At 71.3% G+C, this 57372-nt stretch carries 54 protein-coding genes, 2 pseudogenes and 1 riboswitch; of the genes and pseudogenes, 36 read left to right on the forward strand and 20 right to left on the reverse strand.

Annotation, left to right across the window (positions count from 1 at the left end; translation table 11 throughout):
* Together AXW62_RS09200 and AXW62_RS09205 are read right to left on the reverse strand one after the other, a co-directional pair.
* Positions 1–234, reverse strand: a 234-nt coding sequence (locus AXW62_RS09200; RefSeq protein WP_159060842.1) for a hypothetical protein, incomplete at its 3' end; no start/stop codon positions are given.
* A gap of 60 nt (positions 235–294) precedes the next feature.
* Positions 295–1509, reverse strand: a complete 1215-nt coding sequence (locus tag AXW62_RS09205) for a S1 family peptidase (protein WP_159060843.1) — start codon at positions 1507–1509, stop codon at positions 295–297.
* Between the two features lie 599 nt (positions 1510–2108).
* Between AXW62_RS09205 and AXW62_RS44420 the strand changes: the two are divergent.
* The 5 genes and pseudogenes from AXW62_RS44420 to AXW62_RS09220 form a co-directional block, all read left to right on the forward strand.
* Positions 2109–2855, forward strand: a pseudogene (locus tag AXW62_RS44420) (MFS transporter); the annotation flags it as partial.
* Positions 2856–3077: 222 nt separating this feature from the next.
* Positions 3078–5060, forward strand: a complete 1983-nt coding sequence (locus AXW62_RS09210; RefSeq protein WP_060944104.1) for a heavy metal translocating P-type ATPase — start codon at positions 3078–3080, stop codon at positions 5058–5060.
* A pseudogene (locus AXW62_RS45600) lies at positions 5057–5483 on the forward strand ((2Fe-2S) ferredoxin domain-containing protein). Before AXW62_RS09210 ends, AXW62_RS45600 begins: the two are co-directional and overlap by 4 nt.
* A gap of 87 nt (positions 5484–5570) precedes the next feature.
* Positions 5571–5936 (forward strand): DUF488 domain-containing protein, encoded by a 366-nt coding sequence (locus tag AXW62_RS09215; RefSeq protein ID WP_060944055.1) that lies wholly within the window; start codon positions 5571–5573, stop codon positions 5934–5936.
* Positions 5937–6104: 168 nt separating this feature from the next.
* Positions 6105–6509, forward strand: a complete 405-nt coding sequence (locus tag AXW62_RS09220; RefSeq protein ID WP_060944056.1) for an STAS domain-containing protein — start codon at positions 6105–6107, stop codon at positions 6507–6509.
* A 198-nt stretch (positions 6510–6707) separates the two neighbouring features.
* On the opposite strand, the gene AXW62_RS09225 is transcribed toward AXW62_RS09220, so the two are convergent.
* Positions 6708–7382: a FadR/GntR family transcriptional regulator gene (locus AXW62_RS09225; RefSeq protein ID WP_060944057.1), complete on the reverse strand. Its 675-nt coding sequence runs from the start codon at positions 7380–7382 to the stop codon at positions 6708–6710.
* A 154-nt stretch (positions 7383–7536) separates the two neighbouring features.
* On the opposite strand from AXW62_RS09225, the gene AXW62_RS09230 reads away from it, so the two are divergent.
* From AXW62_RS09230 to AXW62_RS09265, 8 genes are all read left to right on the forward strand, one after another.
* Complete coding sequence (locus AXW62_RS09230; protein ID WP_060944058.1) at positions 7537–9198, forward strand: bifunctional fumarylacetoacetate hydrolase/alpha/beta hydrolase family protein; 1662 nt, start codon at positions 7537–7539, stop codon at positions 9196–9198.
* Between the two features lie 31 nt (positions 9199–9229).
* Positions 9230–10516: a metal-dependent hydrolase family protein gene (locus tag AXW62_RS09235; RefSeq protein WP_060944059.1), complete on the forward strand. Its 1287-nt coding sequence runs from the start codon at positions 9230–9232 to the stop codon at positions 10514–10516.
* A gap of 768 nt (positions 10517–11284) precedes the next feature.
* On the forward strand, positions 11285–12289 hold the full coding sequence (locus tag AXW62_RS09240) for a tetratricopeptide repeat protein (protein WP_060944060.1): 1005 nt from the start codon (positions 11285–11287) through the stop codon (positions 12287–12289).
* Between the two features lie 282 nt (positions 12290–12571).
* Positions 12572–12838 (forward strand): DUF2249 domain-containing protein, encoded by a 267-nt coding sequence (locus AXW62_RS09245; RefSeq protein WP_102884836.1) that lies wholly within the window; start codon positions 12572–12574, stop codon positions 12836–12838.
* A gap of 43 nt (positions 12839–12881) precedes the next feature.
* Positions 12882–13235, forward strand: a complete 354-nt coding sequence (locus AXW62_RS09250; protein WP_370682897.1) for a cupin domain-containing protein — start codon at positions 12882–12884, stop codon at positions 13233–13235.
* Positions 13236–13395: 160 nt separating this feature from the next.
* Positions 13396–14055 carry a helix-turn-helix transcriptional regulator gene (locus tag AXW62_RS09255; protein WP_252368553.1) on the forward strand — a complete coding sequence of 220 codons (660 nt, stop codon included), beginning with the start codon at positions 13396–13398 and terminating at the stop codon, positions 14053–14055.
* A gap of 443 nt (positions 14056–14498) precedes the next feature.
* Positions 14499–14678, forward strand: coding sequence for a hypothetical protein (locus tag AXW62_RS43820; protein ID WP_060944064.1), 180 nt, complete (start codon positions 14499–14501; stop codon positions 14676–14678).
* Entirely contained in the window at positions 14675–15619 is a 945-nt protein-coding gene (locus AXW62_RS09265; RefSeq protein WP_060944065.1) for a HesA/MoeB/ThiF family protein, read from the forward strand. The genes AXW62_RS43820 and AXW62_RS09265 overlap by 4 nt, the downstream gene beginning before the upstream one ends.
* A 174-nt stretch (positions 15620–15793) precedes the next feature.
* Here AXW62_RS09265 and AXW62_RS09270 read toward each other — a convergent pair whose 3' ends face one another.
* The 3 genes from AXW62_RS09270 to AXW62_RS09280 form a co-directional block, all read right to left on the reverse strand.
* Positions 15794–16384 carry a YceI family protein gene (locus AXW62_RS09270; protein WP_060944066.1) on the reverse strand — a complete coding sequence of 197 codons (591 nt, stop codon included), beginning with the start codon at positions 16382–16384 and terminating at the stop codon, positions 15794–15796.
* Positions 16385–16474: 90 nt separating this feature from the next.
* A complete protein-coding gene (locus AXW62_RS09275; protein WP_060944067.1) occupies positions 16475–17008 on the reverse strand; it encodes a DUF1648 domain-containing protein in 534 nt (177 codons plus the stop codon).
* Positions 17009–17262: 254 nt separating this feature from the next.
* Entirely contained in the window at positions 17263–17700 is a 438-nt protein-coding gene (locus tag AXW62_RS09280) for a MerR family transcriptional regulator (RefSeq protein ID WP_060944068.1), read from the reverse strand.
* A 162-nt stretch (positions 17701–17862) separates the two neighbouring features.
* Between AXW62_RS09280 and AXW62_RS09285 the strand changes: the two genes are divergently transcribed.
* Positions 17863–18936: an alkene reductase gene (locus AXW62_RS09285; RefSeq protein ID WP_060944069.1), complete on the forward strand. Its 1074-nt coding sequence runs from the start codon at positions 17863–17865 to the stop codon at positions 18934–18936.
* Between the two features lie 178 nt (positions 18937–19114).
* Here the strand turns inward: AXW62_RS09285 and AXW62_RS09290 are convergent, their stop codons facing one another.
* Positions 19115–19864: an IclR family transcriptional regulator gene (locus AXW62_RS09290; protein WP_060944070.1), complete on the reverse strand. Its 750-nt coding sequence runs from the start codon at positions 19862–19864 to the stop codon at positions 19115–19117.
* 173 nt (positions 19865–20037) lie between these two features.
* On the opposite strand from AXW62_RS09290, the gene AXW62_RS09295 reads away from it, so the two are divergent.
* The 8 genes from AXW62_RS09295 to AXW62_RS09330 all read left to right on the forward strand — a co-directional run bounded on the left by AXW62_RS09295 (position 20038) and on the right by AXW62_RS09330 (position 27147).
* Positions 20038–21306 carry an MFS transporter gene (locus tag AXW62_RS09295; RefSeq protein WP_063817550.1) on the forward strand — a complete coding sequence of 423 codons (1269 nt, stop codon included), beginning with the start codon at positions 20038–20040 and terminating at the stop codon, positions 21304–21306.
* Entirely contained in the window at positions 21303–22049 is a 747-nt protein-coding gene (locus tag AXW62_RS09300; RefSeq protein ID WP_060944072.1) for an alpha/beta hydrolase, read from the forward strand. The genes AXW62_RS09295 and AXW62_RS09300 overlap by 4 nt, the downstream gene beginning before the upstream one ends.
* Entirely contained in the window at positions 22046–22798 is a 753-nt protein-coding gene (locus AXW62_RS09305) for an SDR family oxidoreductase (RefSeq protein WP_060944073.1), read from the forward strand. Before AXW62_RS09300 ends, AXW62_RS09305 begins: the two co-directional genes overlap by 4 nt.
* A 20-nt stretch (positions 22799–22818) precedes the next feature.
* A complete protein-coding gene (locus AXW62_RS09310; protein WP_244502675.1) occupies positions 22819–23442 on the forward strand; it encodes a nuclear transport factor 2 family protein in 624 nt (207 codons plus the stop codon).
* Positions 23443–23452: 10 nt separating this feature from the next.
* Positions 23453–24283, forward strand: a complete 831-nt coding sequence (locus tag AXW62_RS09315; RefSeq protein WP_060944075.1) for a sugar phosphate isomerase/epimerase family protein — start codon at positions 23453–23455, stop codon at positions 24281–24283.
* On the forward strand, positions 24280–25161 hold the full coding sequence (locus AXW62_RS09320) for an intradiol ring-cleavage dioxygenase (protein ID WP_060944076.1): 882 nt from the start codon (positions 24280–24282) through the stop codon (positions 25159–25161). Before AXW62_RS09315 ends, AXW62_RS09320 begins: the two co-directional genes overlap by 4 nt.
* Positions 25158–26219 (forward strand): maleylacetate reductase, encoded by a 1062-nt coding sequence (locus AXW62_RS09325; protein WP_060944077.1) that lies wholly within the window; start codon positions 25158–25160, stop codon positions 26217–26219. The genes AXW62_RS09320 and AXW62_RS09325 overlap by 4 nt, the downstream gene beginning before the upstream one ends.
* Before the next feature lie 175 nt (positions 26220–26394).
* Positions 26395–27147: an SDR family NAD(P)-dependent oxidoreductase gene (locus AXW62_RS09330; protein WP_060944078.1), complete on the forward strand. Its 753-nt coding sequence runs from the start codon at positions 26395–26397 to the stop codon at positions 27145–27147.
* Positions 27148–27264: 117 nt separating this feature from the next.
* Here AXW62_RS09330 and AXW62_RS09335 read toward each other — a convergent pair whose 3' ends face one another.
* Positions 27265–28632, reverse strand: coding sequence for an aminopeptidase P family protein (locus AXW62_RS09335; RefSeq protein WP_060944079.1), 1368 nt, complete (start codon positions 28630–28632; stop codon positions 27265–27267).
* 179 nt (positions 28633–28811) lie between these two features.
* Between AXW62_RS09335 and AXW62_RS09340 the strand changes: the two genes are divergently transcribed.
* Positions 28812–31187 carry a collagenase gene (locus AXW62_RS09340; protein ID WP_060944080.1) on the forward strand — a complete coding sequence of 792 codons (2376 nt, stop codon included), beginning with the start codon at positions 28812–28814 and terminating at the stop codon, positions 31185–31187.
* Positions 31188–31325: 138 nt separating this feature from the next.
* Here AXW62_RS09340 and AXW62_RS09345 read toward each other — a convergent pair whose 3' ends face one another.
* The 6 genes from AXW62_RS09345 to AXW62_RS09370 form a co-directional block, all read right to left on the reverse strand.
* A complete protein-coding gene (locus AXW62_RS09345; protein ID WP_060944081.1) occupies positions 31326–31937 on the reverse strand; it encodes an RBBP9/YdeN family alpha/beta hydrolase in 612 nt (203 codons plus the stop codon).
* Positions 31934–33268: an MFS transporter gene (locus AXW62_RS09350; protein WP_060944082.1), complete on the reverse strand. Its 1335-nt coding sequence runs from the start codon at positions 33266–33268 to the stop codon at positions 31934–31936. Before AXW62_RS09350 ends, AXW62_RS09345 begins: the two co-directional genes overlap by 4 nt.
* Before the next feature lie 30 nt (positions 33269–33298).
* On the reverse strand, positions 33299–34219 hold the full coding sequence (locus AXW62_RS09355; protein ID WP_060944083.1) for a TauD/TfdA dioxygenase family protein: 921 nt from the start codon (positions 34217–34219) through the stop codon (positions 33299–33301).
* 38 nt (positions 34220–34257) lie between these two features.
* Positions 34258–35229, reverse strand: a complete 972-nt coding sequence (locus AXW62_RS09360; RefSeq protein ID WP_060944084.1) for a quinone oxidoreductase family protein — start codon at positions 35227–35229, stop codon at positions 34258–34260.
* Between the two features lie 104 nt (positions 35230–35333).
* A complete protein-coding gene (locus AXW62_RS09365; RefSeq protein WP_060944085.1) occupies positions 35334–36392 on the reverse strand; it encodes a beta-keto acid cleavage family enzyme in 1059 nt (352 codons plus the stop codon).
* A gap of 369 nt (positions 36393–36761) precedes the next feature.
* Positions 36762–37784, reverse strand: a complete 1023-nt coding sequence (locus AXW62_RS09370; RefSeq protein ID WP_060944086.1) for an AraC family transcriptional regulator — start codon at positions 37782–37784, stop codon at positions 36762–36764.
* A gap of 225 nt (positions 37785–38009) precedes the next feature.
* Between AXW62_RS09370 and AXW62_RS09375 the strand changes: the two genes are divergently transcribed.
* The 5 genes from AXW62_RS09375 to AXW62_RS09395 all read left to right on the forward strand — a co-directional run bounded on the left by AXW62_RS09375 (position 38010) and on the right by AXW62_RS09395 (position 43973).
* Positions 38010–39062 carry a TauD/TfdA family dioxygenase gene (locus AXW62_RS09375; protein WP_060944087.1) on the forward strand — a complete coding sequence of 351 codons (1053 nt, stop codon included), beginning with the start codon at positions 38010–38012 and terminating at the stop codon, positions 39060–39062.
* Positions 39063–39133: 71 nt separating this feature from the next.
* Entirely contained in the window at positions 39134–40645 is a 1512-nt protein-coding gene (locus AXW62_RS09380; protein WP_060944088.1) for a long-chain-fatty-acid--CoA ligase, read from the forward strand.
* 141 nt (positions 40646–40786) lie between these two features.
* Positions 40787–40972, forward strand: a riboswitch (cobalamin riboswitch).
* 30 nt (positions 40973–41002) lie between these two features.
* On the forward strand, positions 41003–42046 hold the full coding sequence (locus tag AXW62_RS09385) for an ABC transporter substrate-binding protein (protein ID WP_060944089.1): 1044 nt from the start codon (positions 41003–41005) through the stop codon (positions 42044–42046).
* Entirely contained in the window at positions 42043–43158 is a 1116-nt protein-coding gene (locus tag AXW62_RS09390) for a FecCD family ABC transporter permease (RefSeq protein WP_060944090.1), read from the forward strand. Before AXW62_RS09385 ends, AXW62_RS09390 begins: the two co-directional genes overlap by 4 nt.
* On the forward strand, positions 43155–43973 hold the full coding sequence (locus AXW62_RS09395; RefSeq protein WP_060944091.1) for an ABC transporter ATP-binding protein: 819 nt from the start codon (positions 43155–43157) through the stop codon (positions 43971–43973). The genes AXW62_RS09390 and AXW62_RS09395 overlap by 4 nt, the downstream gene beginning before the upstream one ends.
* Before the next feature lie 245 nt (positions 43974–44218).
* Here AXW62_RS09395 and AXW62_RS09400 read toward each other — a convergent pair whose 3' ends face one another.
* A complete protein-coding gene (locus AXW62_RS09400) occupies positions 44219–45145 on the reverse strand; it encodes an aminoglycoside phosphotransferase family protein (RefSeq protein ID WP_060944092.1) in 927 nt (308 codons plus the stop codon).
* A 247-nt stretch (positions 45146–45392) separates the two neighbouring features.
* The gene (locus tag AXW62_RS09405) at positions 45393–45941 is read right to left on the reverse strand and encodes a TetR/AcrR family transcriptional regulator (protein ID WP_060944093.1); all 549 of its coding nucleotides are present in this window, start codon (positions 45939–45941) and stop codon (positions 45393–45395) included.
* Positions 45942–46045: 104 nt separating this feature from the next.
* Here AXW62_RS09405 and AXW62_RS09410 point away from each other — a divergent pair, with 104 nt between their 5' ends.
* From AXW62_RS09410 to AXW62_RS09440, 8 genes are all read left to right on the forward strand, one after another.
* Positions 46046–47290 carry an MFS transporter gene (locus AXW62_RS09410; RefSeq protein ID WP_060944094.1) on the forward strand — a complete coding sequence of 415 codons (1245 nt, stop codon included), beginning with the start codon at positions 46046–46048 and terminating at the stop codon, positions 47288–47290.
* A gap of 618 nt (positions 47291–47908) precedes the next feature.
* On the forward strand, positions 47909–48838 hold the full coding sequence (locus AXW62_RS09415; RefSeq protein ID WP_060944095.1) for a helix-turn-helix domain-containing protein: 930 nt from the start codon (positions 47909–47911) through the stop codon (positions 48836–48838).
* Between the two features lie 128 nt (positions 48839–48966).
* On the forward strand, positions 48967–49680 hold the full coding sequence (locus tag AXW62_RS09420) for an alpha/beta fold hydrolase (RefSeq protein WP_060944096.1): 714 nt from the start codon (positions 48967–48969) through the stop codon (positions 49678–49680).
* A gap of 241 nt (positions 49681–49921) precedes the next feature.
* Entirely contained in the window at positions 49922–50617 is a 696-nt protein-coding gene (locus AXW62_RS09425) for a rhodanese-like domain-containing protein (protein ID WP_060944097.1), read from the forward strand.
* A gap of 257 nt (positions 50618–50874) precedes the next feature.
* Complete coding sequence (locus AXW62_RS09430; RefSeq protein ID WP_060944098.1) at positions 50875–52239, forward strand: MBL fold metallo-hydrolase; 1365 nt, start codon at positions 50875–50877, stop codon at positions 52237–52239.
* A gap of 233 nt (positions 52240–52472) precedes the next feature.
* On the forward strand, positions 52473–52631 hold the full coding sequence (locus AXW62_RS43825; protein ID WP_159060844.1) for a hypothetical protein: 159 nt from the start codon (positions 52473–52475) through the stop codon (positions 52629–52631).
* Entirely contained in the window at positions 52628–53377 is a 750-nt protein-coding gene (locus AXW62_RS09435) for a sulfite exporter TauE/SafE family protein (protein WP_060944099.1), read from the forward strand. The genes AXW62_RS43825 and AXW62_RS09435 overlap by 4 nt, the downstream gene beginning before the upstream one ends.
* A gap of 524 nt (positions 53378–53901) precedes the next feature.
* Complete coding sequence (locus AXW62_RS09440) at positions 53902–54456, forward strand: AAA family ATPase (protein ID WP_174556368.1); 555 nt, start codon at positions 53902–53904, stop codon at positions 54454–54456.
* Positions 54457–54628: 172 nt separating this feature from the next.
* On the opposite strand, the gene AXW62_RS09445 is transcribed toward AXW62_RS09440, so the two are convergent.
* Genes AXW62_RS09445 through crcB (AXW62_RS09460) form a run of 4 tightly spaced genes read right to left on the reverse strand, consistent with a single transcriptional unit; the run spans position 54629 to position 57052 of the window.
* The gene (locus AXW62_RS09445) at positions 54629–55843 is read right to left on the reverse strand and encodes an MFS transporter (RefSeq protein WP_252368554.1); all 1215 of its coding nucleotides are present in this window, start codon (positions 55841–55843) and stop codon (positions 54629–54631) included.
* Complete coding sequence (gene crcB, locus AXW62_RS09450; protein WP_060944101.1) at positions 55840–56214, reverse strand: fluoride efflux transporter CrcB; 375 nt, start codon at positions 56212–56214, stop codon at positions 55840–55842. The genes AXW62_RS09445 and crcB (AXW62_RS09450) overlap by 4 nt, the downstream gene beginning before the upstream one ends.
* A complete protein-coding gene (locus tag AXW62_RS09455; RefSeq protein WP_060944102.1) occupies positions 56211–56573 on the reverse strand; it encodes a DUF190 domain-containing protein in 363 nt (120 codons plus the stop codon). The genes crcB (AXW62_RS09450) and AXW62_RS09455 overlap by 4 nt, the downstream gene beginning before the upstream one ends.
* Positions 56570–57052: a fluoride efflux transporter CrcB gene (gene crcB / locus AXW62_RS09460; RefSeq protein ID WP_060944103.1), complete on the reverse strand. Its 483-nt coding sequence runs from the start codon at positions 57050–57052 to the stop codon at positions 56570–56572. Before crcB (AXW62_RS09460) ends, AXW62_RS09455 begins: the two co-directional genes overlap by 4 nt.
* Positions 57053–57372 lie beyond the last annotated feature (320 nt).

The following is a 57372-nucleotide window of genomic DNA, read 5'->3' on the forward strand; positions in this document are numbered from 1 at the left end:
GCCTCGATCGCCCGGTCCCACCGCTCCCCCGCGCCCGCGGTGCCGACGGCGGGCGGGCGCGCGCTCCGGCACCGCCTGCGGGGCCAGGTGGCCGGTGTGCTCGGCGTCCACCGGATCCTTCAGCAGCTCCTCGACGACGACCACCCGGCCACCCGTCCCCCCGTCCCGTACCACCACCGGCAGGGTGCGCGCCCGGCGGGCCGCCAACCGGCAGGCCCTGCGCGCATGTGCCACATCAGGAGCGACCACCCGATCAGGGGCCCGGTTCGGGAGAGCGGGTGCCGCCCCGGGGCATCAAGGGTTCAGGACCAGTCCCTGTTCATCAAAGATCTGTTTGACGGGCTGGGAATAGCTGCCGGACGAGCCGTCCGAGAATGCGGCGCCCCCATGGATGATGCCGTATCCCGTTCCGTTCATGTAGAGCGGTCCCCCACTGTCGCCGCCCTCAGTAGTGACCTTGGTCAGGATCTGGTGCCGCAATTGGGTGCCGTCGTCATAGTTGACGGCACTGTCGTTGTTCACCACGCTCCCGCAGGTCACTTTTGTCGTCCTGCCGCTCTTGCACACCTGCGCGCCCTGTGCCAGGTTCACTCGATCACCGACGTCGTGGATCACTTGGGCGGGCTGGCCATATCCGTTGACCATGCTGAACCACGATTCATTGGAATTGGTCCTGATGACCGCCCAGTCCGTTTGATCGAGGCCACCGTAGTTGCTTTCCGCCACGTCACCCAGTTGATTCCCGGACGAGTCGTAGTACTTCTTGTTGGGCTTGACGCAGTGGCCGGCGGTGACGATGTACTTCGTGTCGTTCAGGGAATGGACGTTGAACCCGACCGAGCAGACGTTGCCTGTGGTGGACCCCGGGTCGGCAATCCTGATCTCGTCGCCCATGAGCATGGCGGTCGGCCGCATTTTGCGTGCGGCATGTTCGACCCGTACGCGATCGCCCAGTCCGGTGGCGGTGGCCTGTAACGCGCCGAGGCCGGGGTTGCCCCGGGCCCCGGGTCCGATGGTCAGCACGACCTGGTTGGCCTCCGTATCGATGTACCACGACGTGTCGGGCACGGGCACCGCCTCGCCCAGGGCTTCCTCGGCCCGGCGCAGCTCCGCGGTGGTGTGTCGCACCATCTTCGCCCGGGCACCAGTGGCTCGGACCGTCTCGGCCGCGGCGGAGTCCAGCACGGTGACCACCGGCTGCTCCACGGGAGCGTCGAGGTAGAACCCCGCGGAACGATCACCGAGCCGGGACACCAGAGCCTGGCCACGCTCGATGAGCTGAGGCTGTGCCGCCAGGTAACGCTCGGCCCGGCCGGCGTCGATCCCGGTCCGGGCGACCAGCGCGTCAACCGATTCCGTGGACACCTCGGCGGATGCCTTCGGCCCCCGCGCGTCGTTCACCGGCGCGGTCGCGGCTCCCGCCGCGGGAACGGTGAGTGCGGCCGTACCCAACAGCGCGACCCCACCTGCCCATAACCGTGTCTTTCGCACCTTCTTCGATCCACGCACAGTGTTCTCCTCACTTCTGTCCGGAGATGTCGGCCGAGCCCTTCCGGTACCCGGCGCCGGGTCGTCCCCCGACCCGCGCGGGCCGTGTTTCGCCATGCCGCGTTCCCCTCCCCAACCGGCGGCCCCGCATCGCGGGGCTCCCTCCCACCGGTCCGTCGACGGCTCCTGCACCGTAGACGGACCTGGAACACCGCCACCAGAACGGATCAGGACATCGCGCATATCAACGGATTCGCACTCCTCAAGTGCCCCTGGCCGGGCGCCCGTTCGCCCCTTTCCGCCATCGCCGCCCGACGGCGATGGTGGCCGGCGGCCGGCTATGGCCGTACGGCAACGTGGTGCCGTGGGACCATGCGGAGCCGCGTGGGTACACGGTGGGAGCCGCCGTCGGTGGACCTGCTCGCCTCCCCCGCCGCCGAGCGCGCGGCCTGGCGCCCTGCCGACCGGGCCGGGGGAAGACCTGCTTGCCTTCACCGGGCGGCGGAGGCAACACCGCCAGGCCGCAGGGCCGGCCCGCGCGCCGCGTTCAGCCGCCTGGAATGTGATCAGCTCCGGGCCTCTCGCGGGGCACCGTCGCGGACCATTTCGGTGCCCGCCCGGTGCTGCTCGGGGGCCTGGTCGCTTTCGCCGCGTCCTCGGCCGTGTTCGTCGCCGTACGGGACCCGGGCTGGCTGTGGGCGGCTCAGCTGGGGCAGGGGGCGGCGGCCTCCGCGTTCTCCCCGGCCGCCTCCGCGCTGGTCGCCCGGCTGAACCCGCAGGCGGGGCATGGCCGCGCGTTCGGCTCCTACGGCTTCTGCAAGAGCATCGGCTACGCCGCGGGCCCGCTGCTCGGCGGCGTGCTGGTGTGGGCGGACGGGCTGACGCTGCTGTTCGCCGTCCTGATGGTGCTGGCCACGGCGGTCGCCCTCTGGGCCGCCCTGGCGGTACCGGCCGTGCCGCCGCTGCCGAAGACGCGCCAGACGCTCGCGGACCTGGTGCGGCGGCTGGCAAACGGGTCGTTTGTGCGGCCGGTCGCCGCCCTGGCCGCGGCCACCGCCGCCCTGTCCGTCGGCGTCGGGTTCCTTTCCCTGTCCGGCAGGGCCGACGGCCTGCCTGCCGTGGCCACCGGCGCGGCCGTGTCCGCCCTGGCCGCGTGCGCGGCCCTGGTGCAGCCGTGGGCGGGGCGCGCGCTGGACGAAGGGCGGCTGGGCACCCGGGGCGGCCTGTCCGCGGGGCTTGCCCTGACCGCGTGCGGTTTGGCCGCCGCCGTGCTGCCCGGTGTGGCGGGCCTGCTGCCGGCGGCCGTCCTGATCGGCGCGGGGATCGGGGTGATCACTCCGCTGGGGTTCGCCGCGCTCGCCGCCGCCACCCCCGAGGAACGCATCGGGCAGACCATGGGGGCGGCCGAACTCGGCCGTGAACTCGGCGATGCCGGGGCCCGCTGCTCGTCGCCTCGGTCGCCACCACCGTCACCCTCGGCTGGGGCTACGCCGCACCTCCATGAACGCATGAATCAATGTTCATTCGTTCCTGTTACGGTGGTGCGGTTGGACGCTGTCCGCACGTCTGCGCAAAGGACCCCTGTCTCCATGTCTTCCACCCTCACCCGCCCGGCGCTCTCCGGCGACACGGCCGTGCGCGACGCGGTCGCGCCCAGGCGCCGCACCCGGATCTTCGCGCTGCCCGAGGCCCGCTGGGCGACAGCCGCCCTGGTGCTGTTCCTGATCGCGCTGCCGCTCCACCTCCTCGGGGCGCCGGCGTGGGCCTGGGGGCCGCTGTTCGCCCTCACCTACGCCACCGGCGGCTGGGAGCCCGGCTGGGCCGGATTGCGGGCCCTGCGGGAGAAGACGCTGGACGTGGACCTGCTGATGGTCGTCGCGGCGCTGGGAGCGGCGGCGATCGGTCAGGTCCTGGACGGCGCGCTGCTGATCGTCATCTTCGCCACCTCCGGCGCGCTGGAAGCGATCGCCACCGCCCGCACCGCCGACTCGGTGCGCGGCCTGCTCGACCTCGCCCCCACCACCGCCACCCGCCTGGCCGACGACGGCACCGAGGAGACGGTCCCCACCGAGCAGCTGACCGCGGGCGAGGTCATTCTGGTGCGCCCGGGTGAGCGGATCGGCACAGACGGCCGCGTCCTGGACGGCGCCAGCGAGGTCGACCAGGCCACCATCACCGGCGAGCCCCTGCCGGTGGCCAAGCAGGAGGGCGACGACGTGTTCGCCGGCACCCTGAACGGCACCGGCGCGCTGCGGGTGAAGGTCGAGCGCGACCCCTCGGATTCGGTGATCGCCCGGATCGTGGCCATGGTCGAGGAAGCCTCCGGGACCAAGGCCCCCACCCAGCTGTTCATCGAAAAGGTCGAACAGCGTTACAGCCTCGGCATGGTCGCCGCCACCGTCGCGCTGTTCGCGATGCCGTTGCTCTTCGGCGCCGCTCTGCAGCCGACGCTGCTGCGGGCGATGACCTTCATGATCGTGGCCTCGCCCTGCGCGGTGGTGCTGGCCACCATGCCCCCGCTGCTGTCCGCCATCGCCAACGCCGGCCGCCACGGCGTGCTGATCAAGTCCGCCGTGGTCATGGAGCAGCTCGGCCAGGTCGACGCGGTGGCGCTGGACAAGACCGGCACACTGACCGAGGGCACCCCGCGGGTGACCGGCATCCGTCCGTTGGCTGCCTCCGGCCTGAGCGAGGAGGAGCTGCTGCGGATCGCGGCGGCCGCCGAGCACCCCAGCGAGCACCCGCTGGCCCGCGCGATCGTGGACGCCGCCCGCAGCCGCGCCCTGCACATCCCCGCGGTGGAGGACTTCACCTCCGCCCCCGGCACCGGGGTGAGGGGCACCGTCGACGGCAAGGCGGTCGCGGTCGGCAGCCCCGCCCGGCTGCTGGCCGGCCGAGCTGACCACCCGGCTGCCGTGGAGGCTGCCCGGCTGGAGGACGAGGGCTGTACGGCGGTCCTGGTCGAGGCCGAGGGCACCCCGGTCGGGGTGCTGGGCATCGCCGACCGGCTGCGCGAGGGGGCCACCGCCACCGTCACCGCTCTCACCGGCCTGACCGGAACCGCGCCGGTGCTGGTCACCGGCGACAACCCGCGCGCCGCCGCCCGTCTGGCGGAAGAGGTCGGCATCACCGACGTCCGCGCCGGCCTTCTCCCGCACGACAAGGTCACCGCCGTCCAGGAACTGGAACAGGCCGGACGCAAGGTGCTGGTGGTCGGCGACGGCGTCAACGACGCCCCCGCGCTCGCTGCCGCCCACACCGGCATCGCCATGGGCCGGGCCGGATCCGACCTCGCCCTGGAGACCGCCGACGCCGTCGTGGTCCGCGACGAACTCGCCACCATCCCCACCGTCGTCCACCTGTCCCGCCGGGCCCGGCGCCTGGTGGTGCAGAACCTGGTCATCGCCGCCGTCTTCATCACCGGACTGGTCATCTGGGACCTGGCCGGTCACCTGCCGCTGCCGCTCGGTGTCGCCGGCCACGAGGGCTCCACCGTCATCGTGGGCCTGAACGGCCTGCGCCTGCTGGCCGACGGCGCCTGGCGCCGCGCCCGCGGCGGGGACGGCCAGTGAGCCGCCGCAGCCGCAAAGCCGCCCCCGCGAACGCGGGGGCGGCCCGCTGCACGGTCACCGTCTGCCGCGGCTGCTGCCGCGGCACCGCGAAGACCCCCGCTCCGGACCACGCCGCCCGGCTCGACCAGCTCCGCTCATCCCTCGCACAGAGCGCCCAGGTACGCATCACCGGCTGCCCGGGCGCCTGCGAGCACGCCAACGTCATCGTCATCCAGCCCTCGGCCGCCGGTCGCCGGTCGCGCGGCCGGCGGCCGGCCCGTCTGGCCCGGCCTGGTCAACGACCGGGACGCCGCGGACGACATCGCGGCCTGGGTCGCGCGGGCTGCTCCTGGTCAATGCGCCGTTCTGGACGTCGCCTCATGCCGTATGGCGATGACTGACCCGGCAGAATCCCGGCCGATGCCCATGACCATGGCTGGATAAAATGGACGCGTCGGGACCCTTCACCGCGCAGCAGGAGTTGTTCACCCGCTCAGGCAAGGGCGGCCGACCGATTCGAAGGGGTGCATCATGGCCAAACAGATCACCTGTCGCAGGGTCTACGAGGACACCTCGCCGAAGGACGGCAGGCGCGTTCTGGTCGACCGGGTCTGGCCCCGGGGCATGCGCAAGGAGGACGCACATCTGGACGAGTGGCTGCGCGATGTCGCCCCGTCCAGCGACTTGCGCACGTGGTACGCCCATGAACCCAGCCGCTTCGCCGAGTTCCGTCGCCGCTACCTGGCGGAGCTCCGCGACGTCGGACACCGCGATGCGGCCGAACACCTGCGTGACCTGGCGGCGCACGACAAGCTCATGCTGCTGACCGCCACCAGGGATGTCGACCACAGCCAGGCCGCTGTCCTCGCTGAATGGCTGACCAAGGGCGGCGGGTGACGGAGACGTCGGACGCCGGCGCGGACTCCGCCGCTTCGGCGTGCGCACACGGGCACGCAACCCGCCCCGCTCCTGGCCAGACCGGGGGGCGGGCTGACCGTCCCCGGTCACACCGGTCACACCGTGCCGGGGATCCTGTGCCGTCCGAAGACGTGAAGAGGGATGGCAATGCGAGCGAACATCGTCCGGCACGAGAGCATGATGGTGAGCTACACCGTGGTGAACGGCTGGACCGTTGTCGAGATCGACGGCGATGTGGACGCCCGCACTGCCTCCATGGTCCGTGAAGCGGTGATCAAGCTCATTGATGAGGGACACCACCACTTCGTCCTGGACCTGGGCTTCGTCACCTTCATGGACTCGATGGGACTGGGCGTGATCGTGGCGATCACGAAACGCATCCGTGAGCACGAGGGCTCACTGCGCATCGGGTCCGTCTCCGGCCGGATACTCCGGATCTTCGACCTCAGCGGCCTGCGTGACTCCTACGAGATCTGCCCCTCAACAGAGGAGGCGACGCGATCCGCCCCTTCACTCGGCAACCTCGCCCACTGGCCCCACGCCCCCGGCTGAGGAACGCCGCCGAAGCACCCGTCTTCGGGAATCCCGACGGAGACCGGCTGCGGTTCTTCGAGATCAACGTGCTCTCCGGGGTGCGTCTGGCGTGCCATAGTCCCGTTCCTCCTTGGCCGAGCCGCCTCGCTTCACCCGCCAGAGCCGGACCGCTTCTCGCCTCCGCCGGGCGGGGCCGAGGCGGTGATTGCGCCCGTGTCAGAGGTGGTCGCCGAGCAGGACGCGGCGGACGTGGTGGAGGTGTGTGCGCATGGCGTCGCGGGCGGCCTGCGGGTCGCGTTCGCGGACGGCGGTGACGATCTGCTCGTGTTCGGTGCAGTAGCAGCGGTGGCGTTCGGGGGTGAAGCTGCGGCGCTTGAGCCCGCCCCATACGGGCTGGCGGCGGGCGTCGATGAGCAGCGAGCTGACGCTGATGAGGACCTCGTTGTGGGTGGCCAGGGCGAAGCTGTGGTGCAGGGCGGTGTCCCAGCGTTCGAACTCCTCTGAGCCGGCGGCCTGCTCGCCGCCGCGCAGGCAGCGCTCCATCTCCGCCAGGTCCGCGCCGGTGGCGGAGGCGACGGCCAGCGGCATCAGCTCCGGTTCCAGGACCAGGCGCGAGGCCATGATCTCCGCGGGGCTGGCCTGGTGGGCGGCGCCACTGGGGCGGGTGGTGTTGTCAGGAGCGACGAAGGTGCCGCGACCGACGTGGCGCAGGACGATGCCGCGTGCTTCCAGGTCCTGCAGGGCGGCGCGGACCGCGGCTCTGCCGACCCCGGTGGCGGCGGCCAGGTCCCGTTCGGTGGGCAGGCGGTCGCCGGGCTTCAGGCCACCGGTGTCGATGATCTCTTGCACATGCTTGAGCACGGTGGCGGCGGGCCCCACGGCGTGGTCCATCCGACTCCCTCCCTGAACCAATGGGGACCAATGCTAGCACCCCGCTTCGCCAACGCATGAGATATCGAGCCTTGACCTCCCGGAATCGCGAACCTAGTCTCACCGATACGAACCGATTCCCGAGATTGGTTCGCATTGGTTCTCTGGAGGTTCGGTGCGTTTCGCAAGGATTCACAGCAAGGACGGCGTACGGGTGTGCGCGGTCGACGAACACGGAACGGGCCGCGAGGTGCGCTTCGCCGACACCGGCGCCCCCGTCAGCGACCTGCGGCAGATCATCGACGCGGGCCCCGAGGTGGCAGGGCGCCTGGAGATCGGCCGCCGGGCCGTCGACGGGCAGCTGCTGGCCCCCCTCGTTCCGGCGCGCAACGTCTTCTGTGTGGGCCGCAACTACTCCGAGCACGCGGCGGAGTTCGCCAGGAGCGGCTTCGATGCGACCGGCTCCCCCGACGGCCGGCACCTGCCGGCGCACCCCGTGGTGTTCACCAAGCCCGCCGCCTCGGTGATCGCCTCCGGCCAGGCGGTCGACCCGCACACCGACCTCACCTCGGCGCTGGACTACGAAGGTGAGATCGGCGTCATCATCGGCCGCCGCGCCTCCAAGGTCAGCCGGGATCGGGCGATGGACTACGTGTGGGGCTACACCCTCATCAACGACGTCACCGCCCGCGACCTGCAGCGCGACCACAAGCAGTGGTTCATCGGCAAGTCGCTGGACACCTTCTGCCCGATGGGGCCCTGGGCGGTGACCGCCGACGAGATCGACATCCGCGATCTGCGGCTGCAGACCCGTGTCAACGGCGAACTGCGCCAGGACACCAGCACCTCGCAGATGATCTTCGATGTGGCCACCGTCATCGAGACGCTCTCCGCCGGCATCACCCTGGAGCCCGGGGACGTCATCGCCACCGGCACCCCGGTCGGCGTCGGCATCGGGTTCGACCCGCCCAAGTACCTCACCACCGGAGACCAGGTCACCGTCTCCGCCCCGGGCCTGGGCGAGCTGACCAATGTCATCGGCCCCGTGACCCGCGGTGACCGCCTGCGGCCCGCCGCCGGCGCCCAGCTGTTCGTGGAGAAGACCGGGCAGGGCTCGCCCGTGGTCCTCATCCACGGCCTGGGCGGCGCCACCACCGTCTACGACCCGCAGGTCGCCGCCCTGGCCGAGCACCACACGGTGCTGCGCTACGACCTGTCCGGCCACGGCCGCTCGCCCTCCGCCGGCACCCCCAGCATCACCGGCTGGGTGGCGGAGCTGACCGCCCTGCTGGACGCGGAAGGCATCGAGGAGACCGCCGTCGTCGCCCACTCCATGGGCACCCTGGTCGCCGCCACCTTCGCCGCCGCCCACCCCGGCCGGGTCACCAAGCTCGCCCTGCTGGGCCCGGTCCGCGCCCAGGGCGCCCAGGCCAAGGAGGCCACCCGCGCCCGTGCCCGCACCGTGCGCGAGGGCGGCATGTCCGCGGTGGCCGACACCATCGTCTCGGTGGCCACCTCCGAGCAGACCCGCACCCAGCGCCCCCTGGCCGCCGCCCTGATCCGCGAACTCCTCCTCGGCCAGGACCCCGAGGGCTACGCAGCCGCCTGCGAGGCCCTGGCCGCAGCGGAAGAGCCGGACTTCGCGAGCATCAAGGCCCCGGCGCTGCTGCTCACCGGCAGCGAGGACAGGACCAGCCCGCCGGCTGTCAACGACGACATCTTTGCCCTGCTACCCAAGGCCACCCTGCACATCCTCGAGGGCATCGGCCACTGGCACACCCTCGAAGCCTCCGACGACGTCACCCGCCGGCTCCAGGAATTCCTCGCCCAGCCCTGACCGCTGATGTCCTGAAGGGAAGGTGACGACGATGTCACCGAGCACATCCATCCTGCTCACCAACGTCCGCGTCTTCGACTCCAGCGGCAGCGAACCGTACGCCGGCGAGGTCCTGATCACCGGCGAGCGCATCGCCGAGGTCCGCCGCGGCAGCGGCGACCTGCCCCGCGACGGCGTGCGCGTCGTCGACGGCCGCGGACAGTTCCTCATGTCCGGCCTGTGCGACGCGCACACCCACTTCAGCTGGACCAACTCCGCCGATCTGCCGGGCCTGGGCACCCTGGGCGTGGAGGAGCACACGCTGCTCTCCGCCCGTTCCGCGATCACCTACCTCAACTGCGGATACACCATGTGCGTCGGTGCGGCCTCCGCCAAGCCCCGCCTGGACGTCGTCATCCGCGACGCCATCAACGACGGGCTGCTGGCCGGCCCGCGCTACCTGGCCAACTGCCAGGAGATCGCGGTCACCGGTGGCGCGCTCGTGGACGGCATCACCGCGTTCGCCGACGGCCCCGAGGAGATGCGCAAGCGGGTGCGCACCAACGTGGCCCTGGGCGCGGACCTGGTCAAGCTGAGCATGTCCGGCGAGGAGATCACCGGCAACCAGCACGCCGAGGACAACTACTTCTCCGACGAGGAGGTCCTCGCCGCCACCACCGAGGCCCACCGCCGCGGCCTGCGCGTATGTACCCACGCCCGCTCCGCGGAGAGCGTGAAGATGTCCCTGCGCAACAACGTCGACATCATCTACCACGCCAGCTTCGTCGACGAAGAGGGCCTGGACATGCTCGAAGCCAGAAAGGACGAGGTCTTCGTCGCCCCCGGCCTGAACTGGCTGGTGGCCACCTTGAAGGACGCCGCGGCCTTCGGCTATCCGCCCGAGGCCGCCGAAGCCGCCGGCTACCGGCGCGAGCTGGAGTGCGCCATCGCCGGCCTGCGGGAGATGCGGCGGCGCGGCATCCGGGTCCTGCCCGGCGGCGATTACGGCTTCGCCTGGACTCCGCACGGCACCTACGCACGCGACCTGCAGCACTTCGTCGAACTCCTCGGCTACACCCCGATGGAGACGCTGCTGGCCGCCACCAGGCTGGGCGGCGAGATCATGCGCATGCCCGACGAACTCGGGCAGATCAAACCCGGCTTCTACGCCGACCTGATCCTCGTCGACGGCGACCCGCTCAAGGACATCACCGTCCTGCAGAACCGCGACAAGATCGTCGGAATCATGAAGGGCGGCGTCTTCCACAAGGATCCCGACCGCAGCACCACCGAGAACGTCCCCGACGTGGCCGACCAGCCCGTCATCGTCAACGCCTGATCCCCGCACAACCCGGTGCCCCCGGTTCCGCCCCGCTCCGGGGGCACCGGCACGCCCGGCACCAGCTGCCCGGCACCTGGCGGGCAGGGGCTGCGCCCCGCACCCGGCCGGCACGCGCACCTGCCCTGCCCTCGCCCGCCCGCGACAGCCCGGCGTGCCGTGCGCACACCGCAGTGGGAATGTGCGCGTCCGCTCACGGCTTGGAGGTGAGTGGATCAACTCCGTCCGTCGGCTGGTCCGTCCACCAGAAACGCGTCAAGGAAGGTACCGCATGTCCTCAGTTGACCGGATCGACGCTCTACCCCGACGGCGGCTACACGCTGCGTTGACGCCACGGAGCCCGAACACGCGCCCTGTGTGGCCGACGGTGCCGCCGACGCCGCAGGTGGCCACGTCCCAGCCCTGCACGCGGCGTTGTCAGTGCGGGTTCGCCGATCGGGCCCGAGGCCCTCGTCCGCGACCGGCTCAGACGCCTGCCGCAACGGCCCGGCACCCTCAACGGCTTCATAGCGGCCACCGTGTTGCCGCCGAGTGCCCGGATTGGCTACCGAGAGCTGCGCTTGGCCACTCCATGTGACAGAGTCGCCGCCAACAGGCCACGTGGCCTTTTTCGTTGACTTCTCCCGCCGCATCACGCGGTACCTGCCCCGCATGTGCCCGGTATCGTGGCGGTCGGCAGGCGGCCGGTGAACGGGCGGCGGGCGGACGGGGCAGCACTCCGGTGGTGAGCCACGGTCGTGGCGCCGGCGGAGACGCGGGAGGTGGCGTGTGAGTAGTGCACAAGGCGGGGGCGGCGGCCTTCCGGGACCGCTGAGACTGCCCGATCCGGACGACCTCCTGAGCGACGAGAGCATCGACCAACTCGACTTCGCGGGCCTCCTCGCACTCGCGCGTGCCTTCATCGAAGCCGACGGGGTACAGCACGCCGCCACCCTCGCGGTGCGCGCCACCACATCTGACAGTACAAAGCGACGCACGGCCGGCGCACTCATCACCGCCTTGGTGCAACTCGCCAGGAAGAAGCCGAAGGACGCGCTGAAGAGCGTCAAGAGCGTGGGCGAGTCCGCCGACCCGGACATCGCCGCCGAGGTCTTTCTCATCCGGGGCACAGCGATGCACACCCGCCGCAAGTGGGCGGACGCCGAGGCCAACTACCGCATGGCGATGATGCTCCGCAACGGCGCCACCTCGGGCCTCGCCGCCATCCAGCTCGGCTTCCTGCATGGCGCCGGCGACGAGGAGGAGGCGGCCCAGAACTTCGTCGCCGCCACCACCTGCGGCGACCCCGTGGTCATCGCCTCCGCCCACCTCGAACTCGCCATGCTGCTCGACCGCAACGGCCGCCACGACGCCGCGATCGACCGTTACCGCGCCGCTCTGAGCAGCCCGTACCCCAACGTCGCGCTGCACGCCGCGTTCAACCTCGCCGGGCTGCTCCGGGACAACGGCGACGCCCAAGCGGCCGAGGAGTCACGCGACCTGCTCGAACGCATCCACGCCACCGGCCATCCCGCGTACGCGCCCAAGGCCGCGGTCGAACTGGCTGCCGGCCGCCTGGAGGCGGGCCGAACCGAAGGCGTGGTGGAGCTGCTCACCATGGGCACCACCTCGACCGACCCGGCGGTCTCCGCTCTGGCCCACCTCCACCTCGGCGCCTGTCTCGTGGACCCCGTCCAGGCCGACCAGCACCTCGCCATCGCCGAGAAGACCGGTTCACGCGAGATCAAGCGGGCGGCTTCCCGGGCCCGCAAGCTACGGCACGCAGGGCGCTGACCCCACCGCGTCGCGGGAGGGGCCGCTGGTGAAGCAGCGGTACAGCGCCGGTACACCGGCGCCGCGGGACGCACGAGAACTGCCCAGGCCGGGGCGTTCCCCGCCCTGGCCACCAGCCGGGGACGAGCCCTGGCCGACCGACGCCTCCACCTCCCGGAACAGTCCTGCCTGCAAGGAGCCCGAACGCCGTACGACCCGGCATCGTTTTTACGAAACCACATGTAATAATCACGGTGGTTTCCGCAGGCACTCATGACACGGCCGGAGGAAAGAGGATCACGCATGCCCCCTGCCGCAGAGGTGTTCATCCAGGCGACCGACACCGACCCGGATGTCCAGGCGCGGGCCGTCGTCGAGGAAACCCACCGGCAACTGCTGGAAAGACTGGCCGAGCTGACCGAGCCCCACCAGGAACTCACCACCGCGTTCACCCAACAGCTGCGGCGCGAGTTCGAGGCCACCCATTCCGGCCGCTTCGGCTGGGAGTACCTGGTGTCCGGGCCCGAGGAGTGGCAGGTCCGCATCACCCGGGTGGACGCCGATGTCTGAGGGTCTGAGCGGCGGGCAGCCCGCGGAGCCGGCTGTTGCACGCATGCTGTGCGACGTCCGGGCCCTCACCGGTGAACCCCGGGAGTCCTCCGGCGTCCTGTGGAAACTGGCCGAGTCCGGCCGCCAACTCGATGCCAACCTGATCCGGCTGCCCGCCGGGGAGCACATCGGCACCCACGCCGAACCCGACCTGGACGTGCTGGTCCTCGTCGTCGCAGGCGACGGCGTGATGAACACCCCCGAAGGGGCACTACCGCTGGCCGAAGGAGGACTCCTATGGCTGCCGCATGGCTCGACACGCGGCATCACCGCGGGGCCCGGCGGCTTGGCCTACCTGACGGTGCACCCTCGCCGCCCCGGCATGCAGATCCGCCGCCGCTCCGATCCGGCCCGGTGACGGCCCGACAGCCCATGACACCGGCGCGACGGCGCATCACGCGGCCGGCAGACGAAGCCAGGAGCGGAGGCAGGCGAAATGCTCGCCCGTTTCTCCTCACGCACTGGGTTGAATTGGTGAAATGAGGGAGCAGACGTTGCATGATCCGGCCAGTCCTCCTGTGGGCGAGAGCCGGGCCCATGTACTGGACGTACTGCGCGCCGCGCCCGAAGCCGTGGGCGTACGGGAGATCGCCGAGCAGACGGGTCTGCACGCCAACACGGCCCGGTTCCACCTCGACACGCTGGTCAGGGCGGGGCTCGCCGAGCGCAGCACCGAGGGGCGCGGCCGGCCGGGCAGGCCCCGCGCCGTCTACCGCGCCGCCCCTTCCCGGGTACCGGCAGGCCGCCGCAGTTACCAGTTGCTCGCCCAGATGCTCACCGGCCTCCTCACCGAAGCGCTGCCGCACCCCTCGCAGGCCGCGGTCGGCGCCGGCGAGGCATGGGGCCGCTACCTCGCCGACACCCCCTCCCCCGTCCAGCGCATCGACTCCGACGAGGCGGTACGGCGGCTCACCCACATGCTCACGGACGTCGGCTTCGCCCCCGGCCTCGCGCAGGACCGGGCGGCCCCGGTCATCCCACTGCGCCACTGCCCGTTCCGGGAAGTCGCGGAGGAGCACCGCGAGGTGGTGTGCTCGCTGCACCTGGGCCTCATGCGAGGCGCCCTGAAGGAAGTACGCGCTCCCCTGGGCGTCGACCGGCTGGAGCCGTTCGTCGAGCCCTCGCTGTGCCTGGTCCATCTCACCCCCGCACAACAGCAGGCGGACGGCACTGCCTGAGCACGCACGGCGCGGGGCGCGGCCGGTGGCAGGGGCAGCACGGTGCGGCGGTCCGGTGGTCCTGACCGTGCACAACGGACCGTGCCGGTACGTTGTGGCGGATCGCGGCGATGTGCGCTCGCGCCGTCACCGTCCACACGCGGCTGCCTGAGCTGTCCCGCCCGTTGGCTCTGTCCGGCGGCGGCGCCTTGTACGGAGGTCTTGCGTGGCCCCGGTTCGCGGGCAGGCTCCCGCCGCCGGGTGACTCCCCCGGCGAAGGCCATCGGGCTCCCCGGATGCGTTGCCCATACCGCTGCGTAACGTAGGAAGGGAGAGGCAAGAGGCACAGCGGCCAGGCACCCCTCCCGTCACGCCTGGAGCTCGGGGCGGTGGCGGATGGCGGCGGGCGGGACGTGGCGATTCTCGGGCTGTCTCGTCGCGCACAGCGGTAAGGAGGGATTCTCGTGGGCGCAGCACCCCAGACCCCGCAGAAGGCCGAAGTGACGGCAGAACAGACGCGTGACACTGAGCGTGAGTGGTTCCTCGACACCGACACCGGGGAGCTGAAACCGGAGGAGCATTCCGGTCACGACCAGGAGGCCGGGCCACGCCCGGTTCGGGTGGCCCGCTGGACCTTCGATTGACCGATCCGCCGGAGGAGCGCGTCTGGGCCCGCCACCGTCGGCGTACGGGGGCGGCGCTGATCGTCGGTGCCGGAGCGGTCGGCGGATTTCTTGCCGAAGAACTCGCGCGGATCGGGTTCAGCCCGCTGTGGCTGGTCGACCCCGACAGGCTCGCGGTGGAGAACCTGGTGCGTCACCCACTCGGTGCTCCGGCCCTGGGAGAGTCCAAGGCCCTGGCGCTGGCCGGGAAGATCCATCGCGACTTCCCGTCGTGTGACGCCATCGGCCATTTCGTGGACTTTCTCGAGTTGTCCGCGGACCAGCAGCGGTCGTTGGTGCGCGGTGCGGACGTGGTGGTGGCGGCCACCGACTCGGCCGCGTGCCAACGCCACGTCAACCGCGTGGCCCTGGTAGCGGGCAGGCCCGCGGTGTATCCGGCGGTCTGGGTGGACCCCAGGATTCGTGACGCCGAGGTCGGCGAGATCCTGTGGGTGCTCCCCGGCAGGCGCACCCCCTGCTACGAGTGCGCGGCGGCATTCCGGCGGGCGGCGACCGACACCCAGGCGGCCCGCGGTGCCCGGGTGGACATCCAGCTCGTCGCCCTGGCCACGGCCCAGGTCGTGACCGCACTGGCGCACCCTGACGACGACCGCTCGGCGATCCTCGATCCACGGCGCACCGCCATCTACCTCCACGGGCTGACGCCCACCTCGCCGGGTGTCCGGGCCACCTTCCCCACCGCGGGGCTGAGCAGCCGCAATGTCCGGGTCCCCTTTCCGTCCCGGCCCTGTGCGGCCTGCCGAGGCTGGCGCCATGTGGCCTCCACCCCGGCATCGGCCGCCGTGGGGACGGGCGGGCGCGCCGACGGCGGCCGGGGGCATGGCTGGGCCGTCTTCGCCGCGATCCTGCTGGGCATCCTGGTCTTGTTCATCGTCTCGGTCGCCCACGGCACGCACCCATAGCGCGAAGAGGCCGCAGCCGCCTGCGCCCCTCGCATGGCGCCGCGTGGTGCGGAGGTATCGCTGCCCGCCGGCTTGGCTCTGCCGGGGATCCTGAAACTGTCGGGACGACCCCGGCAACGCGGCGAGCGTGCCCGCCAGGCGTCGCCGGGGCAAGCGGGACTCTCGCGACACGCCCTACGGCTGTTCGGAGCCCTGACCGGGACCGGGAAGCGGTTCGAGCTCGGTCACCGCGTACTCGATCCGGACGTCGTCGGCCACCCTCAGCGCGCCCAGGAACGCGCTGTACGGCTTGATCCCCCAGGCGGACTGGGTCACGGTCGCCCGGCCGCACACCATGCCGTCCCCGTCGCTGCCCCCGTCCACGGTCACCGGGTGGCTCCGACCCTTGATGGTGAGGTCCCCCGTGATCTGGAAGGACCCGAGCGTTCCGGTGATGCTGGTGGAGCGGAAGGCAATGGTGGGGTGCTGTGCGGTGTGCAGCACGCCCTCGCGCTCCAGCGTCCGCTTGATCTCCGCCTTGTCGGCGTCGGTGAGGGGCTTGACCCCTCCCGTCCCCTCCCGGACGGCCAGCGACCCCGTCTCGACCGACACGGTCACCGACGACTTCCCGGGGTCGCCCGCGACGACCACCGCGGTTCCGGACCATCGAGTGGCCTCGATCGTGAGGTCATGCCCGGCCTTCCGGCCGGGCCCGGCGCGGCTGGTCTTGATCAGCAGACGGCCGGTCGGCGGTCCGAACCTGTACGTTCCATCACTAAGTGCCACAAATTCACTGTACGTGCTGAGTGCGGTACGCCGCCTGTGGCGACCTCCAGCGCTTCCCTTGGTCCAGTCGTGACGTCCCGGGGCACGGGCTCACCGCTTCCGGTCGCTCACGGCCGCAGCGACCGTCACCGCGGTGCCGACGAGGAGCGGCAGGAGCATCGCCACGAGGAGCCATCCGGGCACGTTCGGGTCCGGCGTGGAACGCCAGAGCACGGCGCAGCCCGCGAGGAACGACATACCGATACAGGTGTCGAGCAGCAACACGGCGCGTGCGATCCGGCGTGCCGAGGCCCGGCTGGCGGGCCTGTTGAGCAGAGAGGACGCAGCCCGTGCGCCGGCGAACGGCGCGGCGTCGGCGTTCGACAGCTCATCGCGCGGTGTCAGCCACAGCGTCAGCTCCGCACAACCGGCCATCAGCACCGTCATTCCCGCATACACGAAGACGAGCACGAATGCGCTGCCGATCGACCTGTCCGTCCAGGCGTCCACTCCATCGACCCCGATGTGCTTCGGTATCCGCCCCGGTAGGTGCGGGTAGCGGAGTGCGCCCCAAATGGGCAGCGCGACGAGCAGGACGGCGTTGGGGAGCAACCACAGCCGGACGGATGAAGAAAAGAGCGCCATACGGCTCATCGTCCGGGCAGAGCCTCACGTTGGAAAGGGCTCACCGCACGGTGACCGCCACGGGCCTGGAGGAATCAGCCAGCCTCGGCCGGTGCTTCGGCTGCCGCCGGCAACGGGTCGGACCGGCGTACGTGCGGGATCGGCTCGTCGGCGGTGTCGTTCGTTCCAGCCGAGCTGGCGGGTGGGGACCTCGGCGTCGGAATCGCGGTCGTGCAGGGCGCGCACGGCCGCAGTGATGCGGTGACGCCGTCGGCTCACACGGGGGCGGGCCCCGGCGAGCGCGGCGTGGAGTCCTCAGTCACCGCCGGCGCATCCGCGGCAGGGGCCGTGTGCAACAGGGACTCGCGGTGGGCCCGGGCCAAGGCCACCATCCTGTCGAGGGTGTCCCGGGCGCGCAGAAGTTCGTCGATCTGCGCCGTTATCCGCTCGCGTTCGCGGGCCATCCGCTCCAGTGCGGCGTCGGAGTTGTGCTCGCTCGGGGAGTCGGCGCACGGCATGATGTCGGCGATGGTGCGGCTGGAGATATTGGCCGCGTACAGGCCCTGGATGAAGTGGATGCGGTCCACGTCGTGCTCCGTGTACTGCCGCTGCCCGCCCGGCGTGCGGGTGCTGGTGAGCAGTCCCCGCTGCTCGTAGTAGCGCACCGACCGCACACTCACTCCGGCGCGTGCCGCGAGTTCGCCGATCCGCATGACTGGACTGCCCTCCCGTAGTGGTCCACAGCGCCGCGGGTCCTGTGGTGCGCCCCACACGTACCCGCGGCAAGATCCGCTTGCACCTGACGCCAGTGTCAGGTTCTAGCGTACCCGTGTGCTGCGGCAACCGGAGCACAGACCTACGTGAGGAGAACCGACATGCCCTCCCTGCTGAGCAGTTACCGCCTCGGCGAACTCACTCTGCCCAACCGGACCGTCATGGCCCCCATGAGCCGCGTCCGGGCCGCCGACGGCGGCCTGGCCACCCCCTCGATGGCGACCTACTACGCGCAGCGCGCCACGGCCGGCCTGATCATCTCGGAGGGTGTCCAGCCCAGCCTGGTCGGGCAGTCCAATCCGGGCACGCCCGGTCTGCACACCGACGAGCAGGAAGACTCCTGGCGGCAGGTGACCGACGCGGTGCATGTCAACGGCGGCCGGATCTTCGCCCAGATCATGCACGGCGGCCGGATCTCGCATCCGGAGACCACGGGTTTCCAGCCGGTCGGCCCGTCGGCCGTGCCCGGTGAGGGCATCGTCTTCACCCCGAGCGGTCCGCAGCCCCTGCCCACGCCCCGGGCCCTGGAGACCGACGAGGTGCCCCAGCACGCCCGCTCCTACGCGGACGCCGCGCGCCGCGCGGTCGACGCGGGGTTCGACGGGGTCGAGCTGCACGGCGCCAACGGCTACCTGATCTCCCAGTTCCTGTCGTCCAACGCCAATCTGCGCGACGACCGCTACGGCGGTTCGGTCACCAACCGGATCCGGTTCGCGGTCGAGGCCGCCGCCGCCACCGTCGACGCCGTGGGCGCCGCCCGTACGGGCATCCGGCTGTCGCCCGGCGGAGGCTTCTGGGGCGTGGTCGAGGACGACGCCGCCGAGCTGAACATCGCCCTGCTGCAGGAGCTGGCCCGGCTCGACCTGGCCTATGTGCACCTGGAGGCCACCGCGGAGGACGAGGTGCTCCTGCAGTTGCGCAAGACCTGGCCGGGAGCCTTGATCGTCAACCCCACCGTGCCCGACGGCCCCCGGCAGACCGGACTGGCCGAGGCCGACCACTGGCTGGGCCACGGCGCCGACCTGATCAGCTTCGGCCGCGGCTTCCTCGCCAACCCCGACCTGGTCGAACGCCTGCGCACGGGTCTGCCCCTGGCACCCGCCGACCGGGCCACCTTCTACCAGGGCGGCGACGCCGGCTATCTCACCTACCCGACCTATCGGCACGGGGCCTGACCCGGCCGCTTGCGCGCACGCCGGCAAAGACGGCCCCACGCCGGCTCCTGGACGGGGCCGCCGCGTACCGCCCGCGGGCGCGGCGGCCGTTCACATCGCCGGGGCGACCGGTTCCCTTGTCACGCCGGGGCTGACCACCCGGCCCCGGCGCGCAGGGAACTGACGCGGCAGGGCCGGCTCAGTTGGCCCAGCGGGCGATACCCAGCGCCGCCGTGCGCACGGCCGGGGCGAGCCGGTCGAGGGCGGCCCGGGAGTGCGCCACGATGCCGAGTGCGGCCAGGACCCGGCCGTCCAGGCCGAGCACCGGGGCGGCGACGGACACGGCTCCCAAGGTCATCTCCTCGTAGGCGTAGGCGACGCGGGACGCGCGGACCTCCGCCAGTGCGGCCGCGAGCCGGCCGGGCTGGGTGATCGTGTGCGGGGTCATCCGGGCCAGGCCCGCTTCCGTGACGGAGCTGAACAGCTCCTCGCCGGAAAAGGCCAGGATGGCCTTCCCGACCCCGGTCGCGTGCAGGGGGAGGCGGCCACCGATGTGGGTCAGGGTCGGAACGGCCTTGGTGCTGGAGATCTTCTCGATGCACAGAGCCTGGGTGCCCTCAAGGACCGTCAGCTGGATGTTCTCCTGTGTGGCCTGGAACAGATCGTGCATATAGGGCAGGGCCGCTGCTCTCAGCCCCCGCTGCTGTGGGGCCAGTGCGCCGATCGTCCAGAGGCGCATCCCGATGTGGTAGCGGCCGTCGTCAAGCCGCTCCAGGCCGCCCCAGGCGCGGAGCTCGTTGATCAGACGGCGCGCGGTGGAGACCGGCAGGCCGCTTCGGGTCGCCACTTCGGTGAGGGTCAACGCGGGGTGGGCCACGTCGAAGGTGTCCAGGACGGCGAGCAGCCGGCGGGAAACGGTCTGACCGGGGGTGTTGGTTCTGCCTGCCACACCGGCAACCTAAAGCTGATTGCCACTGGATGGCAATGAATGGTGGCGTGGGCGACGGATGGTCTGCATGATCGCTGCATCACGGAGAGATCGGCACAGAACAAGGAGGTTCTGCACATGTCGGCGAGCGACAACGGGGCCCGCGTCCGCATTACCACTGGGTGGGAGAACCAATGACCGGGTTCTGGACACGCCAGGGCATCGTCCCGAATCTCCGCTGGGGATTCGTGGCACTCACCTTGTTCATGATCGGTGACGGGATCGAATCCGGCTTCCTGTCTCCCTACCTGGCCGAGCACGGCTTCGGCTCGGGCCAGACGTCCCTGCTGTGGAGCGTCTACGGGTTCGTCGTCGCCGTCGCGGCCTGGCTCTCCGGCGCCCTTGCCGAAGCCTTCGGCCCTCGGCGGGTGATGCTCGCCGGATTCGGCATCTGGGTGGTTCTGGAAATCGCGTTCCTGGCCGCGCTCGCCCAGGAGAACTTCACCTTCATGGTCATCAGCTTCGGCATACGCGGCCTGGGGTACCCCCTGTTCTCGTACGGGTTCCTCGTCTGGCTGGCCATGGACACGCCGGAGCAGGTGATGGGCAAGGCGGTCGGGTGGTACTGGTTCTTCTTCGTGCTCGGCCTGGGAGTGGTCAGCTCCTACTACGCGGGCGCCGCCATCCCGCTCATCGGGGAGTTCGCCACCCTCGCCTCGTCGCTGATCTTCATCGGACTCGGCGGGATCATGCTGGCCTTCCTGGTCAAGGCCCGCCGGTCGGATCCGGGCGGCCTCCGGACCAGCCTGCGCTCGGTTCTCGGCGCGGTCACCATCGTCGTCGAACGGCCGAAGGTGGGCATCGGCGGGATCGTGCGCGTGATCAATACGCTGGGCTTCTACGCGTTCGTCGTCTTCCTGAGCACCTTCATGGTCCGCGATGTCGGGCTGTCCACCTCCGAATGGCAGACCGTGTGGGGGACGCTGACGCTGACCAACATCATCGCCAACGTGGTGTTCGGGTACGTCGCCGACAAGATCGGCCGCATCCGCACGGTGGCCTGGTTCGGCGGAGTTCTCTGCGCGGTCAGCGTTCCCGCCTTCTGCTATGTGCCGAAACTGCTCGGCCCGGGCTCGGACTTCTGGGCCGTCCTCGTGGTGGGCATCGTGTACGGCGCCGGGCTCGCCGGCTACGTCCCGCTGTCCGCGATCATGCCCACGCTGGCTCCGCACCGCATCGGCGGCGCCATCGCCATCCTCAACCTCGGTGCGGGCGTGAGCCAGTTCCTGGGCCCTGTGGTGGCCGGACTGGTGACACCGATCGGAGTCGCCGGAACGCTGTGGGTCATTGCCGGCCTCCACCTCGCCGGCACCGCACTCACCTGGTGTCTGCGCGACCGCCCCTCGACCCCGGAGGAGAAGCCCGCCATGGACCGCGAACTGGCCGAGAGGACCGCGCTGTGACCACCCTTCCCACCATCGTTCTCGTCCACGGGATGTGGCACGGCTCCTGGGCCTGGGAACGGGTCGCCACCCTGCTCGAAGCGGCCGGCCATCCCTGTGTCCAGGTCACGTTGCCGGGCAAGGACCGTTCCCCGGGCGATCCGACGTTCCGCGGACACTGCGACCATCTCTCCCGCGTCCTCGCCGGTGTGCGCGGTGATGTCGTCCTCGTCGGGCATTCCTATTCCGGAGCACTGCTGACCGAGGTCGGTGACGCCGGCAATGTGCGGGCCATGGTTTTCGTGAGCGCGTTCTGTCTGGAACCCGGGGAGTCGGTCGCGTCCGTCAACGACGCCGAGGCGGGCTCTCAGGCGGGCAAGGACGACATTCGCCAGGTCGGCGACTACCTGGTCATCGATCCGGACATCGCGCGGAACGCCTTCTACCACGACTGCACGCCGGCCGACGCGGCCAGGGCCGCCGAGCGCCTCACGCCCGAACACGCCGGCACCCGGGTGGCGGTCGTCTCGAACGCGGCCTGGCGCACCGTCCCCTCGCACTTCGTCGTGTGCACCCTGGACCGGGCCTGCACACCGGAGGTCCAGCGGATGATGGCGAGCCGGGTGGAATCGTCCAGTGAGCTCGTCTCGAGCCACTCTCCGATGGTGTCGATGCCGCGGGCCCTGGCGCGCACGATCATCGACGTCGCGTCGCGGCACCGGGGCACGGCACAGCGCGGCCACGAGCCGGAGCACACCTCGTGACCGCGCCCGTCGCGATCGTGACCGGCGGCGCCGGCGGGATGGGCACGGCCATCGCCACCGTCCTGCTGGACGACGGCTTCCGGGTCGCGCTGCTCGACCGCCGCGGAGCGCGGGAAGCCGCCGGCCGGCTGGCCGGCACCGGCGAGGTGCTCGGCGTCGAGGCCGACGTCTGCGACGAGGAGTCGGTCCGGGCCGCCATCGAACACGTGGACACGGTGTGGGGCCGCGTCGACGCCCTGGTCAACAACGCCGGTATCGAGCCGCCGCATGCGGTGCGGAGCATGGACCTGGACACCTGGCGGGCAACGCTGGACGTCAACCTGACCGGACCGGCACTGATGATCAAACATTGTGTGCCCCGGTGGCGGCGCCAGGGCGGCGGGCGGGTGGTCTCCATCGGCTCACGGGTGTGGCTCGGTGGCGGTTGGACACCCGCGTACGCCGCCTCGAAGGCGGGGATCGTCGGCCTGACCCGCACGGCGTGCCGCGAGCTCGGCCCGCTCGGGGTCACCGTCAACGTCGTCGCGCCGAGCTTCGTGGACACCGCGTTCAACACCCAGAAGGCCGACGCCGGGGCTCTCGACGCCTACCGCGACCGGTTCGCCCGGGCGTCGCCGCTGGGCAGGCTCGTGGAGCCGGCCGACGTCGCACATGCCGTGGCGTTCCTGGTGTCCGAGCGAGCCCGGAACATCACCGGTGAAGTGATACACGTGGCCGCCGGGACACAGCTGGCGCCGGCGGTCCAATGAACACCAAGGAGGTCCTGAGCGTGTCGACAAGCCTCGAAGACAGGCTGGCACTACGCGAGTTGGTCGAGAACTGGGCCGTGTGGCGCGACGCCGCGGACTGGGAGCGTTTCGCCACGGTGTGGCACCCGACCGAGGGATGGATGAGTGCCACCTGGTTCCAGGGACCGGCGGCCGAGTTCATCGACGTCAGCCGGGCGGGCTTCGACAGCGGCGTGAGCATCCTGCACTTCCTGGGCGGACACAGCGCCGAGATCAACGGCGACCGGGCCATCGCCCAGACCAAGATGACGATCAACCAGCGCGCGAGCATCGACGGGGTCGAGGTCGACGTGGTCTGCACCGGCCGCTTCTACGACTTCTGCGGCCGGTACGACGGCCAGTGGAAGGTCGTCCGCCGCCAGCCGATCTACGAGAAGGACCGGCTCGATCCGGTCGACCCGTCCGCGCGGCTGGAACTCGATCCCGAACTGCTCGACCGGTTTCCCACCGGCTACCGCCACCTGGGCTATCTGCAGACCAAGGCCGGGTTCACGGTCAAGACCGGATTGCCCGGTCTGACCGGGGAGGCGGTGCGGCGGCTGTACGACGAGGGCGCGAAGTGGCTGGCGGGATCAGCCACCCCGGGCAACCCCAGCGAAGAGTGAGAGCATCGAGATGACCGCGGAATTCCTGAACTGCAGCGCCAACACCCTGCGTCACGCCGACCTGCCCACCCGGGTGGCCGCGGCGGCCGGTGCCGGGTTCGCCGGCATCGGCCTGCGGGTGAGCGACTACTCCCGCGCGGACATGTCCGACGGGCAGATCCGCGATCTGCTCGACCGGCACGGCGTGCGGGTCCTGGAGATGGAGCACAACTGGGACTGGGTCAAGGGCGAGGACGCCGCGGAGGAAGCCATGTTCTCCTTCGCCGACCGGATCGGGATCCGCCACCTCAACGTCCCGATGTTCGCCGAGCACCCGTTGCCGGACCTCGTGGAACCGTTCGGGGCGTTGTGCGACCGCGCCGCCGAGCACGGCGTTCTGGTCGGGTTCGAGTTCCTCCCCTACAGCCATGTCCGCACCCTGGGCGAGGCGTGGCAGGTGGTCGCGGCGGCCGACCGGCCGAACGGCGGGATCACCCTCGACCTGTGGCACTGGTTCCGTTCCGGCGCCCGGCCCGAGGATCTCGCCGGCATTCCCCCCTCCGCGATCACCACCCTGCAGCTGTGCGACGTACTCCCCCAGCCCGGCCCCGATCCGACCGACGAGGCCCGGCACCGGCGGCTGCTTCCCGGCCAGGGAGCCGGGGACACGCTCGGCGTGCTCCGCGCGCTGCGGGACCACGGTGTCAGCGCGCCGGTCTCGGTGGAGGTCTTCTCCGACGACCTCGACGCCCGGCCCGCCGCGGAAGCGGCCCGGCTCGCCTTCGACGCGGGCGCCCTCGCCCTCGGCCGGGCCGGGGTCACCGCACCGCCCTGGACCACCACGCGCGGGGAGGACCGATGACCACCCGGACCACCGGCTTCTCCGAAGAAGATTCGGTCGACATCGTCACCGAGAGCTTCGCCGGCACCCCGGACGCACGGCTGAAGCAGGTCATGACGAAGCTGGTCGAGCACCTGCACGCGTTCGTGAAGGACATCGAGCCCACCGAGGCGGAATGGCAACGAGCGATCGACTTCCTCACCGCGACCGGGCACATGTGCGACGACACCCGCCAGGAGTTCGTCCTGCTGTCCGACGTGCTGGGAGTGTCCATGCTGGTCGACGCGATCAACAACCGGAAGTCCGCGGCCGCCACCGACACCACCGTCCTCGGCCCGTTCCACATGGTCGACTCACCGCCACGCGAGCTGGGCGCGAACATCTCACTGGACGGCAAGGGCGAGCCCTGCGTGTTCGCCGGACAGGTCCGGTCGTCCGACGGAACACCGCTGCCCGGAGCGCGGGTGGACGTGTGGCAGGCCAACGGAGCCGGCTTCTACGACGTCCAGCAGCCCGGGACACAACCCGAGCGCAACCTGCGGGGACTGTTCACCGCTGACGACGACGGCCGCTTCTGGTTGCGGACCGTGGTCCCCCGCTACTACCCGATCCCGGACGACGGACCGGTCGGCCGGCTGCTCACCGCCACCGGGCGACACCCCAACCGCCCCGCGCACATCCACGTCATCGCCGAAGCCGACGGGCACGCCCCCGTCACCACCCACGTCTTCGTCGAAGACAGTCCGTACCTGGACTCCGACACGGTGTTCGGGGTGAAGGAGTCGCTGATCAGGCCGGTCACGACCGTTGACGATCCGCTCCGCGCCGGGCAGTACGGTGTCGCCAACCCCTTCCGGCTGCTGACGTTCGACGTCGTCCTGGACCGGGTACGGCCATGAGCCACCGCTTCGTCCACGAGAACCGTCCGGGCCGGGTCGTCTTCGCGGCGGGCGCGAGATCACGGCTGCCCGAGGAGATCGACCGGCTCGGCCTGCACCGGCTCATCGTGGTGTGCACACCCGGACACGCCGGCCTGGCCGCCGAACTGGCGGCCCCGCTCGGCGAGCGGATCGCCGATCTGCACCCGCACGCCACGATGCACGTGCCGGCAGCCATCGCGGCGAAGGCCGTGGCGCGAGCGCGGGAGACCGGCGCGGACGGTTGCCTCGCCATCGGCGGTGGCTCCGCGATCGGCCTGGCCAAGGCCGTCGCGAAGGACACCGGCCTGCCGATCGTCGCCGTGCCGACCACCTACGCCGGATCGGAGATGACGCCGATCTGGGGCCTGACCGCCGATGGCCGGAAGACCACCGGACGGGACCCCCGCGTCCTGCCGTCCGTTGTGGTTTACGACCCGGAACTGACCACGACGCTCCCGCCCGCGCTGTCGGTGACCAGTGGCATGAACGCCCTCGCGCACGCCGCGGAGGCCCTGTACGCGCCCGACGGTTCGCCGATCCACACGCTGGTGGCGGCGGAATCGGCGCGGGCCCTGGCCGACGCGCTGCCTCGGGTGGCCGCCGATCCGCACGACACCGACGCCCGCTCCGACGCCCTGTACGGGGCCTGGCTCGCCGGCAGCGTACTGGGTGCGACCACGATGTCCCTGCACCACAAGCTCTGCCACATCCTCGGCGGCACCTTCGATCTGCCGCACGCCGAGACCCACACCGCGGTCCTCCCCCACGTGCTCGCCTTCAACCTCCCGGCAGCGCCGGCGGCGCGGACCGCGCTGGAGACGGCACTCGGCACCACCGAGCCGGCTTCGCACCTGTTCCACCTCGCGCAGGGCCTCGGCGCCGAGATGTCGCTCACGGCACTGGGCATGCCCGAGGACGGCGTGGAGACCGTTGTCTCCCAAGCACTCGCCGCGCCCTACGCCAATCCCAGGCCCATCACGGAGGCCGGCATCCGCCACCTCCTCGGCCACGCGCTCAGCGCCGTCGCACCCGCATAGCCCCGCATCCACCCGGCCGTTTACCGTCGCAACCGGGCTCAACGGATCCCTCTCGTCCCTGCTCCTACCAGCCGCCGTCCGCATCCTCGCGCTGACTGCCGACGCACAGTGTGCGGCAACGCGGACGGGCCCCGCCACGCAAGAGCCGGCTCCGGCCGGCCGAGAAAGGACACTCATGCGCCTGCCCGACAAGGTAGCCCTGATCACCGGTGCCGCCAGCGGTATGGGACGTGCCACCGCCGAAGCGTTCTGCCGCGAGGGCGCGACCGTCGTCATCGCCGACATCGCCGACGAGGACGGTGCCTCGGCCGTCGACGGGATCCGGGCCGCCGGCGGGCAGGCCCGTTACCTGCACCTCGACGTCACGGACGAAAGCTCATGGACCGCCGCGATCGAGGCGGTCCTCGCGGAGTTCGGACGGCTCGACATCCTGGTCAACAACGCGGGGATCAGCGGCACCTTCGACCCCGACCTGACCAGCACCCGGTTCTTCGACCAGCTCATGCGGGTCAACGCGAAGGGTGTGTTCCTCGGCATCAAGCACGGCGCCGCCGCCATGGCCCGATCCGGCGGCGGCTCGATCGTCAACCTGTCCTCCATCTCGGCCTCGATCGGCCAGATCGGCGTGCACCTGGGCTACGGCGCGTCAAAGGCCGCCGTGAAGTCGATGACGACCACCGCGGCGGTGCACTACGCCGATGCCGGGATCCGGGTCAACGCGGTCGCACCGGGCATGCTGCCGGCGATGCGCACCTCCCGGGGCTCCGCCGACCCGGTGTGGCGGGCCAAGCAGATCGACGGGGTGCCGATGAAGCGGGCCGGGGAGGTACGGGAGGTCGCCGACGCCGTCCTCTTCCTCGCCAGCGAAGAGGCCTCCTACATCACCGGAGTCGAGATTCTGGTCGACGGCGGACTGACCGCCGTCTGACCCCCGCGCCCGGAAGGTGGACGTACGGCCTTCCGGTGCCCGTACGTCCGCACAGTGGGCGGCGCTCCCTGCATTTTTCACCGGCATTGCCACGCCAACGGGCTCAGCGGCTTTCGCTCAGCTGATCAGCTCCCCCATCCACGCCTCGATCGCGTCCGGTGTGCGCGGCAGGGCACCCGACATCAGCCGCGCTCCTTCGGCGGTGACGACCAGGTCGTCCTCGATGCGCACGCCGATGCCCCGCAGTTCGGCCGGCAGCGTCTCGTCGTCGGGCTGGAAGTAGAGGCCGGGCTCGACCGTCAGCACCTGCCCCTCCTCCAGCACCCCGTCCGGATAGGTCTCCGCCCGCGCCTGCGCACAGTCGTGGACGTCCAGCCCGAGCATGTGCCCGCTGCCGCACAGGGTGTAGCGACGGTGCAGGTCACCCTCCGGGCTCTTGAGCACGCCCCACTCCGTGAGCCCTTCCGCGATCACGCGCATCGCGGCCCGGTGGAAGTCACGGAAGCTCGCGCCCGGTCTGAGCGCCGCGATACCCGCGTCCTGGGCGGCGAGCACGAGCTCGTACACCTGCCGTTGCAGGTGGGAGAACCGCCCGGAGAGAGGGAGGGTGCGCGTGATGTCGGCGGTGTAGAGGCTGTCTGTCTCCACGCCCGCGTCCAGCAGCAGCAACGTCCCCGCTTCCAGGGGCCCGTCGTTGCGTATCCAGTGCAGGACGCAGGCGTGGGCGCCGGACGCCACGATGGTCTCGTAGCCGGTGCCGTTGCCCTCGGCGCGGGCGCGCAGGCCGAAGACGCCCTCGATCCAGCGCTCGCCGCGCGGGTGGGCGAGGGCGCGCGGCAGGTCACGCACCACGTCTTCGAAACCGGCGACGGTGTGGTCCACGGCGAGCTGCAGCTGGTGTGCCTCCCAAGCGTCCTTGACGAGCCTCAGTTCGCTGAGCGTGGAGGCGAGTTCGGCGTCGGCCGTGGCGTCGCGGCCCGGCGGCAGTTCCCCCTGGCCGCCGAGGACGGCGCAGCGGATGCCGGTCATCCGCTCGGTCTCGTCGAGGTCGGGGCGCCGGCCGACCCAGAACTCGCCGTAGCGCCGGTCCCGGTAGAAGCCGCCGCCGGCGCGCGGTGAGCGGGGCCGCACGTACAGGACCGCCTCGTGCCGGTGGGGTCCGTCCGGCTCCAGGACCAGGACGTGCCCGGCCTGCTCCTCGCCGGTCAGACCGGTGAGCCAGGCGTACCCGCTGTGCGGCCGGAAGCGGTGGTCGCAGTCGTTCGAGCGGACCCTCAGCTCGCCCGCGGGGATGATCAGACGCTCGCCGGGGAAGCGGGCGGACAGCCGGGCGCGGCGGGCGTGGGTGAAGTCGGCGGCGTCCAGCCGGATGTCCATGGGCAGCGGCGTCGGCGCCCAGTCCCCCGCCATGAACGTCTCGAACTCCGGTGAGGCGGGCAGGTCGTGACTGACCGTCCGGGGTGCGCCGGTCAAGGGTTGGTTCATCGGTCCTCCTCGATCCGTACGTCGGCGAGCCCTCCCGCGATCCGTGGCGCCGAGAGCCTTGCCAGTGCAATATCACATTATTATGTTACGCATCACATGGCGCCATACAGGGGGCAGTTCGATGCCCTGAGAGACACCGCTGCCCCGCATTTCTTGCCATCTCCCCACAGGAGCCAACGGTGTTCCAGTCGAGAAACCCGCACGGACTACCGCGCAGATCCACCCGCGGATCCACGCGCAGAAGTCTGCTCACCGCCGTGGCGGCGGTGACGCTCTGCGTCACGACGGTCCCGTCCGGTCACGCGGCCACCCCCGCTGCCCCGCGGCCTTCGGTGTCGCATCCGGCCGCCTCGCCCGGCCCCTTCGACCCGGTCGACCGCCTGGCCGAGGCCCCGGGCCAGGTCCGGAGGGTCCCGGCCCCCGGCGGCCTCACCGACGGCCGTGTCCCCGGGCCTCCGACGCCCGGGCCGAAGGGCCGGGGCCGCCCCGTCACTCCGCATGCCACCCTCGGCAAGGCATCCGTGCCCTGCACGCTCGATGGCGTCACGACCCTGTCCCCGGAGCGCTTCGCCGACTTCCTGGCCGATCCCGCCGTCACCGCCGACGGCTGTCTGCGCTCGATCCTGTGGACCTGGGACCCGCGACTCGCCCCCGTCATGTCGGACGAGCACGTGCAGGCCGTCTCCCACCGCATCACCCGGCTCGCCGCCTCCCACGACGGCGAGGACGGCAGCCACCTGCTGGAGATGTTCACCTACCTGCACGCGGTGGCGTACCAGGACTTCTCGCACGACGAGATCGACGTCACCGACGCTCCGACCGTGAGCGCCATGCGCGAAGCCGTCGACGCCTTCGGCTCGGCCGCCCACACCTTCGACGTCACCCGCCCCAACGCCGAGACCCTGCGCGAAGCCCTCGACGCGGCCTCCGCCCCCGGCTTGCGTCAGCATCAACTCCCCCTGATCAAGCGGGTGCTGGCCACCATGGACGCCCAGCACCCCGGCACCTCCCAGGACACCTCCTGGGCCGGTGCCGCCCTCGCCGCGCTGACCGTGAACTACCTCGGCGTCCACCCCGGCAACAAGGACGCCGCCTTCCACGCCGCGGCCGCGGCGGACCCCTCGTACCGGGCCGTGTTCAGGTCCTTCGCGGGCTACACCCACCTCAAGGACGGGCCCAACGCCTGGGTGGTACGCGACGCGCTCAGCGAGTACGGCCGCTTCGGCCAGATCGAAGGGCTCCGCGACGAGATCGTCTCCGGCCTCGGCGGCCTCCTGGACACCACGGCCCGCAACTTCGGGGACAGCAGCGCCCCCTGGGCGAAGGTCGCCACCTGGCTGGGGGTATTCGAAAGCTGCGCCCCCTACCACGTGTGCAAGGGCGACATCGAGAAGCGTCTCTTCCCGTACACGTACACATACGGCACCGACGGCACCGACGGCATCCAGGTCCGCACCGCCCTCGGCCAGGACACCGTCGACCAGCTCTACTACGCGAGCAAGCAGGTCAAGGCACAGTTCCACCGTGTCCTGGGCACGGAGGCGCCGCTGGCGGGCGACACCAACGCCACTTTGCACATCGTCCTGTACGGCTCCCGCGCCGACTACGAGAACTTCCACCCGCTCCTCACCGGCATGGGCACCGACAACGGCGGCATCTACATCGAGCGGGGGGCCACCTTCTACACGTATCAGCGCCGTGTCCCGCAGGACTCCAGCCTGACCCTGGAGGAGCTGTTCCGGCACGAGTACACGCACTACCTCAACGGTCGCTGGGCGGTGCCCGGCAGCTTCGGCGAAGCTCCCTGGTACGAGGGTGACCGGACCACCGCGATGGACGAGGGCACGGCCGAGTTCTTCGACGGCGCCACCCGCGACGACGGCATCCGGGTCCGCACGTCCCTGGTTCAGGGGATCATCAACGACACGGCCGGCGGCGGGCCGCGCATGACCGTGAACCAGCTCCTGCACGCCACGTACGACGGCGACGGCTTCCGCTTCTACGACTACGCGGGCACGTTCTTCGAGTTCCTGTGGACCGAACACCCCTCCCTCCTGCGGGAGATGTACCGCGACCTGCGCTCCGACGACCCGGCGGCCTTCGACGCCTGGCGCGACCGACTCGGAAGGGACGCGGGACTGCAGAGCGCGTACGACGGCTTCCTGGACCGACAGATCGCCCACGCCGGCGACTTGTACGTGCCCCACACCACCTACACGCCCCTCGGTGAACTCCGTGACACCTCGACCGACCAGATCCGCTCCTCCTTCACCGCGATGACCGCATCCGAACCGGACTGCCGTGCCACCGGCGCGCCGGAGCGTCCCCGGTTCGTCTGCACCGGCCGGATCACCGCGAACCTCACCGATGCCGGCAACGCGGACGCGGTCTTCACGGACATGTCCGAGACGGTCGACTACTTCCTCCTCGACCGGGCCGCGGGCGGCGACAACAACCTGACCGACATGAACTGCTGGTTCGGCGACGTGGACATCTGGTCCAACCAGCGCGCGGGCACGTCGGACTACACCTGCGAGGGTCCCCTCCGCGGCTGACGTACGAGGCGCGCAGGCAGTGTCAGCGTCCGGCCGGAAGTCCGGCCGCGAAGTAACGCGAACCAGGCCGGACGGAAGTCGCTCGACCACTGCAGAGATGTCGGCGGATCCCATCCGCACACCCATCGGGGCCGGTGCTCATGGGGTTTGTCCAGGGGCGGGGCGTGTGGCGGGCACACCGGGCGACGCACCGGCCAGCTCGCGCACGAATTCCTCCGCCCGAGGCCATGCGCCGTAGCCCGAGGCGGGGTTGAGGTGTCCGACGGGGCCGAGGACCACCAGGCGGCTCCCCCATGCCCGCGCCAGGCCGGCGACGCGACCGGCGTGGGCCAGGGGATCGTTGGTGCTCGCTGCGACGATGCTGGGGAAGGGCAGAGGTGTCCGCGGAGTCGGCGTCCAGCCGTTTCCGGCCAGGGTCTCCGGAGTGGGGTAGCCCTCCGGCAGCCGGCGTTCGAAGTCCGGCGGCGCGGCCAGCAGCGCGCCCCTGACCGGACGGTGGTGCCGTTGCGCCCAGTGCACGGTGGTCATCACCCCGGCGCTGTGGGCGACCAGCACCACCGGGCCGCGGATGTCCGACAGCACCTCCTCCAGGGCGGCGACCTGGGCGCGGCGGTTCAGCCGGTCCTTCTCCAGCGGCGGTACCGAACGGCAGTTTTCGATCGTGTCGGCGAGAATGGTCTGCCAGTGGTCCGGCATGTGATCGCGCAGTCCGGGGACCATCACGATCGTCGGCGGCGGGGTGCGGCTCATGACGCGTACTCCAAGGTGGTGACGGCCTGGTCGGAGGTCAGCAGCCCCAGGCGGCGCAGATCTTTTTCGTAGGAGAACCTGCCGATGGTGAAGGCCACGCCGGCCGCGAGCGCGACCAGCGGGACCACCCGCAGCGCGCCGAGCAGGCCCCAGTGGTCCGCGAGCAGCCCGGTCACCGCGGGCCCCGGGGCAAGCCCGAGCAGACTGTTGGCCAGGGTGAGTGTGGCCATGGCCGTCGCCGCGATGGCGGCCGGGGTCAGCCTCGCCACCATGGCCGCCGCCGGGCCGGCCGTGCCGCCGACCACCAGGGTCCCGGCGGCGATCAGCGTGAGCTGCGGCGGGCCGGCCGGCAGCTGGAACGCGGTCATCAGCAGAACGAGCGAACCGAGGCTGCAGGCGATCGCGACGGTCCACTTCCGGGTCCCGGCCCTCCTGCTGAGGCGGTCCGCGACGACTCCGCAGAGGATCATTCCCGTGCCGCTGATCAGCGCGAAACCCCCGGCAGCCAGTCCGGCCTTCCCGGTGGCCAGGTCGTAGTAGCGGTTGAGGAAGCTGGGCATCCAGGCCAGCAGGGCCATCGTGATGAACATCTGGGCTCCGCTGCCGATGTAGGCGCAGATGACGGAGACCGAGGAGAACAGCCGCCGCAGCTGGGGCCGGAGGGGAGCACGTGCACCGGACCGGCCGCCGTGCTCGCCCGGGACCGGCCCGAGCCTCTTCTCGGTGACCACGAGACCGTAGGCCACGGCCAGCGCCAGTCCGAAGGCCCCCATGGCGGCGAACGCCCAGCGCCAGCCGTACGCCTGGGCTATGACGCCGCCGGCCGACACACCCAGCACGGAGCCGAACGACCCTCCGGCCATGAAGGCGCCGGAGAGCGTGGCCCGCAGACGGACGGGGAAGACGCTGAGGACCACCGCGATACCCACACTCCCGTAGGCCGCCTCTCCGACGCCCACGAAGAACCGGCCCACGAGCATCTGGTCGTAGCCGGCGGAAACGGCACAGCCCAACGTCGCCAGACTCCACACCACCGCGGCGATCACCAGGCTCCTGACCCTGCCCCACCGGTCCGCGACGAGCGACAGGGGGAAGGTGAGCACACCGACCATCAGGGCCACGATGCCGCTGAGCGAGCCCAACTGCGAGTCGGAGAGCAGCCATTCGGCCTTCAGCTGAGGAAAGACGGCGTTCAGGACCTGCCGCGACATGTAGTCGGAGAGCAGAAGCCCGAAACTCAGGGCGAACACCAGCCAGGCGTAGCCGCGGGATACGGCCGGTGTGACGGGAGACGTCTCCGGCGCCTTCGTGGCGGTCGTGTGCGGTCCCATGGGCGTCACCTTTTCGTCGTCGGCCGGGGCTCAGAAGGTCCTGTCACCGACGATTCCGGCGCGCTCCATCTTGCGGACGGCGGGCCAGTAGTCCTGGACGGCATAGTGCTGTGTGGAGCGGTTGTCCCAGATCGCGAAGCTGTTGTTCCGCCAGCGCCAGCGCACCTGGTACTCGGGGACGGCCGCCTGGCTGACCAGGTAGTTCAGCAGATGGCTCGCCCCGGGGGCGTAGTCCTGGCCGAAGCGCACGTTCTCGGGCGTGTGGTAGTTCACCAGATGAGTGGTGAAGGCGTTGACGAAGAGGATCTTCTCGCCGGTCTCGGGGTGGGTACGCACCACCGGGTGTTCCGGGTCCGGGTACTGGGCCTTCAGCTGGTGGCGCCGCTCCATCGGCATGCAGGCGCCGAAGGTCGCCTCGATGCTGTGCCGTGCGCGCAAGTCCGCGATCCGCGTCTTGATGTGTTCGGGCAGCCTGCGATACGCCTCGGCCATGTTGACCCAGATCGTGTCGCCGCCCACCTCGGGCCCCTCGACGCAGCGCAGCACGGCTCCCATGGGCGGGCACTCCCGCCAGGTCGCGTCGCAGTGCAGTGCGTTCTCGTAGTGTTCCGGCTTGCTGTCCAGATCCTTGTAGATGCGGACCAGCCCGGGGTGGTCCGGGTCGCTGCCGAGCACCGGGTGGTCCTCCAGCGGGCCGAAGCGCGAGGCGAAGGCGACGTGCTCGGCGCGGGTGATGTCCTGGTCGCGCACGAACAGGACCTTGTGCCGCAGCAGAAGATTCTTGATCTCGGCGAACAGGTCGTCGTCGCGTGCCGCGTCGCCGAGGTTCACGCCGAAGAGTTCGGCGCCGATGGTGCAGGTCAGCGGCTCAGCGGTGAGGGAGGTACGCAGGACGCTCGGGCGCACCAGGGCAGGCGCGTGGTCTTTCCTCGGGCGGACGGTCTGGGGCATGGCGCTCACTCCTGTCATGACTGAGGGGCACGGTGTGCTCAGAGGACGAAGACGGAGGATCCCGTCGTTCGTCCCGTCTCCATCTCGCGGTGTGCCCGTACCGCGTCCTGGAGGGCGTAACGCTGGTTGATCTCGATCGTGATGCGGCCGGACGCGACATGTCCGAACAGCTCATCCGCCAGGGCGGCCCGTTCGGCGGGTTCGGCGATGTAGTCGGCCAGTGCGGGCCGGGTCACGAACAGCGAGCCGTGGACGGCCAGTTGCATGGCGTCGAGCGGCGGGACACCGGAGGCCGTGCCGAAGCACACCAGCAGGCCGCGGCGGCGCAGCGAGGCCATGGACCCGGCGACGGTGTCCTTGCCGATGCTGTCGAAGACCACCGGGACACCCTTGCCGCCGGTCAGCTCCCGCACCCGCTCGGCCACGTTCTCGCGGCGGTAGTAGATGATGTGGTCGCAGCCGTGGGCGCGGGCGATCTCGGCCTTCGCCTCGCTGGAGACCGTGCCGATCACGGTGATGCCGAGCAGTTTGGCCCACTGGGAGAAGATCAGGCCGACGCCGCCGGCCGCCGCGTGGAGCAGTACGGTGTCGCCGGCCCGCAGGGGATGGATCCGGCGCAGCAGGTAGGCCGAGGTGAGACCGCGCATGGTCATCGCCGCGGCGGTTTCGCAGCTGATCTCCTCCGGCAGCTTGATCAGCGAGTCCGCGGGCATGACCCGTTCCGTGCTGTACGCGCCCAGCGGGCTGCCGGTGTAGGTCACGCGTTCGCCCTCGGCGACATGGGTCACGTCTTGGCCCACTGCCTCGATCACACCGGAAGCCTCCACGCCGAGCCCCGCGGGCAGCGGAGCCGGGTACAGGCCGGTACGGAAGTAGGTGTCGGCGAAGTTGAGTCCGACGGCGACGTGCCGGATCCGTACCTCGTCCGGGCCCGGGTCGCCGACGGTGACCTCTTCCCACCTCAGGACGTCCGGGCCACCGGTCTCGTGGAAACGAATGGCATGTGCCACAAGTTGCTCCGTTTGCTCAGGTACGAAGTGGCGGTCACGGGCCGGGGCGGAGTTGCCCGGGGCGGATGTCGTGCGGGTTCCGCGACCGCCGCTGACGGGTCGGGTCAGTTCTGGACGTCGCGCAGCATGGAGCCGCGCCGGCCGGGACGGCGGTTGGGCACCATGCCGAGGTGGGCCAGGGTCTCGTCGGTGTCCGCATACCACTCGCCGAGCTTGTAGATCTTCTTCGCCTCCTGTCCGGTGGCGATCTCCCGGCCGAGGGCGTTCGCGATCTGGACCATCTGCTCGACCTGCGCCACGGACGAGATCCGCTCGCCCTTGTGCCGCCACAGGTTGTCCTCGTTGCCCACCCGCACATGCGTGCCCAACGCGATGCCGATGGCGTTCATCGGCGCCACCGCCCGCATGGATGCCTCGATGGTGAGGACGGCGCCGTCCGGGACGCGGCGGATGAACTCGATCAGGTCGGCCGGGTGCCGGCCGGTGAACCCGCCGCCGATGGCGACCAGATTGAGCACCAGCGGGCCGTGATAGACGCCCTTGCGGATCAGCCGCTCCACGGTCTCCAGCTGCGACAGGTTGGCGAGCTGGAAGTGCGGCTGGATGCCGCTCGCGCGGAGCCGCTTGAGGTGCTCGAGGTAGAACTCCGGTCCGGCCTCGACCACCATGTCCCGGTACGCCTTGTAGTACGCCGGCTTGGAGATCGAGGTGCCCTCGATGTCCTCGTCGTCGAAGAGCTCGACGATGTTCATCTGGTTGGTGTTGATCGCGATCGTGACCTGGTCCGGGCGGGGGGTGATGTCCGCCAGCATGTGGCGGGTGTCGTAGCTGAGCCACTGGGCGTCGCCACCCTCGTCCTCGGGGGCGAAGGAGATCGACCCCCCGATCTGCAGGACCATGTCCGGCACGGCCTCGCGCAGCCGGGCCATCAGCTCGTTGAACATGGACATGCGCTTGGATCCGTGGCCGTCCAGCTCGCGCACGTGGATGTGCAGGACCGTGGCGCCGGCGTTGTAGCAGTCGACCGCCGCCTGCACGTGCTCGTCCATGGTGAGCGGGAGGTCGTCGGCGTCGCCGGGCAGCCACTCCGGCCCGTAGGGCGCGGCTTGGATGACCAGCTTCTCCTGGTTCTCCGGGTACAGGGAGTCGTCGAAGAAGTGCACGGTCCATCTCCTTTGAGGACGGGGCTTCACTCGCCGTACGCGTCGCCCGCGGTACGCGGACCGAGGGGCTCGGCGAGGAGCTGAGTGAGATTGCAGACGGTTTCCCGGGCTCACCACGTGGCTCGGACGCGACCGGTGGGTCCCGGCCGGGGACCTGCGGTGCGGGCAGGGCTCTGCTCGCCCTTGTGGGGCGGACAGTGTCCCTTGCGGTAATGCCACGTTAAGGGCCGGTTACCTGAAATGCTTGACCGTGCGTGACGTCTGACTTATCACCTGGGGACTCGTCCCCCGGTTCGCGCCGCCGGACTCAGCAGTCCGGCCGGGACCGCGTGCGCGACGGCGTTCCGGGGAGCGGCTGACCGCAGGCGGTCATTCCCGGTCGGAGGGCTGCTGACGGGTCCTGCGGCGGCGCCACTCCCGGGGGCTGCAGCCGAACCGCCCGCTGAACCAGCGCGAGAAGGCGCTGGGGACGGAGAATCCCAGTAACCGGGAGATCTCCGTCAACGAGCGCCCCGGGTTCGCCACCAGCTGCTCGGCGAGCTGGGTACGCGTCGCGTCGAGCAGGGAGGAGAAGGTCTCACCCGAGGCCGACAGGTGCCGGTGGACGGTCCGCCGGTCGACGCCGAGGCTGGTGGCGACCTGCTCGATCGAACAGCGTCCGGTCGGCAGCAGGACCTCGATCAGCTCGCGCACCCGGTCCCGCACGGTCGTGTCCCTCGAGACGGCGATGGACTCGAAATACTGCCGTGCGTAGGTGCGCAGCAGCGGATCGGACATGGGGTTGGGAACGTCGAGGTCGCTCGCGTAGAGGACGATCCCGTTGAACTCGCGGTCGAATTCCACGACGGGCCCGAAGAGGCGCCGGTGGGTTCCGGTGTCCGCGGGAGCGCTGTGCGTGAAACACACGGACACCGCCTGCCACCGGCCACCGAGGAAGGTGCGGAGGACCTGGTGGAAGGCGCCCACGGCCAGCTCCACGGCCTGGCGGGCCGCCATCGCCTCCCCCAGATCCAGGCTCACCTTCAGGTGGGCCAGGCCATGCGCCTCGGAAAGCCGGCTGCGGAGCACCTCGTTGTACAGGTACTCATGGCGGGCCAGGAGCTCCAGTGCGCTGCGGGCGTCGGGCTCCTCGCGGATGACCATGCTGATACGGCCGAGGTTGGAGAAGCGGCGGCGCTCGGCGAGGAGCAGCCCGAAGTCCCCACGGTGTGAAACCGCCGCCGAGAGCTCGAGCAACTGGACCACGGCCACGCCGGAGATCCATCTGTCCTGGACCGCGAGGCCGACGGGGTCCAGGCCCACTCGCTTCATCAGGGACCGCGGGTCGATGCCCAGCGACTGGCTCACCTCGACGTAACCGTTCAGCGCTGCGTTGCGGACAAGGGGTTTCATCTGCGCGCTCCAGGGCTCTGTCCCCAATAGATAAGTCAGATGTCACGCCAGATCAAGCGGTGTGCCGGGGCATGACCTAGCGTTGCACCACCGCGATGGAGCTCGCGGCCCGGATCCAGGTCCCGGCCGACCGGACATTCGACGGAGAACACCATGCCAAACGGTCCGAGCGTTGACCAGCATGAGAAAGCGGCAGGGAATCCCGGTGCGCAGCAACGGCTTCGGGTGGCCGCCACGACGAGCGTGACCACGGTGCTGCGCCGGCCCTGCACCGGACCTGCCGTGTGGCAGGGCCCGAGCCTGGCGGACTCCGAGGAGTGGGTGCTGCGGCTCTCACCGGCGCAGATCGGTGAGCTCGACGCGGCCCTGCGCACCGTGCGTGAGCGAAGTCTTCCGCTGCTGAGGGTGAACGCCGGCGATTTTCCGCTGCCCACGCTGGGCGGCGAGCTGGAACGCATCGCCGACGTACTGGAGAACGGACGCGGCTTCGTCCTCGTCAAAGGCATTCCGGTCCAGCGGTACAGCGAAGCGGCTGTCTCCACCATTTTCTGGGGCCTGGGCCGGCACCTCGGTATTCCGGTGTCGCAGAACGCGGCGGGCCATCTGCTCGGCCACGTCCGGGACACCGGCCGCACCATGACCGATCCCGCGACGCGCGGCTATCAGACCAGGGCGAGGCTGCCGTTCCACACCGACGGGTCCGATGTCCTCGGACTGTTGTGCCTGCGAGCGGCCCGCTCCGGGGCACGCCTCACCGTCGTCAGCTCGGCGGCGGTGTACAACGCCGTACTGGCGCGGAGGCCGGAGCTGGTCGAGCGCCTGTACCGGACCCATTTCCTCGACCGCCGGGAGGAGCAGGCCCCCGGTGAGCAGCCGTACTGGGCAGTTCCGCTCGCGTGCTGGCACGGGGGCAGGCTCAGCATCCGCTACAACCGCTGCTACCTGGAGTCCGTACAGCGCTTTGCCGACGTTCCCCGCCTGGAACCGGCGGACGTGGAGCTGTTCGATCTGATCGACGAACTGGCGGGTTCCCCGGAGTTCCGGCTCGACCTCGACTTCGGGGCCGGCGACCTGCTGCTGCTCAACAACCACGCCGTTCTGCACTCCCGCACCGCGTACGAGGACTTCGCCGAGCCCGAGCGGCAGCGGCACGTGCTGCGCCTGTGGCTGGCACTGCGCCATGGACGACAGCTGCCGCCGTCCTTCTGGGGAAACGCGCGCAGCAGCGGCGGTACCGGCCGCGGCGGGATCACCCCCCGCGATGTGATCGCGACGTAGAAGTCCGCGCGCCCCGGCGGCTCTCGCCGCCTTCGCCGACCCTCACCGACCCGCACCCAAGGGGAGACCGAATGAACAATCTGGCCACGCTCCTGGCGGAGTCGGCCTGGGCCGAGCGCGACCGGGTGGCCGTTCGCCAGGACGATCTGGCCCTCACCTACGCCCAGCTGAACGACACCAGCGCCCGGGTCGCCACGCTGCTGCGGGCCAGGGGTGTCCGGCCGGGTGACCGCGTGGCCTTGGTCATGCCCAACGTCATCCACTTTCCGGTCATGTACTACGGCATTCTGCGCGCAGGCGGCGTCGTCGTACCGCTGAATCCGCTGTTGAAGGCCCGTGAAACGGCGCTCGCACTGCGGGACTCCGGATCCCGGATCGCGCTGGCGGGGCCGCCGTTCGCGGACGAGGTGGTCGCCGCGGCGGCAGCGGCCGGGGCCGAATGCCTGGTGATGACCTCGGCGTCTTTCGGCTCCCTGGTGCGGGCCGCCGACCCCATGCCACGGATCGTCGAGCGGGCGGAGGACGACACGGCCGTGATCCTGTACACCTCCGGCACGACGGGGAGTCCGAAGGGCGCCGAGCTGACCCACCGCAACCTGATGACCAACGCGGCCACCGCGGCCGAGACATTGCTCCACATCGGGCCGGACGACGTCCTGTTCGGGGGCCTGCCGCTGTTCCACGCCTTCGGACAGACGTGTGCTCTCAACACGGCGGTCTCCGCCGGGGCGAGTCTGACCCTGCTGCCGCGGTTCGAGGCGGTCAAAGCGCTGGAGATCATGCACCGGGACAGGGTCACCGTCTTCCTCGGCGTCCCCACGATGTACACGGCCCTGCTGCACGCCGGGCTCCCCGACGGATTCGATCTCTCCCGGCTGAACCTGGCCGTTTCAGGCGGAGCTTCCTTGCCGGTCGAGGTGCTCCATCGCTTCGAACGGGAATTCGGTGTGACCGTGCTCGAGGGCTACGGACTCTCGGAGACCTCCCCGGTCGCCGCCTTCAACCCTCCGGACCGGCCGCGCAAGGCCGGCTCGATCGGTCTGCCCGTCCGCGGGGTCGAACTTCGGCTCGTCGCCGACGACGGCACCCCGGTGGGACCGGGTGAGGTCGGCGAAATCGCGATCCGCGGCGAGAACGTCATGAAGGGCTACTGGAACCGTCCGGAGGCGACCGCGGAGGCCATCCGGGACGGATGGTTTCACAGCGGCGATCTCGCCCGTGCCGACGAGGACGGCTACTACTTCATCGTCGACCGGAAGAAGGACCTCATCATCCGTGGCGGGTACAACGTCTATCCACGGGAGATCGAGGAGGTGCTCTACGAACACCCCGCCGTCGCCGAGGCCGCTGTCGTGGGCGTCCCGCACGAGGTCCACGGGGAGGAGGTGGCCGCCGTGGTGACGCTCCGGGACGGTGCGCGGACCACACCCGAGCAGATAGGCGAGTACGTCAGACAGCGGGTTGCCGCCTACAAGTATCCGCGGATCGTCATCTTCACCGATGCGCTCCCCAAGGGGGCAACGGGCAAGATCCTCAAGCGGGAGATCGTCGTCGAGCCGCGCCACGGCCGGCGCGGCCGGTAGTGACATCCCGACAGCGGGGGACCGGTGCCGGCCGAGGAGGCCATCCACATGTCGACCCCCGGCGGCCACGGCCCGCGCACGTCCGCGGCGTCCGACACCGCCGTGGGGCCGGTTCCGGCCGTGCGCCCTTTCGCCTTTCGGCCACACCTACGTAAGATCGGTCGGTCATCACCGCGACGGGAGACAGGAAGCCGGTGCGATTCCGGCACGGTCCCGCCACTGTGACCGGGGAGTGCAACCCTTCGACACGCCACTGCGCGCCGCGCGGGAAGGCCGGGGGAACGTCGATCCGGGAGTCAGGACACTGGCCTGTCGCGGGCCCGTTCCGAGGAGCGCGGACTCCCCAGGAGGCTCTACGTGTACAACCGCATACCCCGTCCTGTTCCCTCTCCCCCGGCCGGCTCCCGCCGCCGCGCCCCGCGCGTCGCGGCCGTCGCCGCCGCCTTGTCCGCGACCCTGCTGACCGGCTGCGCCGGGGGCAAGGACGTTGCGGACAAGCCGGCGAACGCGACGTCAGCGCTCAAGGGCTTCCCGGTCACCATCGACAACTGCGGCACCCGCACGACGTACGAGAAGCCGCCCGAGCGGGCGGTCACCATCCACCAGCACCCCGCCGAAGTCATGCTGGCCCTCGGCCTGAAGGACCGCATGGTGGGCACCGCCTTCCGCGACTCGGCCGTTCTGGCGCGCTACCGGAACGATTTCAAGGCCATCCCCGAGCTGGCGAAGAAGGAACCGTCCTTCGAGACCGTCCTCAACGCCGAGCCGGACTTCGTCTACGGCGGCTACGGCAGCGCGTTCGCCGAGAAGGCGGGCCGCTCCCGCACGGCGTTCGCGGACGCCGGCATCGACACGTACCTGAACCGCGAGTACTGCGGCAAGAAGCGGGTGTCGATGAAGGACACCTACGACGAGATCCGCACCATCGGCACGATCTTCGGAGTGCGGGAGCGCGCCGACGAACTGGTCGGTGACCTTCAGCGGCGCGTCGAGCGGACCGCCCGGGCGGTGCGGGGCACACCGGCCGTACCGGTGTTCGTGTACGACAGCGGGGAGAAGGCGGCGTTCACCGCGGGCGGCAAGGGCCTGGGCACCGAGATCATCCGACTGGCCGGCGGACGGAACGTGTTCGACGACCTCGACAAGGTGTTCGGTGACGTGTCGTGGGAACAGGTCGTGGCCCGCAAACCCGAGGTCATCGCGATCTACGACTACGCGGGCGCCGGGAGCGTCGAGCGGAAGAAGCAGTTCCTGCTCGCGCAGCCCGCGCTCGCCGACGTCCCCGCCGTGAAGAACAGGCGGTTCGTCGTGCTTCCGCTGACCGCCACGGTGGTCGGCGTCCGACCGCCGTACGCGGTCCAGGACCTGGCGCGTGCGCTGCACCCCGAGAAGTTCCGGTGACGGGCACCGTACGGGACGCCGCGGCGACGGATCCCGGCCAACGGGGCGGAAGCGGTGAAGAGGGGGCGCGCCGCGCGTCCTTCGCCGTGGTGCTGGCGGTGCTCGGCATTCTGCTCCTGGTCTCCGCCACGGCGGGCATGGCCATCGGCTCGGTCCATGTGCCGCCCGGCGAGGTGTGGGGCATCGTGACGCACGCGCTGGGCGCCGACTGGTCGGAGCCGGTCCGGTCGCGGGCGCGCGAGACGATCGTGCTGAAGGTGCGGGCTCCGCGGGTGGCGCTCGGGGCCGTGACGGGCGCGGGGCTCGCGGTGGTGGGTACCGCCATGCAGGCGCTGGTGCGCAATCCGCTCGCGGAGCCGTATCTGCTGGGGGTGTCCTCCGGGGCCTCGCTCGGCGCCGTCGTCGTGATCGTCTTCGGGGTGAGCCTGTTCGGGTCCGTGTCGCTGTCGGCCGCCGCGTTCGCCGGGGCGCTGGCCACGCTGCTGCTCGTGTACACCACGGCCCGGGCCGGCGGCCGCATCACGTCGTCACGGCTGGTGTTGTCGGGGGTGGCGGTGGCGTCGGTCCTCACCGCGGTGATGGATCTGCTCCTCCTGACCACCAACCGGGGCAACCAGGCGCAGGAGGTCCTCGCCTGGACGCTCGGCGGGCTCGGTGGCGTCCAGTGGGCCACGCTGTGGCTGCCGGGTGCGGCCCTGCTGCTCGGCACCGCCGTGCTGGTGGTCCAGGCCCGGTCGCTGAACCTGCTCCTGGCGGGCGAGGAGGCCGCCACCACGATGGGGCTGGACGTGGCCCGGTTCCGCACCCGGATGTTCGTCCTGCTGTCCCTGGTCACCGGGGTGCTGGTGGCGGCGGCCGGACCGATCGGCTTCGTCGGCCTGATCCTCCCCCACATCGTGCGCCTGTTCGTGGGCGGCGACCACCGCCGCGTCCTGCCGACCGCCGCGCTGGCCGGAGCGGTGTTCCTCGTCTGGGCCGACATCGCCGCGCGCACGGTCGCCGCCCCCATGGAGATCCCCGTGGGGGTCCTGACAGCCCTGTGCGGAGGGCCGTTCTTCCTGTGGCTGATGCGCCGGGACGCCCGGCGCGACGCCGTCCGAGGAGTGGGATGAGCGGGACCGAACTCGCCGTCGAGACCCTGACGCTCACCGCCGGCGCACGCCACCTCGTCCGGGACGTCTCCCTGATCGCCCGGCCCGGGGAGGTGATCGGCCTCGTCGGGCCCAACGGCAGCGGCAAGTCCAGCCTCCTGCGCGCCGTCTACCGCGTGCTGCGCCCCGACACCGGGCAGGTACGCGTGGACGGGGCGGACGCCTGGTCGCTGCCGGTACGCCGACTGGCCCGCACGATGGCCGCCGTGGTCCAGGAGCCGGGCACCGGCATCGACCTGACCGTGCGCGAGGTCGTCGCGATGGGCCGTACCCCGCACAAGCGCCTGCTCGACGGCGACACGGCCGAGGACGCCCGGCTCATCGACACGGCCTTGGCGGCGGTCGACGCCGCCGACCTGGCCGGCCGCTCCTTCGACCGCCTCTCCGGGGGCGAACGCCAGCGCGTGCTCATCGCCCGCGCCCTGGCCCAGCAGCCCGCCCTGCTGGTCCTCGACGAACCCACCAACCACCTGGACATCCGCCACCAGTTGGAGGTGCTCGGCATGCTGCGGCGACTGCCGGCCACCGTCCTGGTGGCCCTGCACGACCTCAACCTCGCCGCGTACTACTGCGACCGCCTCTACGCCCTGCACAACGGCGAGGTCATCGCCTCGGGCCCCCCCGCCGAGGTGCTCACCCCGCGCCTGCTCGCCGAGGTGTACGGCGTGACGGCCGAGGTCGCCGTCCACCCGCGCACCGGAGCACCTCAGGTGACCTTCCTCCCGGGGGAACCGGCCGGGGCGACACCGGCCGGCCCGGATCAGCCCCGCTCATGAGCGTGCGGGGCGTAGAGGGGGTGGCGGGCCTACGGGCGTACGGGGCCGGGCCTACCCGCGTACGGGGCCGGGCCGGGCGGCGCTGCCTGCCGGGCGACGCCGCCGTCCTGGCCGGAGAGCACCACGGCCAGGAGCCCGACCACCACGGTGGCCGCCACGGTGGCCGCGGCCGGCCGCCCCGCCGGGCGCACGGTCCACCCCAGGTGGGCCGGCCCCGCCGGCCCCGCACACCGCGGCCTCGCGCGTCAGCCGGTCGCCCAGCGGTCCAGGAAGGCGTGTCCGGTGCGCACGATGTGCTCCTCCCACTCCGTGCCGTAGGACCAGGTGAGGTTGCGCAGTACGGTGTGCGCCGCGTACCCGGCGACGGCACCCTTGTCGCAGGTCCGTGCGATCTCCTGGGCCAGCCGCTCGCGGACCCCGGGCGCCGCCTTGGGCCAGGCCGCCAGATCCCAGTCCGTGGTGACCAGGTCATAGCCGGCGTCGCCGTCCCGGCACGACTGCCAGTCGAGGATGGCGGTGAGCCGCCCGCGGTCGGCCAGGACATTGGCGGGCCCGAAGTCGAAGTGGACGACATCGTCGGGGACCCGCCGCGGCGGCCCGACATCCAGCGCGGCCTTCCGCAGCCGTCTGAGCAGCTGCTCGACCGGCCCCGTACAGCCGTGGAGAACAGATGGGCGGCACAACGGGGTGCGGTCCCGGAACAGGCCGTCGATCAGGAATTCCCACCAGTCCTCGGGTGTGCCCAGACCGGCGCCCCGCTGCGCGGCCACCGCTGCCAGCAGTTGCTCCAGCACGCTTTCGGTGACCTCCTGCACAGGCTGTCCGGCGGCCAACTCCTGCAGTTCGAACAAGACATCGCCCGCTCGTCCCGATGCGACCTGGGCCGGGATGGGAGACCCATGGCCCCGCAGCCGCTCCAGTCGACGGGCCGTCGCCGTGGCCGCCGTGGCGGCGGCCTCGCTCCAGGGGATCCATTTGAGGACGAGAGCGTGCCCTGCCGGGGTCACGACCTCATAGGCGCCCTCGTCCCCCCGCTCGAACCGCCGCACCAGGCGCAGCTCGAGTCCGCGCTCCTTGGCCAGAAGGGACAGCACTTCGGCCACCTCCGGGCTGCTCCTGCCCGGTCCCTCCGTCGCGTTCCGCCTCCGGCTCTCGCCGCCGTTCTCGCTCATGTGCTCCGCTCCGGCTCGGCTTCGACGCGACACCCGGCCATCGGCTCGGGCGCCGGTGTTCCGGTGACGGCACACACCAGGCGTCCGCCCTCGGCGGGCCCCGTCGTCTTCCTTCCATCGGCGGACCTGGCTGGAGTGGCGGGCCGGCGGGGCCGCGGTGCGCGGGCAGGCGTGCCCGCCCCCGAGCGCCGCGTCCGCCGGTGGAAGGCCGCGACCCCGCGTTGCCGGACCCACGGTCGCGGGCGTGTCATCCCGTGATGGCCTGTACGACGACCGCGATGTCCTCCCGGGGCGTCGGCTCCTCATCCACGGAGTTGTGAATGATGAACCCCTCGATCAGAGCGTCCAGCGCCCTGGCCGTCCGGGCATCGAAGTGCCGGCCGAGAGCCGAACGGCTGCGCTGCATCCAGGACCGCATCACCGACCGGAGCTCCGGGTTGCGAGCAGCGAAGGCGTAGAGCTCGTAGCTGAGCAGCAGCTCCCGCTCGCTCCCCACCTGGTGTCCACAGATGATCTCCACGACTGCCTCGCGCGCCTCCTGTGGCGTAGCCGCGCGGTCGAGCAGTGCCCCGTACCGCGACGACTCCGATTCGGCCAGCCGCGTGAACGCCTCGGTGAGCAGCTGCCGCAGGGAGTCGAAGTAGTAGGTCACCGAACCCAGCGGCACCTCCGCGGCCTGCGCGGCGCTCCGGTACGTGACCCCGGCGACACCGCGCTCCGCGACGAGTTCCAGGGTCGCGTCGATGATGCGGTCCCTGCGTTCGGGATCGTTGGGACCGCGCGAAGATCCAGTCATTGTGCTGCGCTCCTTCCAGCCACCCGGCCAACAATGTACATTCGTACATACTTCTTTGCGATCCGCAGCTGGCCCCGCTTCCTCGCCCCGCACGGAGCATCCCTATGGACCTCGCCACCCGCCGTTGGCGGCGATCCCTCTTCCTGTTCTTCTTTCTGACCGGCTTGGCGATCTCCTCGTGGGTGACGCGCACCCCCGACATCCGGGACCGGCTGGGAGCGTCAACGGCCGAGATGGGCATCATCCTCCTCGGCCTCTCCGCAGGCTCCATGACCGGCATTCTGTCCTCGGGACCGCTGGTGAACAGATTCGGCACCCGGCCCGTCATCGGTGTCGGCAACTTCCTCGTCGTCGTGAGCGTGACGCTCGTCGGCTGCGGCAGTCTGGCCTCATGGAGCCCCGTCGTGTTCGTCGGGCTGCTGACCTTCGGTGCGGGCATGGGCTCGGCCGAGGTCGCGACCAACGTGGACGGCGTCGAGATCGAGCGGATCACCGGCACCACCGTCATGCCCACCCTGCACGGCTGTTTCAGTCTCGGCACGGTCGTGGGCGCTGTGTGCGGCATTGCCGCCACCGCCCAGCGCCTGCCGGCCCACTGGCACCTTCTGGCGGTCACCTGCGTGTCGTTGACGGTGTTCCTGTACGCGATCAGGGCGGTCCCGTCCGGCACCGGTGTGCACACGCGCGGCTCTGCGACGCGCGAGGCGCCGGATGAGTCCGCGCGGGAGATGTGGCGGGACTCGCGACTGCTCCTGATCGGCGTGATCGTGCTGGCCATGGCCCTTGCGGAAGGCGCGGCCAACGACTGGCTGCCGCTGCTCATGGTGGACGGCCACGGACTCGACGCGGCCCAGGGCTCGCTGGTCTACGCCGGTTTCGCCGCGGCGATGACGCTCGGGCGGTTCAGCGGCAGCTTCTTCCTCGACCGCTTCGGACGCGCCATGGTCGTCCGCGCGGGTGCCGTGTCGGGCGCCATCGGGGTCCTCCTGGTGGTCTTCGCCGACAGCGCGCTGCTCGCCGGCGCCGCCGTCCTGTTCTGGGGCCTGGGCGCCTCCCTCGGCTTCCCCGTCGCCCTGTCGGCCGCCAGCGACTCCGGCCCCAACGCCACCGCACGCGTCAGCCTCGTGGCGACCATCGGCTATGTCGCGTTCCTCGTCGGCCCGCCGAGCCTGGGCTTCCTCGGCGAGCACTACGGGCTTCGCACGGCCATGCTCGTCGTGCTGGCCTGCGTCACCCTGGCGATCTTCATCGCCCCGGCGGCCGGCGACCGCTCCTCCTCCGCCGTGGCCGCCGGTTCCGCCCATGGCGCCGAGCCGGCACCGGAGCGCCGGCCCGAGCGCCGGACCTGAGACACCAGGCGCAGCGGACGCCGGCCGGTGTTGTCCGTCGAGTGCGGGGTGCCCTGGGGGATCCGGACGACGTCGCCCGCCACGAGCACCCGACGGCCGACGAGATCCGCTACGTGATCGAGGGCGAGGGCGTCCAGACCGCGGGCGACGAACCGGAATTCCCGGTGGCAGGCGACGGCTCTCCCCATCGGGGCGTGCGGTGCGCGTGGCCCGGGAGGCGACGCGGCCCCCGTGGCCGCGGCCAGGGCACTCGTCGTATCCGCGCTCCAGGAACGGGTGCACGCGGCGTCGGCGACGGCCTGGCGGGGGCGGCCTCCTGGGCTCGCGTCGCCTCACCGGCGCGGCTTCGCGTGCACGTGTGCGGGTCCGGCGGGCGGCCGGTCGGCGGGCAGGCCGGCGGTACACCGAGTCACGGCGGTAGACCGAGTCACGGCGGTGACCGCGCCGAGGGCCTACCGCCCGCCGCCCGCCACCCGCGGGGCAGCGCACGACGTGCCCGGTCTCCCCGCCCAGGCTGCCCGCCACTTCATCGACGGTGCGGGCCGGGAGCCGGACCCGCCGTTGCCTATCCACAGCCGGGTCAGGCTAGGTGTCGCGAGGCCGTCCATACTCAAAGCCATGGATGGAAGAACGCGGCTCGGGAGCTTTCTGCGGGCGCGGCGCTCCCAACTGCGCCCGGAGGACGTCGGGATACCCACCTACGGGGAGCGCCGGCGCGTGCCGGGGCTGCGGCGCGAGGAGCTGGCGATGCTGGCGGGTGTGAGCACCTCCTACTACACCCGGCTCGAGCAGGGGCAGTCGCTGAGCGCGTCGCCCGAGGTGCTGGACGCGATCGCCGGGGCGCTGCGGCTGGACGAGTCCGGGCGGCGGCACCTGCACGACCTGGGCCGGGTGGACCGGCAGCGCCCCCGGGGCCGGCGTCCGGCTCCGGAACGCGTGACGGAGGCGACGCGCCAGTTGCTGGAGGCGCTGGACCACGTGCCCGCGATCGTGCTCGGCCGGCGCAGCGACGCACTGGCGTGGAACCGCCTGGGCCATGCGTTGTTCGCCGGGCATCTGGACCCCGGCGCCCCTGACCTGCCGGCGCGGCGTCCCAACATGGCCAGGCTGCTGTTCCTCGACCCCCATGTCCGCGACCTGTACGCGGACTGGCCGAGCCGGGCCAGGGCGGTGGTCGCGAACCTGCGCCTGGTGGCGGCCCGGCATCCGGAGGACATGGCGCTGCACGCGCTCCTGGGCGAACTGTCCGCGAAGAGTGCCGAGTTCGCCTCGATGTGGGCCGAACACCGGGTCAAGCCCTGCACCGTCGGCGCCTATGAGATGCGCCATCCGCTGGTCGGGCCCCTGACCGTCATGCTGCAGACCTTGAGCACCGGGCCGGGACCCAACGTGGTGGTCGCCACCACAGAGGCGGGCTCGCCCGCGCGAGCCGCGCTTGCCCTGCTCGCCCAGGCCACCGGCGAGGCCACCACGCGGCCCGGCCTCTCCCCCGGCGCGGCGTGGAAGCGGCCCCGCACCCGCCAGGGTGGGGCCGAGAGGACCACCTGACCACGAGAGCAGCCGGCGGCGAAAGAGCCACGGGACGCGGCGCGAAACCAACGTCACGCCAAGGACGGCACGACAACATTGTGCGGTCCCTCAGTCATCCGCGATCAACACAGAGCAGAGGAGAGATCATGGCCACCTATGTACTGGTCCACGGTGCTGGACATGGCGGCTGGTGCTATCGGAAGGTCACTCGTCTCCTGGAGGCCGAGGGGCACACGGTGTATGCCCCGACCCTGGCGGGGCTGGGCGACCGGTCACACCTCGTGAGCCCCGATGTCGATCTGGACACGCACATCACCGACGTGGCCAGCCTCCTTTTCTACGAGGACCTGAGCGACGTGGTGCTCGTCGGCCACAGCTACGGCGGCACAGTGATCCAGGGAGCCGCCGACCGTGTCAGCGACCGGGTCGGAAAGCTGGTGTTTCTCGATGCCCCCGAGGGCCGGTCACAGGTCGAGGCGTTCCCGGCGCTTCTCAAGGAGAGGGAGAATGGCCGGGTCGTCGACGGTGTCGAGCTCGTATTCTTCCCCAGCGAGGACCTGGTGAGGTTTTTCGGGGTCACGGACCCCGAGGACATCGCGTGGATGCTGCCACGCCTCACCCCTCACCCGTGGAAAACGCTGGAGCAGCCGCTGGTCCTGAACAACCGGCCGGCTCTGGAGGCGATACCGCAGTACCGGATCGTCTCCGCCACGAGTCTGGCTCTGGGGATCCACAACGAGGATCTGATGGCCAAGGCGCGCGCCGAAGGCCGATTCTGGGAGATCGACAGTGGACACGATCTCATGATCAGCGCGCCTGAGGCTGTCGCCGGCCTGCTGACAGAGATCGCGTCCGCGTAGGTGGCCACCGGGTCCGCCGAAACCACGTAGCGGACGGACCACGCCGATCCATTTGCCGGTTCAGCAAAGACATTTGCCGACCATGGACCGGTGCGCGCAGGCTGCATTCGGACATCACCGGCTCACAACCCGAGCCGGCACCCCTCGGACCCGGTCGTGTTCCCTCATGCGCGGGGAACGCCTCCGGGCCGAGCGGTACGTCAGAAGCGGCAATCGCGTCACAGGACAGAGGAATCGGCAGATGGAAAACCGCCACGTCGTGATCATCCCGATCGAGATCGACGAGGAGAAGGAAAGCGCGTATCTCGACGCCTGGCAGAGCGCCGCGGAGGTGATGGCGACTCAGCCCGGGTTCATCCGGACGTACATGTTCCGCACGATCGTTCCCGGGAGCACATTCCGTCTCGTCAATGTGGCGGAATGGGAGTCCACCGCTCACTGGGAAGAGGCGATGAACGTCTGCCCGATGATGGGACAGCAGATAGCCGTCGTCCACGCCTCGAACTACGAGGCGATCCGGACGGTCCTGCCCGCCACCGGGCAGAGCCCGGACTCCGGCGACGGTCACCCGCCCGCCGAGCTGTCTCCCGCCGAGGCGTATCGCCGCCTCGCGGACGGGAAACTCACCCTGGTCGATGTCCGCGAGGACGACGAATGGGCAGCGCGTCACCCGACCGGCGCCGTCCACGCCGCCCTCAGCACGTTGCCGGCCTCGCTGTCGGATCTGCCTGACGGCCCCCTGGCCTTCATCTGCCGCACGGGCGCCCGCAGCGTGCGGGGCGGCGCGCAGGCGATCCGCGCAGGCCGGTCCTCCGTCTACAGCGTGGCGGGCGGCCTTGAGGCATGGGAAGCGGCGGGGCTGCCGGTCACCGTCCCCGACCGCGCGGGCGCCGTGGACAACGGCGACCGTGCCCAGGCCGCGGTGCGTGAGGACTGACGACAGCGGAACCAGCGGGCAACCGCCGCATACGTCCGCCGGCATGAGGCCGCCCGGACACGCCATTCCGCCCCGCACCCTTTGCGACACCCCCTGCCGCCATGTCGGACGGTGATCGTTTGTGCCGGGGACCAGGACGTGAGGGCCGCGCAGGGGCAACGCGCGGCTCGGAGTGGCGCGAGTGTCGTCGGGCCGTGGCGGCGGTTTCCCGGGACCGCAGTTTCCCGAGTACACCATCCCAGAAAAGGAGCCACACCGTGTTTTTCGTCGACACCCTGGAGTTCGAGGGGCTGGGCAACCGCAGTTACCTGGCCGGAGGTCCGAGAGCGGCGGTCGTGGTCGATCCGCCGCGGGACGTCGACCAGGTGATCGCCACCGCCGCCCGGCGAGGGGTGCGGATCGCCTACGTGGCGGAGACGCATGTGCACAACGACTACGTCACCGGCGGGCTGGAACTGGCCCGCCTCACCGGCGCCCGCTATCTGGTCCCGGCCGACGCCGGCGTCTCCTTCACCCGCACTCCGGTCACGGACGGCGACACCTTCGAGGTGGACGAGCACCTGGTGCTGCGTGCGATAGCCACCCCGGGCCACACCCCGCACCACACCTCCTACGCGCTGGAGGAGGAGGGGCGCGCGGTGGCGGCCTTCACCGGCGGCTCGCTGCTGATCGGCACCGTCGGGCGTCCGGACCTGGTGGACCCGCGGCTGACCGAGCACCTGGCCCGCGCTCAGCACACCTCCGCCCACCGGCTGGCGGCACTGCTCGACGACGAGGTGCCCGTGCTGCCCACGCACGGTTTCGGCAGCTTCTGCTCCTCCTCCCAGGCCGAGGGCGACACGACCACCATCGGCAGGGAACGCGCCGGCAACGACGCCTTCACCCTGGACGCGGACACCTTCGTCAAGCGGATCCTGGCCGGACTGGATGACGTGCCCGCCTACTACGCGCACATGGGCCCGGCCAACGCCGCCGGCCCCGCGCCCGTCGACCTGACCCCGCCCGAACCCGCCGACGCCGTGCAGATCGCGGAACGGCTGGCGGCCGGTGAGTGGGTGGTGGACCTGCGCAGCCGGGTCGCCTTCGCGGACGGCCATGTGGCCGGATCGTTCAACTTCGAGGGCACCGGCAAACTGGCCACCTATCTGGCCTGGCTGATCCCGTGGGGGAAGCCGGTCACCCTGCTCGCCGACACCCCGGCGCAGATCGCCGACGCGCAGCGGGAGCTGACCCGGGTCGGCATCGACCGCCCGGCCGCCGCCGCCACCGGTGATCCGGCCACCTGGGTCCGTGAGGGGGAACAGCTCGCCTCCTTCCCCCGCGCCCGGTTCGCCGACCTCGCCGCAGCGCACGGGCGCGGCGAGGACGTGGTGGTGCTGGATGTGCGCCGGGATTCCGAACGCGCGCACGGCTTCATCGAGGGCTCCGTGCACATTCCGCTCCACGAGCTGCACGGCCGGGTCGGCGCGGTGCCGGAGGGCACGGTGTGGGTGCACTGCGCCGGCGGGATGCGCGCGGCGATCGCCGCTTCCCTCCTGGACGCGACCGGACGAAAGGTCATCGCCATCGATGACGGCTTCGAGGCCGCCGCCGACGCGGGCCTGACCCTCACCCGGCCCTGAATCCCCTGCCCCACCCGTACAGAAAGCACGCGATGTTCCCCTCCGGTCACGGTCCTGGCCGCCTCGGCCCCGGACAGGCCCGCCCCCGTATCACTGACGGCGATACCGTGCCGCCGGCCGTGTCCCGAGTCCCCGAGTGGCGGGCCGGACACATGCCCGGCGCCGTCCACCGGTCGCTTCCCCCTCCGCCGGCCGAAGCCGCCCTGCCGGACACTCCGCGGAGCCCGGATGTGATGCCGGGCCACCGCCGCGGGCACGTCCCGCGGCAGGCCGCCACGCTCATCGAGTCCGGCGGCGTCGGCGCGGCGGACACCTCCGGCGGCACCCGCGCCCGGCCCGGGGCCGGGCTGCCGGTGGCCGCCGTCAGCGGACAGGGTGGGCGAACAGCGTGACCGCCGTGATCCTGGCCCTGGTCGCAGGAGCCGTCGTCGGCCTGGCGCTCGGCGCCCTCGGCGGCGGCGGCAGCGTCCTGGCGGTGCCCGCGCTGATCTACCTGCTCGGCTTCACCCCCACCGCGGCCACCACCGCCAGCCTGATCATCGTCACCGCCACCTCGCTGACCGCCCTGTACGCGCACGCCCGGACCGGGCGGGTGCGGTGGAAGGCCGGAGCGGCGTTCGCGGCCGCCGGGGTTCTTCCGGCGGCCGCCGCCGGAGCCGCCGCCACCCACATGCCCCAAGCCGTCCTCACCCTCGCCTTCGCCGCTACGGCCGTCGTCTCCGCCGTCAGGATGCTCCGGCCCGCTGAGACCGCCCGCCCCGGGGGCGGCGAGGTGCGGCCGGGCAAGGCAGCCGCGGCCGGGGCCGGCCTGGGCGCGCTGACCGGGCTGCTCGGTGTGGGCGGCGGCTTTCTCGTCGTCCCCGCCCTGGTCACCGTCCTGGCCTTCGAGATGGAGGCCGCAGTCGGCACCAGCCTGCTGGTCATCACGGCCAACTCACTGGCGTCCCTGGCCACTCGCTCCGGCGCCGCGGTCTCGCTCGACTGGGCGGTGATCGGCCCGTTCATCGGAGCCGCGATCCTGGGTGCCTGGGACGGCAAGCGCATGGCCGAGAAGGTCGCCGGGCCCCGTCTGCAGCGCATTTTCGCGGTGGTCCTGCTGGCCGTGGCCGCCTTCATGTTCGTCTACGCCGTGACGTGACGGCGGCTCGGGCCGGCCACAACGTCTGCGGCCGGGCCCCGGTCCGCCCGGTACCCCCGCCCGCCTGCCCGCCCTCGGCCACGCCATGCCACGGTCCCCGCCGCGCTGATCGGGGATCCGGGCGCACCCCGAGTGCCGGGGATCTCGGTGACGGCCCCCTGAAGCCCCCGTCCCGCGCGGACTCCGCCTCCCTGCCGCCCAGGAGAAGACCCCGGCGCTCCGACTCGTTCCACCCCTCGGGCCCGTGCTCCGGTCCCCCACCACCGTCGCCGGTACCCATACGAGGTGGCCGATGTCCCACCTGGACGCCGAGTCGAGCCCCACCCCGCGCACGCGGGGTGGGGCTCGGCTCCGAGCGCCGGGCAGACCTCGCATCCGCATCTCCCCCGGGAAGCGGGGGGTTTCCCTGGACCGCCAACGCGCGAACGCCCTGTGAACGGCAGTGGCATGACCCGCGCAGGACGTCAGTGGGGTCGCGCGATATCGGATCGCGTGAGACGGAGGGGAGCTGACAGGCTGCTCCTATGAATCAGGCGGAAGTGCTGGTGATCGGCGGGCGGGCCGGAGTGGGCAAGACGACGGTGGGATGGGAGGTTTCGGCGTTGCTACGAGCCGCGGCGGTCCCCCACGCGGTCATCGATGGTGACTTCATGGGGCAGGTGCATCCGGCCCCGGAGGGGGATCCGCACCGTTCGGAGATCACCGAGGTCAATCTCACCGCCGTGTGGGCCAACTTCACCCGACGCGGCTACCGCCGGCTGATCTACACGAACACTCTCAGTGTGCTGCCCGAGGCGACCGGCATGTTCCAGCGGGCCATGGGTGCGGATGTGCGGATCGTGCGGATCCTTCTCACTGCCTCCGATGCCACCGCCCGCGAGCGGCTGGTGCGCCGGGAGCTCGGCTCGGAACTGGAGCAGGAGCTGGAAGGCAGTGCCCGCAAGGCGCGGCTGCTGGACCAGCGCGTCCCCGCACAGACCCTGCGGGTGGTGACGGATGGGAGGGCTGTCGTGGACATCGCGGGTGAGGTCGCGGCCGCCACCGGCTGGTCCGGGCGGCACTCCGTGACCAGGGCGTGATCGAGTCCGCAGACCGGTCCGGAGAGGGATGCGGCCACCGTCGATCACCGGTGTGTGAAGGCCGAGGATCAGGCGGTGGCCGCGGGTTCCGGCCGCCGGCGGGATCCGGTCTCCTGCCAGGGGAAGTGGTCTCCTGGCCCGCACCGGCGCCGAACGCGGCAAACAGCGTGCCTCACCCCGTCCGGGGCCTGGTGCGGCGGGTGGTGGTGACGCCCAGGAGGGCCAGGGCGAGGACCTGGATGACCACGACCACGGTGATCAGCACGGGGATGGAGTAGCCGTACAGGCCGCCGGTCAGCGCGCCGCCGGCGAGGCTGGCGGCGCCGACGGCGCCGGCGAAGACGCCGTAGGCGGTCGCCCGGCGCCCGGAGGGCACCAGATCGGCCACCACGGCGCGCAGGGTGGATTCCTGGATGCCCATGGCCGCACCCCACACCAGCGAACCGGCCGCGGCCGGCGCGAGGGTGTGGGTGAAAGCCAGGCACGGGACCGCGGCGGTCAGCACCGGCAGGGCCACCAGGACCCGGGGGCCGTACCGGTCGTACAGCCAGCCGGTGGCGAGCGCGGCGACGGCGTCCACGGCCATGGCTCCGGCGTAGAGCACGGGCACCCAGGCGGTGGCCAGCAGATGGCGCTGGACGAGGTGGTAGGAGAGCACGCCGAAGGTGGCGAATCCGGTGGTGGTGGCCGCGGTGAACGCCGCGTACGTCCAGAACGCCGTCGGCAGGCGGCCCCCCGCTGCCGCCGACGGGGCCTTCGGCGCCGCCCCGCGCTCGTACGCCTCGGGGTCGGGGACGCGGCTCCGCAGCCAGACCAGCAGCCCCAGGGCCGCTGCTCCGGGCACGGCCAGGACGCCCAGGGCGGGGGCGTAGTCGTCGCCGGTGAGCGCGAGCACCCCGGCCACGAGCAGCGGGCCCACCAGGGCGCCGATCTGGTCCATGGCCTCGTGGACGGCGAAGCCGCGGCCGCGGCCGGTGGCCGCGGTGGCGTGCGAGAGCAGGGTGTCCTTGGCCGGGGAGCGCACCGCCTTGCCGACCCGCTCGGCGATCACCAGCACGCAGGCGGCCCACAGCACCCCGGCCACACCCAGCAGCGGCACCGAGACCACCGTCAGCGCGTAGCCGGCGATGGCCAGGCCCCAGAAGCGGTGGGTGCGGTCCGCCAACGGCCCGGAGACCAGCCGCAGACCGAGCGCCGCTCCCTCACCGGCGCCGGTGACGACGCCCACGACCAGGGAGGAGGCGCCCAATGAGGCGAGCAGCGGGCCGGTGACGGAGCGGGCGCCTTCGTAGACGACGTCGGCCAGCAGGCTGACCGTGCCGAACCACACCACGAACCGCCATGGCCGCATGCCCGGTGCTGCCCCGGCTCCCGTGTCCGGCTTCACGCCCACACCGCCTGCGCGAAGGCCGCGCCGGCGAACGCGGCGCCGAGTCCGGCCCCCACCCCGGCGACCACATTGGCCGCGGCGAGGAACCGCGCCCCGTCCTCGGCCAGCCGCAGCGTCTCGTAGGAGAACGTCGAGTAGGTGGTCAGCGCCCCGCACAGGCCGGTGCCGAGCAGCAACCGCAGGGATGGGGGCGCGGCACCGTGGGCGGCCGCACCGGACAGCAGCCCCAGGACCAGACAGCCGGTGACGTTGACGGCGAAGGTGCCCCAGGGGAAGACGGTGTCGTGCCGGGCCTGTACGGCGCGGTCGGTCAGGTGGCGCAGTGGCGCCCCCACCATCGCGCCGGCCACCACCAGCAGCCAGTTCACCGGGTCCTCCGCTCCGTGTCCTGGTGGCGGCCGACGTAGCGGATGACCTCGCACTCGTCGAGGATCACCAGCCCCTCGGCGACCAGTGCGTCGAGCTGGGGCAGGAAGGCACGGATGCGGGCCTCCTCGTCGACGATCACGATCGCGACCGGCAGGTCCTCGCTCAGCGACAACAGGCGGCTGGTATGGATCAGGGAGGAGGCGCCGAAGCCCTCGATGCCTTTGAACACGCTCGCGCCGGCCAGTCCGGCCCGGTGAGCGCGGTGGACGATCTCGCTGTAGAGCGGCTTGTGGTGGTGGGTGTCGCACTCCCCGACGAAGATCGTCACCCGTAGCGCGGAGCCGTGCAGCCGTGTCATGTCGTCCTCCGGGAGATCAGGCGGCGGGTCACCGCGGCCGCCGACCACACGGCCGCGAGCGCGGCGAGCAGGGTGGCGGCCAGGTAGGCCAGGCCGATGCGGGCATGGCCGCTCCGCACCAGGTGCTGGATGTCGACGGCGTAGGTGGAGAAGGTGGTGAAGCCGCCCAGCACACCGGTGCCGAAGAAGGGTCGCACCAGCCGGGGCGCGACCCACACATCCGAGATGATCACCATGAATACGCCGATCACCGCGCACCCGACCGCGTTCACCAGCAGGGTGGTCCACGGGAAGGCACCGGCCGGGGTGGGCCAGGCCAGGGAGGCCCCGTAGCGGGCGGCGGCCCCCAGCGCGCCGCCGACGGCGACGACGGCGATCACGGGCGCCTGCCCGTGGGACAGCGCACCGCGCCGGGCGGACACCGACGGGCCGAGGCCGGGACCGGTGGGCTCGATGGCCTGGTCACGTGGGGTTGTCATGGGCGGTCGCGTCTCCTACTCGTGCGGCGCCCGGGAGGTACGGGCGCGTCTGGTCACAAGTAGGGACTGTTGGCGGCACCGGTGCCGCGGTTCGGGTACGGCGAGCCCCACCGCCGCGCGGCGGCCACGGGAGCCTGCCGCAGGTCACCAGAGTACCGGCCGGCCCGTCCCACCCGGCCCAGGGCGGCGGCGACCGGCTCCGGTGGCGGGCCGGCCGCACGCCGTGCCCGGTCGGCACACCGGCGAGCGGCGCCCCACCCGCACAACGGGCCGTTGTGCGGGTGGCGCGGACCCCATGGGACCGACGGCCGCGAGCGGCG

The sequence above is a fragment of the Streptomyces hygroscopicus subsp. hygroscopicus genome (assembly GCF_001553455.1).
GTDB classification, from domain to species: domain Bacteria; phylum Actinomycetota; class Actinomycetes; order Streptomycetales; family Streptomycetaceae; genus Streptomyces; species Streptomyces hygroscopicus.

Coding starts and splice junctions, on each gene's coding strand:
- AXW62_RS09210 (WP_060944104.1), top strand. CDS start 3,078: ATGTCTTCCACCCTCACCCGCCCGGCGCTCTCCGGCGACACGGCCGTG.
- AXW62_RS09215 (WP_060944055.1), top strand. CDS start 5,571: ATGGCCAAACAGATCACCTGTCGCAGGGTCTACGAGGACACCTCGCCG.
- AXW62_RS09220 (WP_060944056.1), top strand. CDS start 6,105: ATGCGAGCGAACATCGTCCGGCACGAGAGCATGATGGTGAGCTACACC.
- AXW62_RS09225 (WP_060944057.1), bottom strand. CDS start 7,382: ATGGACCACGCCGTGGGGCCCGCCGCCACCGTGCTCAAGCATGTGCAA.
- AXW62_RS09235 (WP_060944059.1), top strand. CDS start 9,230: ATGTCACCGAGCACATCCATCCTGCTCACCAACGTCCGCGTCTTCGAC.
- AXW62_RS09245 (WP_102884836.1), top strand. CDS start 12,572: ATGCCCCCTGCCGCAGAGGTGTTCATCCAGGCGACCGACACCGACCCG.
- AXW62_RS09250 (WP_370682897.1), top strand. CDS start 12,882: ATGCTGTGCGACGTCCGGGCCCTCACCGGTGAACCCCGGGAGTCCTCC.
- AXW62_RS09275 (WP_060944067.1), bottom strand. CDS start 17,008: ATGGCGCTCTTTTCTTCATCCGTCCGGCTGTGGTTGCTCCCCAACGCC.
- AXW62_RS09280 (WP_060944068.1), bottom strand. CDS start 17,700: ATGCGGATCGGCGAACTCGCGGCACGCGCCGGAGTGAGTGTGCGGTCG.
- AXW62_RS09285 (WP_060944069.1), top strand. CDS start 17,863: ATGCCCTCCCTGCTGAGCAGTTACCGCCTCGGCGAACTCACTCTGCCC.
- AXW62_RS09295 (WP_063817550.1), top strand. CDS start 20,038: ATGACCGGGTTCTGGACACGCCAGGGCATCGTCCCGAATCTCCGCTGG.
- AXW62_RS09315 (WP_060944075.1), top strand. CDS start 23,453: ATGACCGCGGAATTCCTGAACTGCAGCGCCAACACCCTGCGTCACGCC.
- AXW62_RS09320 (WP_060944076.1), top strand. CDS start 24,280: ATGACCACCCGGACCACCGGCTTCTCCGAAGAAGATTCGGTCGACATC.
- AXW62_RS09325 (WP_060944077.1), top strand. CDS start 25,158: ATGAGCCACCGCTTCGTCCACGAGAACCGTCCGGGCCGGGTCGTCTTC.
- AXW62_RS09330 (WP_060944078.1), top strand. CDS start 26,395: ATGCGCCTGCCCGACAAGGTAGCCCTGATCACCGGTGCCGCCAGCGGT.
- AXW62_RS09335 (WP_060944079.1), bottom strand. CDS start 28,632: ATGAACCAACCCTTGACCGGCGCACCCCGGACGGTCAGTCACGACCTG.
- AXW62_RS09345 (WP_060944081.1), bottom strand. CDS start 31,937: ATGAGCCGCACCCCGCCGCCGACGATCGTGATGGTCCCCGGACTGCGC.
- AXW62_RS09350 (WP_060944082.1), bottom strand. CDS start 33,268: ATGGGACCGCACACGACCGCCACGAAGGCGCCGGAGACGTCTCCCGTC.
- AXW62_RS09355 (WP_060944083.1), bottom strand. CDS start 34,219: ATGCCCCAGACCGTCCGCCCGAGGAAAGACCACGCGCCTGCCCTGGTG.
- AXW62_RS09370 (WP_060944086.1), bottom strand. CDS start 37,784: ATGAAACCCCTTGTCCGCAACGCAGCGCTGAACGGTTACGTCGAGGTG.
- AXW62_RS09380 (WP_060944088.1), top strand. CDS start 39,134: ATGAACAATCTGGCCACGCTCCTGGCGGAGTCGGCCTGGGCCGAGCGC.
- AXW62_RS09395 (WP_060944091.1), top strand. CDS start 43,155: ATGAGCGGGACCGAACTCGCCGTCGAGACCCTGACGCTCACCGCCGGC.
- AXW62_RS09400 (WP_060944092.1), bottom strand. CDS start 45,145: ATGAGCGAGAACGGCGGCGAGAGCCGGAGGCGGAACGCGACGGAGGGA.
- AXW62_RS09405 (WP_060944093.1), bottom strand. CDS start 45,941: ATGACTGGATCTTCGCGCGGTCCCAACGATCCCGAACGCAGGGACCGC.
- AXW62_RS09410 (WP_060944094.1), top strand. CDS start 46,046: ATGGACCTCGCCACCCGCCGTTGGCGGCGATCCCTCTTCCTGTTCTTC.
- AXW62_RS09415 (WP_060944095.1), top strand. CDS start 47,909: ATGGATGGAAGAACGCGGCTCGGGAGCTTTCTGCGGGCGCGGCGCTCC.
- AXW62_RS09420 (WP_060944096.1), top strand. CDS start 48,967: ATGGCCACCTATGTACTGGTCCACGGTGCTGGACATGGCGGCTGGTGC.
- AXW62_RS09425 (WP_060944097.1), top strand. CDS start 49,922: ATGGAAAACCGCCACGTCGTGATCATCCCGATCGAGATCGACGAGGAG.
- AXW62_RS43825 (WP_159060844.1), top strand. CDS start 52,473: ATGCCGGGCCACCGCCGCGGGCACGTCCCGCGGCAGGCCGCCACGCTC.
- AXW62_RS09440 (WP_174556368.1), top strand. CDS start 53,902: ATGAATCAGGCGGAAGTGCTGGTGATCGGCGGGCGGGCCGGAGTGGGC.
- AXW62_RS09455 (WP_060944102.1), bottom strand. CDS start 56,573: ATGACACGGCTGCACGGCTCCGCGCTACGGGTGACGATCTTCGTCGGG.
- crcB (WP_060944103.1), bottom strand. CDS start 57,052: ATGACAACCCCACGTGACCAGGCCATCGAGCCCACCGGTCCCGGCCTC.